Source organism: Micromonospora sp. URMC 106, assembly GCF_051386395.1.
In the GTDB taxonomy this organism is placed as follows: Bacteria; Actinomycetota; Actinomycetes; order Mycobacteriales; family Micromonosporaceae; genus Micromonospora.
Genome location: NZ_JBPQTP010000038.1, coordinates 1 through 53,036, shown reverse-complemented (window position 1 = coordinate 53,036; position 53,036 = coordinate 1). Strand labels below are relative to the sequence as shown.

Annotated in this window: 43 protein-coding genes; 17 read left to right on the top strand and 26 right to left on the bottom strand. The window is 75.3% G+C overall.

Features of this window, described 5'->3' with window-relative positions; translation table 11 throughout:
- From ACSNOB_RS14555 to rimP, 4 genes are all read right to left on the bottom strand, one after another.
- Positions 1-273: translation initiation factor IF-2 N-terminal domain-containing protein (locus ACSNOB_RS14555; protein WP_436687128.1), on the bottom strand; the 273-nt coding region annotated here is incomplete at its 3' end.
- A gap of 93 nt (positions 274-366) precedes the next feature.
- Positions 367-699, bottom strand: coding sequence for a YlxR family protein (locus ACSNOB_RS14550; protein WP_091096662.1), 333 nt, complete (start codon positions 697-699; stop codon positions 367-369).
- A gap of 16 nt (positions 700-715) precedes the next feature.
- On the bottom strand, positions 716-1,759 hold the full coding sequence (gene nusA, locus ACSNOB_RS14545) for a transcription termination factor NusA (protein WP_393104881.1): 1,044 nt from the start codon (positions 1,757-1,759) through the stop codon (positions 716-718).
- A complete protein-coding gene (gene rimP, locus ACSNOB_RS14540) occupies positions 1,756-2,457 on the bottom strand; it encodes a ribosome maturation factor RimP (protein WP_436687127.1) in 702 nt (233 codons plus the stop codon). The genes nusA and rimP overlap by 4 nt, the downstream gene beginning before the upstream one ends.
- Positions 2,458-2,687: 230 nt before the next feature.
- On the opposite strand from rimP, the gene ACSNOB_RS14535 reads away from it, so the two are divergent.
- The 9 genes from ACSNOB_RS14535 to ACSNOB_RS14495 all read left to right on the top strand — a co-directional run bounded on the left by ACSNOB_RS14535 (position 2,688) and on the right by ACSNOB_RS14495 (position 12,643).
- Positions 2,688-3,137 (top strand): hypothetical protein, encoded by a 450-nt coding sequence (locus ACSNOB_RS14535; protein WP_436687131.1) that lies wholly within the window; start codon positions 2,688-2,690, stop codon positions 3,135-3,137.
- Positions 3,134-3,580 carry a ferritin-like domain-containing protein gene (locus ACSNOB_RS14530; RefSeq protein WP_436687126.1) on the top strand — a complete coding sequence of 149 codons (447 nt, stop codon included), beginning with the start codon at positions 3,134-3,136 and terminating at the stop codon, positions 3,578-3,580. The genes ACSNOB_RS14535 and ACSNOB_RS14530 overlap by 4 nt, the downstream gene beginning before the upstream one ends.
- 64 nt (positions 3,581-3,644) lie before the next feature.
- Positions 3,645-4,232, top strand: coding sequence for a PadR family transcriptional regulator (locus ACSNOB_RS14525; RefSeq protein WP_436687125.1), 588 nt, complete (start codon positions 3,645-3,647; stop codon positions 4,230-4,232).
- Between the two features lie 59 nt (positions 4,233-4,291).
- Positions 4,292-4,987, top strand: coding sequence for an ABC transporter ATP-binding protein (locus ACSNOB_RS14520; protein WP_436687124.1), 696 nt, complete (start codon positions 4,292-4,294; stop codon positions 4,985-4,987).
- The gene (locus ACSNOB_RS14515; protein WP_436687123.1) at positions 4,984-7,698 is read left to right on the top strand and encodes an FtsX-like permease family protein; all 2,715 of its coding nucleotides are present in this window, start codon (positions 4,984-4,986) and stop codon (positions 7,696-7,698) included. The genes ACSNOB_RS14520 and ACSNOB_RS14515 overlap by 4 nt, the downstream gene beginning before the upstream one ends.
- Before the next feature lie 28 nt (positions 7,699-7,726).
- On the top strand, positions 7,727-8,227 hold the full coding sequence (locus ACSNOB_RS14510; protein ID WP_436687122.1) for a nitroreductase/quinone reductase family protein: 501 nt from the start codon (positions 7,727-7,729) through the stop codon (positions 8,225-8,227).
- Between the two features lie 85 nt (positions 8,228-8,312).
- Positions 8,313-9,050, top strand: coding sequence for a nucleotidyltransferase domain-containing protein (locus ACSNOB_RS14505; protein ID WP_436687121.1), 738 nt, complete (start codon positions 8,313-8,315; stop codon positions 9,048-9,050).
- 252 nt (positions 9,051-9,302) lie between these two features.
- Positions 9,303-10,016, top strand: coding sequence for an ABC transporter ATP-binding protein (locus tag ACSNOB_RS14500; protein WP_436687120.1), 714 nt, complete (start codon positions 9,303-9,305; stop codon positions 10,014-10,016).
- Positions 10,016-12,643, top strand: coding sequence for an FtsX-like permease family protein (locus ACSNOB_RS14495; protein WP_436687119.1), 2,628 nt, complete (start codon positions 10,016-10,018; stop codon positions 12,641-12,643). The genes ACSNOB_RS14500 and ACSNOB_RS14495 overlap by 1 nt, the downstream gene beginning before the upstream one ends.
- Before the next feature lie 116 nt (positions 12,644-12,759).
- Here ACSNOB_RS14495 and ACSNOB_RS14490 read toward each other — a convergent pair whose 3' ends face one another.
- Positions 12,760-13,476 carry a VIT1/CCC1 transporter family protein gene (locus tag ACSNOB_RS14490; protein ID WP_436687118.1) on the bottom strand — a complete coding sequence of 239 codons (717 nt, stop codon included), beginning with the start codon at positions 13,474-13,476 and terminating at the stop codon, positions 12,760-12,762.
- Positions 13,473-14,330: a type I methionyl aminopeptidase gene (map, locus tag ACSNOB_RS14485; protein ID WP_393104901.1), complete on the bottom strand. Its 858-nt coding sequence runs from the start codon at positions 14,328-14,330 to the stop codon at positions 13,473-13,475. The genes ACSNOB_RS14490 and map overlap by 4 nt, the downstream gene beginning before the upstream one ends.
- 96 nt (positions 14,331-14,426) lie before the next feature.
- Between map and ACSNOB_RS14480 the strand changes: the two genes are divergently transcribed.
- A complete protein-coding gene (locus ACSNOB_RS14480; RefSeq protein ID WP_393104903.1) occupies positions 14,427-14,744 on the top strand; it encodes an STAS domain-containing protein in 318 nt (105 codons plus the stop codon).
- 21 nt (positions 14,745-14,765) lie between these two features.
- Here ACSNOB_RS14480 and ACSNOB_RS14475 read toward each other — a convergent pair whose 3' ends face one another.
- From ACSNOB_RS14475 to pcaF, 8 genes are all read right to left on the bottom strand, one after another.
- Complete coding sequence (locus tag ACSNOB_RS14475; protein ID WP_436687117.1) at positions 14,766-18,425, bottom strand: SpoIIE family protein phosphatase; 3,660 nt, start codon at positions 18,423-18,425, stop codon at positions 14,766-14,768.
- 321 nt (positions 18,426-18,746) lie between these two features.
- On the bottom strand, positions 18,747-19,514 hold the full coding sequence (locus ACSNOB_RS14470; RefSeq protein WP_436687116.1) for a 3-oxoacyl-ACP reductase: 768 nt from the start codon (positions 19,512-19,514) through the stop codon (positions 18,747-18,749).
- 5 nt (positions 19,515-19,519) lie between these two features.
- Positions 19,520-20,866, bottom strand: a complete 1,347-nt coding sequence (locus ACSNOB_RS14465; protein ID WP_436687130.1) for an aldehyde dehydrogenase family protein — start codon at positions 20,864-20,866, stop codon at positions 19,520-19,522.
- Between the two features lie 28 nt (positions 20,867-20,894).
- Entirely contained in the window at positions 20,895-22,259 is a 1,365-nt protein-coding gene (locus ACSNOB_RS14460; RefSeq protein WP_436687115.1) for a glutamine synthetase family protein, read from the bottom strand.
- A gap of 354 nt (positions 22,260-22,613) precedes the next feature.
- Entirely contained in the window at positions 22,614-23,114 is a 501-nt protein-coding gene (locus ACSNOB_RS14455) for a DUF456 domain-containing protein (RefSeq protein WP_436687114.1), read from the bottom strand.
- Positions 23,111-25,285, bottom strand: coding sequence for a putative bifunctional diguanylate cyclase/phosphodiesterase (locus tag ACSNOB_RS14450; RefSeq protein WP_436687113.1), 2,175 nt, complete (start codon positions 25,283-25,285; stop codon positions 23,111-23,113). The genes ACSNOB_RS14455 and ACSNOB_RS14450 overlap by 4 nt, the downstream gene beginning before the upstream one ends.
- Positions 25,286-25,289: 4 nt before the next feature.
- Positions 25,290-26,108, bottom strand: a complete 819-nt coding sequence (locus tag ACSNOB_RS14445) for an SAM-dependent methyltransferase (RefSeq protein ID WP_436687112.1) — start codon at positions 26,106-26,108, stop codon at positions 25,290-25,292.
- 294 nt (positions 26,109-26,402) lie between these two features.
- Complete coding sequence (gene pcaF / locus ACSNOB_RS14440; RefSeq protein ID WP_436687111.1) at positions 26,403-27,608, bottom strand: 3-oxoadipyl-CoA thiolase; 1,206 nt, start codon at positions 27,606-27,608, stop codon at positions 26,403-26,405.
- 107 nt (positions 27,609-27,715) lie between these two features.
- On the opposite strand from pcaF, the gene ACSNOB_RS14435 reads away from it, so the two are divergent.
- From ACSNOB_RS14435 to ACSNOB_RS14420, 4 genes are all read left to right on the top strand, one after another.
- On the top strand, positions 27,716-28,681 hold the full coding sequence (locus tag ACSNOB_RS14435) for a glutathione S-transferase family protein (RefSeq protein WP_436687110.1): 966 nt from the start codon (positions 27,716-27,718) through the stop codon (positions 28,679-28,681).
- A complete protein-coding gene (locus tag ACSNOB_RS14430; protein WP_436687109.1) occupies positions 28,674-29,348 on the top strand; it encodes a DUF998 domain-containing protein in 675 nt (224 codons plus the stop codon). Before ACSNOB_RS14435 ends, ACSNOB_RS14430 begins: the two co-directional genes overlap by 8 nt.
- 263 nt (positions 29,349-29,611) lie before the next feature.
- On the top strand, positions 29,612-30,919 hold the full coding sequence (locus ACSNOB_RS14425) for a dicarboxylate/amino acid:cation symporter (protein WP_436687129.1): 1,308 nt from the start codon (positions 29,612-29,614) through the stop codon (positions 30,917-30,919).
- A 139-nt stretch (positions 30,920-31,058) separates the two neighbouring features.
- Entirely contained in the window at positions 31,059-32,126 is a 1,068-nt protein-coding gene (locus tag ACSNOB_RS14420) for an NADH:flavin oxidoreductase/NADH oxidase (RefSeq protein WP_436687108.1), read from the top strand.
- A gap of 122 nt (positions 32,127-32,248) precedes the next feature.
- Here ACSNOB_RS14420 and ACSNOB_RS14415 read toward each other — a convergent pair whose 3' ends face one another.
- From ACSNOB_RS14415 to ACSNOB_RS14370, 10 genes are all read right to left on the bottom strand, one after another.
- Positions 32,249-35,848, bottom strand: a complete 3,600-nt coding sequence (locus ACSNOB_RS14415; RefSeq protein WP_436687107.1) for an ATP-binding cassette domain-containing protein — start codon at positions 35,846-35,848, stop codon at positions 32,249-32,251.
- Between the two features lie 103 nt (positions 35,849-35,951).
- Positions 35,952-36,545 (bottom strand): TetR/AcrR family transcriptional regulator, encoded by a 594-nt coding sequence (locus ACSNOB_RS14410; RefSeq protein ID WP_393104926.1) that lies wholly within the window; start codon positions 36,543-36,545, stop codon positions 35,952-35,954.
- A gap of 38 nt (positions 36,546-36,583) precedes the next feature.
- Positions 36,584-38,818 carry a YhgE/Pip family protein gene (locus ACSNOB_RS14405; RefSeq protein ID WP_436687106.1) on the bottom strand — a complete coding sequence of 745 codons (2,235 nt, stop codon included), beginning with the start codon at positions 38,816-38,818 and terminating at the stop codon, positions 36,584-36,586.
- Entirely contained in the window at positions 38,815-39,609 is a 795-nt protein-coding gene (locus ACSNOB_RS14400) for an ATP-binding cassette domain-containing protein (protein ID WP_436687105.1), read from the bottom strand. The genes ACSNOB_RS14405 and ACSNOB_RS14400 overlap by 4 nt, the downstream gene beginning before the upstream one ends.
- A gap of 209 nt (positions 39,610-39,818) precedes the next feature.
- A complete protein-coding gene (locus tag ACSNOB_RS14395; protein WP_436687104.1) occupies positions 39,819-40,658 on the bottom strand; it encodes a GNAT family N-acetyltransferase in 840 nt (279 codons plus the stop codon).
- A gap of 55 nt (positions 40,659-40,713) precedes the next feature.
- Positions 40,714-41,940, bottom strand: coding sequence for an MFS transporter (locus ACSNOB_RS14390; protein ID WP_436687103.1), 1,227 nt, complete (start codon positions 41,938-41,940; stop codon positions 40,714-40,716).
- A gap of 143 nt (positions 41,941-42,083) precedes the next feature.
- Entirely contained in the window at positions 42,084-43,256 is a 1,173-nt protein-coding gene (gene ispG / locus ACSNOB_RS14385) for a flavodoxin-dependent (E)-4-hydroxy-3-methylbut-2-enyl-diphosphate synthase (protein WP_109905485.1), read from the bottom strand.
- Positions 43,257-43,264: 8 nt separating this feature from the next.
- Positions 43,265-44,515, bottom strand: a complete 1,251-nt coding sequence (locus ACSNOB_RS14380; protein WP_436687102.1) for a M50 family metallopeptidase — start codon at positions 44,513-44,515, stop codon at positions 43,265-43,267.
- Complete coding sequence (gene dxr, locus ACSNOB_RS14375; protein ID WP_436687101.1) at positions 44,515-45,729, bottom strand: 1-deoxy-D-xylulose-5-phosphate reductoisomerase; 1,215 nt, start codon at positions 45,727-45,729, stop codon at positions 44,515-44,517. Before dxr ends, ACSNOB_RS14380 begins: the two co-directional genes overlap by 1 nt.
- A gap of 230 nt (positions 45,730-45,959) precedes the next feature.
- Positions 45,960-46,514, bottom strand: a complete 555-nt coding sequence (locus ACSNOB_RS14370; protein ID WP_436687100.1) for a GNAT family N-acetyltransferase — start codon at positions 46,512-46,514, stop codon at positions 45,960-45,962.
- Positions 46,515-46,739: 225 nt separating this feature from the next.
- On the opposite strand from ACSNOB_RS14370, the gene ACSNOB_RS14365 reads away from it, so the two are divergent.
- On the top strand, positions 46,740-47,579 hold the full coding sequence (locus ACSNOB_RS14365) for a YhjD/YihY/BrkB family envelope integrity protein (protein WP_436687099.1): 840 nt from the start codon (positions 46,740-46,742) through the stop codon (positions 47,577-47,579).
- A gap of 57 nt (positions 47,580-47,636) precedes the next feature.
- Here ACSNOB_RS14365 and ACSNOB_RS14360 read toward each other — a convergent pair whose 3' ends face one another.
- Positions 47,637-49,811 carry an MMPL family transporter gene (locus ACSNOB_RS14360; RefSeq protein WP_436687098.1) on the bottom strand — a complete coding sequence of 725 codons (2,175 nt, stop codon included), beginning with the start codon at positions 49,809-49,811 and terminating at the stop codon, positions 47,637-47,639.
- Between the two features lie 103 nt (positions 49,812-49,914).
- Between ACSNOB_RS14360 and ACSNOB_RS14355 the strand changes: the two genes are divergently transcribed.
- A complete protein-coding gene (locus ACSNOB_RS14355; protein WP_436687097.1) occupies positions 49,915-50,652 on the top strand; it encodes a TetR/AcrR family transcriptional regulator in 738 nt (245 codons plus the stop codon).
- 34 nt (positions 50,653-50,686) lie between these two features.
- Positions 50,687-52,282: a phytoene desaturase family protein gene (locus ACSNOB_RS14350; RefSeq protein ID WP_436687096.1), complete on the top strand. Its 1,596-nt coding sequence runs from the start codon at positions 50,687-50,689 to the stop codon at positions 52,280-52,282.
- Between the two features lie 89 nt (positions 52,283-52,371).
- On the opposite strand, the gene ACSNOB_RS14345 is transcribed toward ACSNOB_RS14350, so the two are convergent.
- A partial coding sequence (locus ACSNOB_RS14345) for a TMEM175 family protein (protein ID WP_436687095.1) occupies positions 52,372-53,036 on the bottom strand: 665 nt, incomplete at its 5' end.

Below are 53,036 nucleotides of genomic sequence, written 5' to 3'. Positions count from 1 at the left end.
GGGCACCGGGCCCTTGGGCTTCGGGCCAGGGGTCGGCGCGGCCGGCCCCCGGTGGGCCCCGGGTGTCGGCCAAGCCGATGCCGCCCCGGCGGCCGGCGCCGGCGATCCGGCGGATGCGACGAATGCGCTGCGCAGCCGTCGGGCGACGGGCGCCTCGACGGTGCTGGACGCGGACTTCACGAACTCGCCCATCTCCTTGAGCTTGGCGAGAACGGTCTTGCTTTCGACCCCGAGCTCTTTTGCAAGCTCGTGTACGCGGGCCTTACCTGCCACTGCACTCCTCACTCCGAGGTCGTGCGGGCAGCACCCGCAGCGACCTCACTCGTGCACTTGAAGCCTGGTCATTTCAGGGACTTCATCGTGTGCTCATGTCGGTCGTCCTACCCTGCTAGCGACCCTCGCCCGGTCGGGCTGACCGGACGTAGTGGTTGGCGCATCGACGTGCTCCGCGAGCTCACCGTGGTCGAGGACCCCGGTGATGCGCAGCGCCCGCCCGAAGGCGCGTCGCCGCACCGCTTGCGCGAAGCAGGCCGGATCCGGGTGCATGTTCGCTCCCCGACCCGGCAGCCTGCGGGCCGGATCGGGCCGAAGGCTGTGACCAGCCTCGTCGCCGACCGCGACGATCCGCAGCAATTCGCTGGCCGGCGCACGACGCCGGCAGCCCACACAGGTGCGCTCCGGCAGCGCGCGTCGTACCACTGGAGAAAGTCTACCCCTAGGCGCCCGAGATCGCGCCGCCCGGCTCCCGGACGTGATCAGCCCCGCCCCGGCCGGTCGCGCCGGCCTGCTCCGCGTCGGACCGGATGTCGATCCGCCAACCGGTCAGCCGGGCGGCAAGCCGGGCGTTCTGCCCCTCCCGGCCGATGGCGAGGGAGAGCTGAAAGTCCGGGACGGTGACCCGGGCCGTCCGGCTGGCCAGGTCGACCACCTCGACCCGCAGCGCCTTGGCCGGGGACAGGGCGTTGCCGACGAAGGTCGCCGGGTCGTCCGACCAGTCGATGATGTCGATCTTCTCGCCGTGCAGCTCGCTCATCACCGCGCGGACCCGCTGGCCCATCGGACCGATGCAGGCGCCCTTGGCGTTCACGCCCTGCGTCGTGGAGCGGACCGCGATCTTCGTGCGGTGACCCGCCTCACGCGCGATCGCGCCGATCTCGACCGTGCCGTCGGCGATCTCCGGCACCTCGAGCGCGAAGAGCTTCTTGACCAGCGCCGGGTGGGAGCGGGAGAGGGTGATCTGCGGACCGCGCATCCCCTTGGCCACGTGCACCACCACGCAGCGGATCCGCTCGCCGTGCGCGTACCGCTCGCCGGGCACCTGCTCCGACTGCGGCAGGACGCCCTCCAGCTTGCCCAGGTCGACGCTGACGATGCCCTTCTCGGCCCGCGCCTCGTGCGCCTGCACCACGCCGGTGACCAGGTCGCCGTCGCGGCCGACGTACTCGCCGAAGTGCACCTCGTCGGTGGCCTCCCGCAGCCGCTGGAGGATCACCTGCTTGGCGGTCATGGCGGCGATCCGGCCGAAGTCGTGCGGGGTGTCGTCCCACTCCCGCACCACGGTGCCGTCGTCGTCCAGCTCCTGCGCGTAGACCAGGGCCGCGCCGGACTTGCGGTCGATCTCCACCCGGGCGTGCGGCTCCGCACCCTCGGTGTGCCGGTACGCGGTCAGCAGCGCGGTCTCGATCGCCGCGAGGATCGTGTCGAACGGGATCTCCCGCTCGCGCTCGAGTGCGCGCAGCGCCGCGAGGTCGATGTTCACCTCTCCTCGTCCTCCACATCATCTTCGTCGTCGAAGTCGTCGGTGTCGTCCATGTCGTCGGGTTCGTCCGTCTCCTCGATCTCGTCGAGGCGGTGGAACTCGACCTGCACCCGGCCGGGGCCGAGCTCGGGGTAGGCCCACGCGGCGCGGCCGGTGTCGGTCTCCAGCACCACGCGCTCGTCGTCGGCCTCGACCACCCGGCCGGTGACCTGCCGGTCGCCCGCGGGCTGCTCGGCGCGCTGCCCGGGCAGGGCGCCCGCGCCGCGGGCGGTCACCTTGACCAGCCGCCCGACGTTGCGCCGCCAGTGCCGCGGCAGGGTCAGCGGCCGGTCCACGCCCGGGGAGCTGACCTCCAGCTGGTATTCCCCGGCGACGATGTCGCCGCCGGCCTCCTCGGCCGCGTCGAGGGCCGCGGAGACGGCCCGGGAAACCTCGGCGACGGCGTCCAGGTTGACCCCGCCGTCGGCGTCCACGATCACCCGCACCACGTGTCGGCGGCCGGCCCGGGAGACGGAGAGGTCCTCCAGGTCGTAACCGGCGCCGGCGACCACCGGCTCGATGACCTCACGCAGCCGGGCCCGCCGGGCGGCGAGGTCGCCGCGCGGGCCGCCGGCGCGTTCCCCGCCCCGGGGGGCGTCGGCGCGCCGGGGTCTGCCCGCCGGACCCGTCGACCTCGTGGCACGGCCACGCTGCGTCATCTCCGCACCCTTCTCGTGATCGACGGCGGCCCGATCGGTCGCCATGCCGGCACGCCACCGGGGCTGACGCGCCGGTGGCTGCGCAGAGCGTAACGCGCCTGCCGGGCGCGGGACCGGGCGGCGCACCGACGCCGGTGGCCCACGTCCGGTCGGTCATGGTGTTGACTTGTCCGGTGGCGACGGGCAGAACGACGCAACGCGGCGGAGCAACCGGGCATTCCCGGCGAACGGTGCTGCGCGCCGGGGCACTCCTGGCACTCGGCGGCGCGGCGGCGCCGCTGACCGGCTGTGATCTTCTCGACCGCGACGACGATCCCACCCCGGGCCCCGACCCGCTCACGCCGCTGCTCGACGAGGCGCTCCGGCTCGCCGCCGGGCACCGCGACGCCGCCGCGGCGCATCCCGCGCTGGCCGGCCTGCTCACCCCGATCGCCGAGGCGCACGGGGCACACGCGGCCGAACTGGCCCGGGTGATCGGCGTGCCGCTGCCCTCGGCGCCCGCCGCGGCCACCCCCGCCCCGGCGGGCGACCCGGCCGCGGCGCGGGCCGCGCTGCGCGAGCGCGAGCGCGCCGGTCGGGAGACGGCGACCAGGGCCTGCGCGGCGGCGCCGGCGGAGCGGGCCGCGCTGCTCGCCTCGATCGTCGCCGCCCGGGCCACGCACGTGGAGGCGCTGAAGTGACCGCACCGACACCGTCCGGGCCGGCCGGGGCGCTCGGCGCCGCGCTCACCGCCGAGTACGCGGCGATCTGGGCCTACGGCCCCATCGGGGTGCGCCTCACCGGCGCGGCTCGCAGCGCCGCCCGGGAGGCGGAGGCCGCGCACCGGCGCCGCCGCGACGACCTGGTGGTGCAGCTGAGCGCGGGCGGTGGGCCCGTACCGCCGGACCGGGCGGGCTACGCCCTGCCGTTCCCGGTGACCGACCGGGCGAGCGCGTTGCGGCTGGCCGTCGAGGTGGAGGAGCGCACAGCGGCGTTCTGGCGCGCGGCGGTGCCGGCCACCACCGGCGCCGACCGGGACAGGGCGCTGGCCGCCCTGGTCGAGTACGCCCTGCGCGCGACCCGCTGGCGGCGGACGGCCGGGATCACCCCGCTGACCGTGCCGTTCCCCGGCCGGCCCGCCTGACCGCCGCTCCCGAGGGTCACGCTCCGGTTGCGGCCCGCATACCAGGTATGCATACTCCCTTCACATGTCCATCCGTCACGGGCTGCTCGCCCTGCTCGAACGCGGCCAGATGTACGGCTACCAGCTCCGCGCCGCGTTCGAGGAGTCGACCGGCTCGACCTGGCCGCTGAACATCGGGCAGGTCTACACCACCCTGTCCCGCCTGGAGCGGGACGGGCTGGTCCGCTCGCTTCCCGAGAGCGAGGCCGGGCAGCGCCCGTACGAGATCACCGACGCCGGGCGGGCGGACCTGGCGCTGTGGTTCGCCACCCCGATCAGCCGCACCGACCGCCCCCGCGACGAGCTGGCGATCAAGCTGGCCCTCGCGTTGACCACCCCCGGCGTCGACGTGCGGTCGGTGGTGCAGACCCAGCGCAGCGCGACCATGCGCACGTTGCAGGAGTTGACCCGGCTGAAGTACGCCAGCGACCGCCCGGAGGACCTGCCGTGGCGGCTGGTGCTGGACGCCATGGTCTTCCAGGCCGAGGCCGAGGTGCGCTGGCTGGACCACTGCGAGACCAGCCTGGTGCGCTACCGTCCGGCGGGGCCCGGCCGGCTGCCGACGACGCCCACCGGGGCGGTGGACCGGGCGGACGAGGGGGCGCGACGGTGAACGCGGGCGGCGGAGCGGCGGGCGGGAGCCCGGCCACGGCCGTGCTCGAGGTGCGCGACGTGCACCGCACCCACGGCACCGGGCCGGCGGCCGTGCACGCGCTGCGCGGGGTGAGCCTCGCCGTCCACCCGGGCGAGCTCGTCGCGGTGATGGGACCCTCCGGCTCCGGGAAGTCCACCCTGCTGGCCCTCGCCGGCGGGCTGGACGGCCCGACGGCCGGCGAGGTGTACGTGGAGGGTGAGCCGCTCGGCGCGCTGGACCGGCGCCGCCTCGCCCAGGTGCGTCGCCGCCGGATCGGCTACATCTTCCAGGACCTCAACCTGCTCGGCAGCCTCACCGCCGTGGAGAACGTCGCGCTCCCCCTGGAGCTCGACGGGACCGGCGTCCGGCGGGCGCGCCGGCTGGCGCTGGACGCGCTGGCCGAGGTGGGCCTGCCCGAGCTGGGCGACCGGTTCCCCGACCAGCTCTCGGGCGGCCAGCAGCAGCGGGTGGCGATCGCCCGCGCGCTGGTCGGCGAGCGGCGGCTGGTGCTCGCCGACGAGCCGACCGGGGCGCTGGACTCGCAGACCGGCGAGGCGGTGCTGCACCTGCTGCGCCGGCGGGTCGACGCGGGGGCCGCCGCGGTCCTGGTCACCCACGAGGCGCGGCACGCCGCCTGGGCCGACCGGGTGGTCTTCCTCCGCGACGGGACGCTGGTCGACTCGACCGCCCCGCTGGGCAGCGTGGAGCAGCTGTTGAGCGGCAGCGGTCGGTGACGGCGGGCCGGGGCGGCCGGCTCGCCGTCACCGTCGGCTCCTGGTGGGCGGCGCTGCGGATCGCCCGGCGGGAGGCCCGCCGGGCGATCGGGCGTACGGCGCTGGTGCTCGCGATGATCACGCTGCCGGTGCTGGTGCTGACCTTCACCGCCGTGAGCTGGGACATGGCTGAGCTGACCCGGGCCGAGCGGAACGGGCGCCAGCTCGGCGTCGCCGACGCCGAGCTGCTCTGGGTGGCGCGGGGTCCGGTCTTCCAGGACGCCTGGGGTGAGGGCTGGGGGCCCATCGAGGACGACCCGCTCCCGGCCGGACCGGTCACCGCCGGGCAGGTGACCGCCCTGCTGCCGGCGGGGAGCCGGGCGGTCCCGCTGCGCCGGTGGGTCTCGTTCGACGCCCGCGTCGGCGACCGGGTCGAGGACGGCTTCAACGGGCGCGCCGTGGACCTCGCCGACCCGCTCGGCCGTGGGCTGGTCCGGTTCCGCTCGGGCCGGGCGCCGGCCGGGCCGGACGAGATCGCGGTGAGCCCGGCGGCGCTGCGCCGCCTCGACGTCCACCCCGGCGGCACCGTCACCTCCGGCGACGGCTCCCGCTCGTGGCGTGTGGTCGGGGTCGTCGAGTACCCCGACGACCTGGGCCCGGTGGTGACGCTGCACCCGGCGGCCCCGAGCCCGGCGGACCCCGAGCCGGAGACGAGCTGGCTGGTCGACCTGCCCGGCGCCGTCGACGAGGACACGTTCCGCCGGCTCAACGACCGTGGCGTGGTGGTGCGCGCCCACACCCCGGCCCCGCCGTCGAACGCCGGATCGGTGCCGCCCCCCGACGGCTCCGGGGTGGACGTCGAGGGGATGAGCGTCTCGGTGCTCGTCGGCGGGCTGGGGCTGCTGGAGGTGGTGCTGCTCGTCGGGCCGGCCTTCGCGGTCGCCGTACGCCGCCGGCGGCGGGATCTCGCGCTGGTCGCCGTGGCCGGCGGGGACGACGTCCACCTGCGCCGGGTCGTGCTGGCCGACGGCGTGGTGCTGGGCGCCCTCGGGGCCGCCGCCGGGGTGTCGCTCGGCGTCGCCGCCGCGTTCGCGGGCCGGCCGCTGGTGGAGCAGCACCTCTACGGGGCGCGCTTCGGCGGGTACCGCTGCTGGCCGGAGGCCCTCGCGGCGATCGCCGCCGTCGCGGTGCTGGCCGGGGTGCTGGCCGCGCTGGCCCCGGCCTGGACGGCCGCCCGGCAGGACGTGGTGGCGGGGCTGGCCGGCCGCCGCACCCCGCCGGCGCACCGGCGGCGCTGGCTGACGGCGGGGGTCGCCCTGGTCGTCGGCGGTGCCGGGGTGGCCGCGCTCGGCGCCGCCCGGACGGCGCCGACGGTGATCCTCACCGGCCTGGTCCTCGGCGAACTGGGACTGGTCTTCGCCACCCCGACGCTGGTCGGCCTGCTCGCCCGGCTCGGCCGGTCGCTGCCGCTGGCCCCGCGGATCGCCCTGCGCGACGCCAGCCGCAACCGGTCCTCGACCGCCCCGGCGATCTCCGCCGTGATGGCGGCGGTCGCCGGCAGCGTCGGCGTCGGCGCCTACCTGGCCAGCGACCAGACCCGGTCGGCCGCCGCGTACGAGCCGAGCCTCCCGCCCGGCACCGTGCTGGTGACCCTGCCCGACCGGCCGGACCGGGCCGGGCCGATTCTGGACCAGATCGCCCGGCCGGCCCGCGAGCATCTGGGGGCCCGGACGGTCGCGCCACTGGTCGACGCCGGGTGCGCGACCGCCAACGGACCCTGTTCGGTCTCGCCGGTGCTGCCGCCCGAGCGGGCCTGCCCCTGGCAGCCGAGCGACGGGCTCAGCGAGTCCGACCAGCGGCGGGCCCGCGCCGACGCCCGCTGCCGCGGCGGCCCCGACGACCGCCTCGGCCCGTTCTTCCAGGCGGTGGTGGACGACGGCGCGGCGCTGCCGGTCCTCACCGGCGCCGGTCCCGCCGACGTCGCCGCCGCCACCGCCGCGCTGCGGGCCGGTGGCGTGGTGGTCACCGATCCGCGCTACGTGGTGGCCGGCCGGGTCGACATCGTGGTGGCCCGCCCCGGCCCGGAGGGGCCCGTCCCGTCCCCGCCCACCACAATCGACGCGTACGCGCTCCGCACCGGCCTGGGCGTGCGGCAACTGCTGATCTCCCCCCGGGCGGCCGACCGGCTCGGGCTGACCGCCCGCCCGCTCGGCTGGGCGGTCGCCGCCGACGGGGTGCCCGACGAGGACCGGCAGGACAGGTTCCGCGCCGCCCTGCGACCGTTCGGGGCGCAGGTGGAGGTCGAGCCGGGCGGCCCGACCGGCGACGACCGCCCGGCGCTGCTCCTGCTGGCCGCCGCGGCGGGGATGATCACCCTGGGCGCCGCCGGCATCGCCACCGGGCTGGCGGCGGCCGAGGGGCGCGCCGACCTGTCCACCCTGGCCGCGGTCGGCGCCGGTCCGGGCCTGCGCCGGCTGCTCTCGCTCTGCCAGGCGGGGGTGATCGCCGTACTGGGCTCGGCGCTCGGCATCGCCGCCGGCCTCGGCTCGGCCGTGATCATCCTGACCGCCCTCAACCGCCGGTACGCCGGCACGTGGCCGGTCCAGGACCCGTACCCGGTGGTGGTCCCGTGGACCGCGCTCGGCGTCCTGGTGCTGGTGCCGTTGGTCGCGATGCTCGGCGCGGGGCTGTTCACCAGGTCCCGGCTGCCGGTCGAGCGACGCCTCGACTGACCACCCGGGAACGGGCACACTGGTTCCCGTGCCCGTTCTGGGAGCCCTCACCCGCCGCGTCGGTCACCACCGCTGGTTCGGCGCCGCCGCCCGCCTGCTCGTCCCCGCCGACCGGGTGGTCGGGCGCCTCACCCGGGGTCGGGTGGTCGCGCTGGGCCTCGTCCCGTCGCTGGTCGTCACCACCACCGGCCGGCGCTCCGGCAAGCCGCGCAGCAACCCGCTGCTGTACGTGCCCGACGGCGACGCGTACGTGGTGGTCGGCACCAACTTCGGCCAGACCCGCCAGCCGAGCTGGGCGTTGAACCTACTCGCCGACCCGGCGGCCGAGGTGGCCGTGAAGGGCCGCCGCGTCCCGGTGCGCGCCGAGGTCGCCACCGGCGCCGAACGGGAGCGGCTGTGGCGCCTCCTGGTCGACGAGTGGCCGGCCTACGAGGCGTACGTCCGGCGGGCCGGCGGCCGGGAGATCCTCGTCTTCCGGCTGGTCCCGGACGGGCGCGGCGTGCCGGGCGGGCCGGGCGGGCGCGGCTAGGGTGAGGTGGTGACCCGCGCCGACGGCGGCCCCGCCGGCCGGGTCGCGACGGGCGGCCCGGTTGCGAGGGCGTGAGGTGGTCGGCGTGAGCGTGGACGGCGGAGCCGCCGACGGCGACGTGCGCCCGGACGATCCACGGTGGGCGGTGGCCGAGCGGGTCTCCGACGCCGCCCGCCGGCGCTTCCCGGCCGACGTGCTCGCCGTGGCGGTGCACGGCCCGCTGGCGCACGGCGACGACGACGGCGGCGGGGACGGCGAGGTCGGGCTGCTGGTGGTGACCTACCGGCCCGGCGGTGGCCCACCCCCGGCGACCCGGCGGGTCGACGGCGTGCTGGTCGACCTGACCGTGGCCGGCGCGGACGACTACCTGCGCCAGGCCCGGGTGATCTCCCCGCTCTGGCCGCTGACCGCCGACCGGTACGTGAGCACCCGGGCGCTGCACGACCCGACCGGCTGGCTGCGCACGCTCCGCGACGCGCACCTGGGCCGGCTGGCCCGGGCCCGGCCGGCCGAGTTCAGCACGGCCGCCCGGCAGGCGTGGTACAGGGGCAGCGCGGCGCACGCCCGGGCCGCCCGGCTGGCCGCGTGGTACGAGACGGACCAGGCCCTGCTGATGCTCGGCGAGGCGCGGCTGGCGGCGGCCACGGTGCACGGCCTGCTCAGCCGCACCTACTTCCGCGACCCCGGGGACGCGGTGCGGCGCACCGGCCTGGCCGGCGCGGACATGACCGAGGTGGGCGGGGTGCTGGCCCGCCAGGCGGAGGAACTGGCCGCCCGGGGCCGCCCGGTCGACGGCACGGTCGACGACCTCCTGGACGGCTGAGGGCGGACCGGCCCTTCTCCCGGCGGCGTCCCCCGGGCGGCCGGGGGGCCGGCGAAGGGTGATCACGAGCGGACGGGCGGCGGCTTGCCTTGAGCATACCGCGTATGCATACTCCGTATCCATGTCCCTTCGCTGCTGCCTCCCGGGCTTGCTCGCGTGTGAGCCGACGTCCGCCGACCCGCTCCGCTCCGCCTTCGACCACCCGGCGCCCTTCCACCGCGCCCCCACCGGCGAGAGCGCCGCGGCCGTCCGATGAACGTCCTGGAGATACGCGAGGCGCGCCGGGTGCACGGCGCCGGCGACACCTCGGTCACCGCACTGCGCGGCGTCAGCCTCTCCGTACGGCCCGGCGAACTGGTCGCGGTCATGGGCTCGTCCGGGTCCGGCAAGTCCACGCTGCTCAACCTGGCCGGCGGTCTGGACCGCCCGACCGGCGGCGAGGTGTGGGTGGAGGGCGCCCGCCTCGACACGCTGAACGGCCAGCGGCTCGCCGCGCTGCGCCGCCGTGCGGTGGGTTACGTGTTCCAACACTTCAACCTGCTGCCGAGTCTCACCGCCGTGGAGAACGTCGCGCTACCGCTGGAACTGGACGGTGAGGGCATCCGCCGCGCACGCCGCCAGGCCGTGGGCGTGATGGAGGAGGTCGGGGTGGCCGACCTCGGTCAGCGGTTCCCCGACGAACTCTCCGGCGGACAGCAGCAGCGGGTGGCGATCGCCCGCGCACTGGTCGGGCACCGGCGGCTGGTGCTCGCCGACGAGCCGACCGGGGCGCTCGACTCGCAGACCGGCGAGGCGGTGCTCCGGGTACTGCGCTCCCGCGTCGACGCGGGGGCTGCCGCCGTGCTGGTCACCCACGAGGCACGGCACGCCGCCTGGGCGGACCGGGTGGTGTTCCTCCGTGACGGGGCGGTGGTCGACACCTCCGGCCCGCTCGGCCGGCCCGAGCACATGCTGGGGGAGATCTGATGAGACGACAGTCCGGCGCCCTCGCCTCCTGGCGGACCGCCCTCCGCCTCGCCCGCCGGGAGACGCGACGGGCGAGGGGGCGCAGCGCCCTGGTCGCGGTGATGATCATGCTGCCGGTGGCGGCGCTCAGCTTCGCCGCCGTCACCTACGACATGTTCCGGCTCACCCCGGCCGAGCGGGTGGAACGCACGCTGGGCCAGGCGGACCTGAAGCTCACCCGGATGTTCCGCGATCCCCCCGGGCAGTCCGAGCTGAGCGCCGCCCTGCCGCCGGGTAGCCGGTCCCTTCCCGTCGGGCAGGGAGCGACGGCGTGGAAGACCGTCAACGGCGTCGGTGAGATCGAGACCCACTGGCTGGACCTGACCGACCCCCTCACCGACGGCATGGTCGCCCTGCGCCGCGGCCGGGTGCCCACCGGCGAGACCGAGCTGGCCGCCACCGAGCCGGCCCTGCTCCGCCTGGGCACGACCGTCGGTGGGACGGTGACCGTCGCCGACGGGTCCCGGCGGTACACCGTCGTGGGAGTCGTGGAGATCCCCGCCAACCTGCGCGAGGCCGTCGTGCTGCCGTCGGCGGCGATGCCCCACCCGGCGAGCACCTGGCTGGTCGACACCCCGGGCCCGGTCACCCTGGAACAGGTGGACCAGCTCCAGTCGGGTCCGAGGCCGTTCCAGGCGACGTCGCGCGCGCTCACCCTGGATCCCCCGCCCTCGCTGCGGGAGCCGACCCGCGTGAACGCCGACACGATCAGCGCCGGCACCCTCGTCGCCGGACTCGGCGCGCTGGAGGTCGTCCTGCTGGCCGGGCCGGCGTTCGCGATCGGCGCCCGACGCCGATCGCGCGAGCTCGGCCTGGTCGCGGCCAACGGCGGCAACCCCGCCCACCTGCGTCGGATCGTCCTCGCCGACGGCGTGGTGCTGGGACTGGCCGGCGCCGCGGCCGGCGTCGCACTCGGTGTGACCCTGGCTGTCCTCGGGCGCCCGCTGGTGGAGGAACACCTGGCCCACGTGCGGGCGGGCGGCCACCGCTTCCACCCTGTGGCCCTGCTGGCCGTCGCCGGGCTGGCCGTGCTGACGGCGATGGCCGCGGCCCTGATCCCGGCGCACACCGCCGCCAGACGCAGCGTCGTCGCGGCGCTGACCGGACGGCGGGGCGCGACCCGCTCCCGCCGCCGCTGGGTGGTCACCGGAGTGGCGGTGACCCTCGCCGGCGCCGGGCTCACCGCCTACGCCGTCCCGCGGGTGTCGACCAACCTGATCCTCGCCGGGCTGGTGCTGATCCAGGTCGGCCTGGTGTTCTGCACGCCCGGCGTGGTCGGTCAGGTCGCCCGGGTCGGTCGTCACCTGCCGCCGGCCCTCCGGATCGCGCTGCGCGACGCCAGCCGCAACCGGGCGGCCGCCGCACCGGCGATCTCCGCCGTGATGGCCGCCGTCGCCGGCACCGTCTGCCTCGGCGTGTACGTCGCCAGCAACGACGCCCGGCAGGCCGCCTCGATCGTGCCGGCGCTGCCCGAGGGCACGGTGTCCGTCACCCACGACGGCGGCTCGGCCGCCCCCGTGCCGCTGCGGCGGATCACGGCCCTCGCCACCACGCTCCTCTCGACCAGCACGGTCGTCGAGGTCCGCGGGCTGGCCTGCCCGGCGGGCACCGGGTCGCCCGACTCCTGCGGGGTGACGGTGGAACGGCCGGAACGACAGACGTGCCCCTACCTCGGCGGCGCCTCCCCGGACGACCAGCGTCGCGCGCGGAACGACCCACGCTGCGACACGCGCCTCCCCAAGATCTCCGGCCGGTACCTCGGCGTCCTGGTCGACGACGGGACGGCGCTGCCGCTGCTCACCGGAGCGCAGGGCGAGGACCTGGCGAAGGCGACCGCCACGCTGCGGGCCGGCGGCGTGGTCGTCACCGACCCGCTGGACGTGGCGGACGGCACCGTCACGGTGCAGACGCTGCTGCCGCTCGGGCCGCAGGGAAAGGGGAAGGGACGGGGAACCCCGCGCACGGCCCTTCCGGCGTACGTCCTGACCACGGGGCTGGACGTGCCACGGACGATCCTGTCGCCGGCCGCGACGGCGCGCGTCGGGCTCGACGTACGGCAGCGGGGGTTCGTGGTGAGTCCCCGGGAGGTCCCGGACATCGCCCGGGCGGACGCCTTCGCCGCCGCCGTGCAGGAGGTCTCGCTGGGGCTGCGGGTCGAGGTGCAACGCCCCCCGCAGGACTCGTCGAACTCGCTGCTGCTCGTCATGGCCGTCGCGGCCGGGCTGGTCACCCTCGGGGCCGCCGGGATCGCGACCGGTCTCACGGCCGCCGACAGCCGGCCGGACCTGTCGACCCTGGCCGCCGTCGGCGCGAGCCCGCGCATCCGCCGGGTCCTGTCGCTGAGCCAGGCCGGTGTGATCGCCGGCCTGGGCTCCCTGTTCGGCCTCGCCGCCGGTCTCGGGTCGGTCCTCGCCGTCCTCGCCGCCATCAACCAGGGCTACGCCCGTTCCTGGCCCGTGCAGGACCCCTACCCGATCGTCGTCCCGTGGTCGGTCCTCGGCGTGCTGGTCGTGGTGCCGCTGGTCGCCATGCTCGGCGCCGGGCTGTTGGCCAGGTCCCGCCTGCCGGTCGAACGCCGCGCCGGCTAGCTTCCGCCCCCGTCGGTCACGGGTCGGGTGCGAGGCCGAAGCCGCTGCGGCGGCGGCCTCGCACCGACCCGTGACCGGCGCCGGCCAGGTCGCGCCCGCCTGGCGTGCGCCGCGGCTCAGCCGACGGCGCCCTGGACGCCGACGAGGGCGCCGATGAGGTAGGTGGCGCTGGCCGCCGCGGCGCCCAGCAGGAGCTGGCGCAGGCCGCCGGACCACCAGGCCCGGGCGGTGAACCGGGCGACCACCGCCCCCGCCGCGAAGAGCCCCAGCCCGCCGACGGCCAGCGCCAGCCAGAGGCTCGTCGAGCCGAGCAGGTAGGTCAGCAGCGGCACCAGCGCCCCGACCGAGAAGAACAGAAACGACGAGATCGCCGCCGCCCACGGGCTGGGCTGGTCGTCGGGGTCGACGCCGAGCTCCTCCCGGACGTGCACCCGCAGGGCCTCCTCCGGGTTGCGCCGCACGGCCTCGGCGACCTGCATGGCGAGGTCGTGCGGCAGGCCCCGCGCGACCCACGCCTGGGCCAGCTCGCGCGCCTCGGCCTCGGGGTGCCGCTCCAACTCGCGGCGTTCCTTGGCCACCTCGGCGGCGACCTGCTCGTTGGCCGAGCGGACGCTGGTGTACTCCCCCAGCCCCATCGAGATGGCGCCGGCCACCAGGCCGGCCACGCCGGTCAGCACGATGCTGCGGGGCGACACCCCGCCGCCGCCGACGCCCGCGATCAGGGCGATGTTGGTGACCAGACCGTCCATCGCGCCGAAGACGGCGGGCCGCAGCCAGCCGCCGGACACGTCCGCGTGGTGCGCCTCGCGCAGGGCCGCCGGGGTGTCGGTCACGGCAGGGTGAGGATCTCGTGGCCGTCCTCGGTCACCACGATGGTGTGCTCGAACTGTGCCGTCCACTTGCGGTCCTTGGTGACGACCGTCCAGCCGTCGTCCCACATGTCGTACTGGTGGGTGCCGAGGGTGATCATCGGCTCGATCGTGAACGTCATCCCCGGCTCCATCACGTCGGTGGGGCGGGGGCTGTCGTAGTGCGGCACGTAGAGCCCGCTGTGGAAGGACTCGCCGATGCCGTGGCCGGTGAAGTCGCGCACCACGCCGTAGCCGAAGCGCTTCGCGTACGACTCGATGACCCGGCCGATCACGTTGATCTGGCGGCCCGGGGCGACGGCGCGGATGCCGCGCATCATCGCCTCGTGGGTCCGCTCGACCAGCAGCCGCGCCTCCTCGCCGACCTCGCCGACGCAGAAGGTGGCGTCCGTGTCGCCGTGCACCCCGTTGATGTACGCGGTGACGTCGACGTTGATGATGTCGCCGTCCTGCAGCACGGTGGAGTCGGGGATGCCGTGGCAGATCACCTCGTTGAGGCTGGTGCAGCAGGACTTCGGGAAGCCCTTGTAGCCCAGCGTCGACGGGTAGGCGCCGTGGTCGCAGAGGAACTCGTGCACGACCCGGTCGATCTCGTCGGTGGTCACGCCGGGCTTGCAGTGCTCGCCGGCGAGCTGGGTGGCCTGCGCGGCGAGCCGACCGGCGATCCGCATCTTCTCGATGGTCTCCGGGGTCTGCACGTGCGAGCCGCGCCACTCCTGGGGACGCTTCTTGCCCACGTACTCCGGGCGGACGATGTGGGCGGGCACGGGCCGCCACGGGGAGAGCGTGCCTGGGGTCAGCGGCGGGCGGACGGTCATGGCCCCAAGCCTATCGCCGGGCGGGCGGGTGACCCCCGCCACCGCCCGCCCGGCCCGGTTGTTGCCGTGCCCGGGGCGCTGTGCCATTGTGGCTGCGTGGATCAAGGGGACGGCGCGCCTCCCGTCTTCTCCGCCAGCGCGGAGACCGACGGCGGTCACCTCCGCGTCGTGGTGACCGGCGAGGTCGACATGGCCACCGCCGACACCATGGTCCAGACGGTGCTGCGGGAGCCGGCCGAGCGGGTGACGCTCGACCTGCGGGAGGTCACCTTCTTCGACTCGGCGGCCATCCACGCGGTGGTCCGGCTGGCCCAGCAGTTCCCCGACACCCTCGCCGTGCTGCCCTCGCGGCAGGTCCGCCGGGTGCTGGACATCTCCGGCCTGGGCGACCAGGGCTGGCTCCGCCCGGCCTGACCGACAGCGCCGGGCGGGCGTTCAGTCCGCCAGCCGCCGGCGCAGCGTCACTTCCGTCCCCTCGGCGGCACGCGTGACCGACAGCTCCCCCAGCGCCTTGATCAGGGACAGCCCCCGCCCGCGGAACCCCGACCCGGACGACTCCCGCCACCGGCCGCTGTCGCGCACCGTGGCCACCACGGTGCGGTCCTCGATGGTCACCTCGACGCTGATCGTCGGCTCCGCCGGGTCGACGGGGTGCTCGATGGCGTTGGCGGCCGCCTCGGAGACGGCGACGGTCAGGTCGAACAGGTCGGTCTCGCCGACGGAGTGCGCGACGAGAAAGTCCTCCAGCCGCTTGCGCAGCACGCTGAGCCGGGTCGGGTCGGCGGGCAGCCGCAGCGCGAGGCGGTTCAGCTCCGCGGCCTCCAGGGCGAGCACCGCGACGTCGTCACGCAGCGGCCGGCCGGCGACCCGCGCCACCACGGCGTCGACCAGGTCGGCGACGTGCCGGCCGGGCAACGCCGCGTCGCTGCGGAGCCGGGCCAGCGCCGCGTCGATGTCGAGTTCGCGGTCCTCGATCAGCCCGTCGGTGTAGAGCAGCAGCCGGCTGCCCGGGGTCAGCGTCCCCTCGACCGTCCGGTAGGTCGTGTCCGGGATCGCCCCGACGGGCGGCCCGAGCGCCCGGTCGTACAGGAACTCCACGTCGTCTCCCCGGATCAGCAGAGGTGAGGGGTGGCCGGCGCTGGCGTACCGCAGCCGGCCGGTGCGGGGGCTGAACCAGAGGCAGACGACGGTGGCGAAGGAGCGGCCCTCCGTCGTCCCGACCAGCCGGTTGAGCCGGGTCAGCGACTCGCCGGGGTCGAAGCCCTCCAGCACGTACGCCCGCAGCGCGTTGCGGAGTTGGCCCATCGCCGCGGCCGCGCGGACACCCTTGCCGACCACGTCACCGATGGCCAGCACCAGATCCTCCTCGCCCAGCGAGATGACGTCGTACCAGTCGCCGCCGACCTCCACGTCGGCGCTGCCGGGCAGGTAGCGGCTGGCGACCAGGGCCCCCGGCAGCTGGGGCAGCGACCGGGGCAGCAGGCTGTGCTGGAGGGTGGTGGCGATCCGGTGCTCGGCCTCGTAGAGCTGGGCGTTCTCCAGCCGCACGCCGACGAGCCGGGCGAGCTGGGTGAGGGCGGCCTCGTCGGTGTCGGCGCCGTCGCCCGCCGGGCGCCAGACCCGCAGCTCGCCGAGCTGCTCGCCGGTGGTGCCGGTGAGCGGCAGCACGAAGGACGGCTCGATCGGGGCCATCCCGCCACCGTCGGCCGCGAAGCGCATCCCGGCGGCCGAGACCACCACCCGGGCGGCCTCGGCGAGGCTCACCGCGTGCCGCGCGGCGACCTGGAGCACGTCGGCCGTGGAGCGGGCCGTGTTGACCGCGACCGCGGCGTCCGCCAGGGCGCGCAGCCCACGGATGATCTGGCCACGGAGCTGGCCCAGCTCGACGTTGGCGCGGACCCGGGCGATCAGCTCCTGCCCGGAGAAGGGCTTGGTGAGGTAGTCGTCGGCGCCTACCGAGAGCCCGGCGACCGCCTCGGCCGAGCCGGCGCGGGCGGAGAGCAGCACGATCGGCACGTGCCGGGTACGCGGGTCCGCGCGCAGCGCGGCGACCAGCCCGAAGCCGTCCAGCCGGGGCATCATCACGTCGGTCAGGACGAGGTCGAACGAGCCGTCGACGGCCAACCGCAGCGCCTCCACGCCGTCGGCGACCGCGACCACCTCCCACGACGGGGCGAGCAGCCGGGTGACGTGTTCGCGCAGGTCGGCGTTGTCGTCGGCGACCAGGATCCGGCCGGCGCCGCCGGAGCGGGCCACCCGCGTCGCGCCCTGCCCGGCGGCGTCGGCCCAGAGCGCGGTCTCCGCGACGTAGAGGTCGGCCCGGGCCAGCTCGACCTGCGCCGCGGGGGCGGCGTCCGCGATTCGCTCGGACGGAAGGTGCCCGGTGCCGAACGGGACGGTCACCGTGAAGGTGCTGCCCTCGTCGACGCGGCTGCTGGCGGCCACCTCGCCGCCGTGCATCTCGACCAGCTCGCGGACCAGGGCCAGCCCGATCCCGGTGCCCTCGTGGGTGCGCGAGCGCACCCCCGGCACCCGGTGGAACCGCTCGAAGACCTGCGGCAGCTCCTCGGGCACGATGCCGACGCCGGTGTCGGAGACCTCCAGCCGGGCGGCGCCCCCGACCGCGCGGATCCGCACCCGGATCTCGCCGTCGAAGGTGAACTTCACCGCGTTGGAGACGAGGTTGAGGACGATCTTCTCCCACATGTCCCGGTCCACGAAGACCGGCGCCGGCAGCGGCGGGCAGTCCACCACCAGGCGCAGCCCGGCCCGCTCGGTCACCGAGCGGAAGGTGCTGGCCAGTCGGGAGGTGTAGTCGGCCAGGTCGGTGGGCTGGTAGCGGGCGGCCAGCCGGCCGGCCTCCAGCCGGGAGAAGTCGAGCACCGTGTTGACCAGCTTGAGCAGCCGCAGCGCGTTGCGGTGCGTCATGGTGAGCCGGTCCGTGTACGTCGCGGGCAGCGCAGGGTCGGCGAGCAGGTCCTCCAGCGGGCCGAGCACCAGGGTCAGCGGAGTGCGGAACTCGTGGCTGATGTTGGCGAAGAAACTGGTCTTGGCCCGGTCCAGGGCGGCCAGCTCGGCGGCGCGGGCACGCTCGTGCTCGTACGCCAGTTGCGTGCCGAGGGCCCGGGACATCTGGGCGGCGACCAGGTCGAAGAAGTCGCGGTACTCGTCGGTGAGCGGCAGCCGGCGGGCGACACCGACGACCAGCGCCCCGACGGTCTCGTTCGCGGCGGTGAGCGGCAGGACCAGCGCCCGCTCGGTCGCGTCGGCCGGGACGCGGGCGAGCAGGTCCGTGACGGCCACGGTGGTGGCGCCGACGGCGGCGAGGTCGGCGAGCCGCGCCGGGGGCGGCGCGACGACCCCCTCGGCGTCGACGCCGCTGCACCCGGTCAGCGCGAGGCCGCCGTCCTCGTCGGGCAGGTACACCAGGGCGAACGGCACGTCCGGGCGGTGGCGGTCGAGCACCGCCGCGGCGGTCCGGCCGAGTTCGGCGGTGCCGCCCACCTCGGCCAGCTCGCTGCCCAGCTCGGCCAGCAGCCGCAGCCGGCGCTCCCCGAGCACCCGGCCGGTGGTCTCGTTGACGATGCAGAAGATGCCGTCGACGGTGCCGGCGGCGCCCAGGATCGGGTCGTACGAGACGTCGAAGTACGTCTCCTCCAGGAAGCCGTGCCGGTCGAGCGGGAAGGGGTGGTTCTCGGCGCGGTACGACCGGCCGTCGCGCCGGACGCCCTCCAACAGCGGCCCGAGCACGTCCCAGGTCTCCACCCAGTGCTCGCGGGCCGGCTGGCCGAGCACGTCCGGGTGCTTGCCGCCGATGGTCGGCCGGTAGGCGTCGTTGTAGAAGGCGAGCCCCTCCTCGCCCCAGAACATGACGATCTGGGCGCTGGAGGCGAGCATCATGCCGACCGCCGCGCAGAACGCGGAGGGCCAGCGGTCCGGGCTGCCCAGCGGGGTGGTGGACCAGTCGAACGAGCGCATCCGCTCGCCCATCTCACCGCCGGCGGCGAAGGCCGCGGCGAGCAGCGGAGGGACCTCCGCCGCCGGGGCGCGGTCGGACGAGCACCCCTCGTCCACGCCCCCCTGGGCCGAGCTCATGCACCCCTCCCGCGCCGGCCGTCCCCGCTTCGGCCCGATGATCCATCCGGCCGTGCCCCGCTCTGTACCCCGACGGACCAGCAACGTAACGCATCCCGCGCCCGCGGCGCTGATTACGTCCGTCCATCCGGCCGTCGACTGCCCGACAGCCCGGTCGCGGCCGACCCCGGGCGGGCCGGCCGGCCGCCCGGAACCCGGCCACCACAAGGCCCTCGGTCCCGTCAATGGGACTACCCGGCGCCGGTCCGGATCACTCGCCCGCCGACTGTGATATCGGCGACACCCGCCGCCGGCCGCGTCCTCCACAGCGGAGGAACCCGCTCACAACGGGGTGACGTACGCGCCCGTGATGCCGCCGTCGACCACGAACTGCGCGGCCGTCATGAAGGAGGCGTCGTCGCTGGCGAGGAAGGCCACGGCGGCGGCGATCTCCTCCGGCCTGCCGAACCGCCCCATGGGCACGTGCACCAGCCGGCGGGCCGCGCGCTCCGGGTCGGCGGCGAAGAGCTCCAGCAGCAGCGGGGTGGCGACCGGGCCGGGGCAGAGCGCGTTGACCCGGATGCCCTCCCGGGCGAACTGCACGCCCAGCTCCCGGGTCATCGCCAGCACCCCGCCCTTGCTCGCCGTGTACGCGATCTGCGAGGTGGCCGCCCCCATCAGCGCCACGAACGAGGCGGTGTTGATGATCGACCCGCGGCCCTGCCGGCGCATGTGCGGGATGACGTACTTGCAGCAGAGGTAGACGCTGGTGGTGTTGACCCGCAGCACCCGCTCCCACGCGTCCAGGCCGGTCTCCAGGATGGAGTCGTCCTCCGGCGGGGAGATGCCGGCGTTGTTGAACGCGACGTCGATCCGCCCGTACCGCGCGGCCACCCCGTCGAAGAGGTCGCGGACGGCCGCCTCGTCGGCGACGTCCGCGGCGACGAACTCGCCGCCGACCTCCTCGGCGGCCCGCTTGCCGGCCTCCGGGTCGACGTCCACGCAGACCACCCGCGCCCCCTCGGCGGCGAACCGCCGCGCGGTGGCCAGCCCGATCCCGCTGCCCGCTCCGGTGACCACGGCCACCCGGTCCTCAAGACGACCCTGCACGCGCCTCACTCCTCCGTTGCGATGAACACGTTCTTGACGTCGGTGAAGGCGTGCAGCGCGTCCGGACCCAGCTCGCGCCCCAGCCCGGAGCGCTTCATCCCGCCGAACGGCGTCCAGTAGCGCACCGAGGAGTGCGAGTTGACGCTCAGGTTGCCCGCCTCGACCGCCCGCGCCACCCGGAGGGCGCGTCCCACGTCGCGGGTCCAGATGGAGCCGGAGAGGCCGTACTCGGTGTCGTTGGCGAGCCGCACCGCGTCGGCCTCGTCGTCGAAGGGGAGCACCGAGACGACCGGGCCGAAGATCTCCTCCCGCCAGTGCCGGTCCGCCGGCGAGTGGGCGAGCAGCACCGTCGGGGCGTACCAGAAGCCGGGGCCGTCGGGGCGGGAGCCGGTGAACGCGACCTCCGCGCCGTCGACGTAGCCGGCCACCCGGTCCCGCTGCCCGGCGGAGATCAGCGGGCCCATCTCGGCGGTCTCCCGGGCCGGATCCTCCACCCGCAGCGCGCGCACCGCCGGTTCGAGCAGCTCCAGGAACCGGTCGTACGCCGGCCGCTGGACCAGGATCCGGGACCGGGCGCAGCAGTCCTGCCCGGCGTTGTCGAAGACGGCGTACGGCGCGGTCGCCGCCGCCCGCTCCAGGTCGGCGTCGGCGAACACCAGGTTGGCGCTCTTGCCGCCCAGCTCCAGCGTCACCCGCTTCACCTGCGCCGCGCAGCCGGCCATGATCCGGGTGCCGACCTCGGTGGAGCCGGTGAAGCAGACCTTGCGGACCGCGGGGTGGGTGACGAACCGCTCCCCCACCACGGACCCGGCGCCCGGCAGCACCGTGAACACGTCCGCGGGCAGTCCCGCCTCGCGGGCCAGCTCGGCCAGGCGCAGCGCGGTCAGCGGGGTCAGCTCGGCGGGCTTGAGCACCACCGTGTTGCCGGCGGCCAGCGCCGGCGCGAACCCCCACGCGGCGATCGGCATCGGGAAGTTCCACGGCACGATCACCCCGACCACGCCGAGCGGCTCGTGGAACGTCACGTCCAGCCCGCCCGGCACCGGGATCTGCCGCCCGGTCAGCCGCTCCGGCGCGCCCGCGTAGTAGTCGAGGACGTCCCGGACGTTGCCCGCCTCCCAGCGCGCGTTGCCGACGGTGTGCCCGGAGTTGCGTACCTCCAGCCCGGCCAGCTCCGCCAGGTGCGCGTCCACCACCGCCGCGAACCGGCGCAACAGCCGCGCCCGGTCCCCCGGCGCCACCGCCCGCCACGTCTCGAACGCTGCCGCCGCCCGCGCGATGGCCGCGTCGGTCTCGGCCAGCGAGGTCGCCGCCACCGTGCCCACGACCTCCCCGGTGGCCGGGTTGAGCACGCTCGTCACGTCCCCGCCCCGCGCGTGGTCAGAGGCGTTCGAAGCCACGGATCAGCTCCCAGTCCGTCACGGCGGCGTCGAAGGCGGCCAGCTCGACCCGCGCCTGGTTGGCGTAGTGGGCCGCCACCTCCTCGCCGAAGGCCTCCCGGGCCAGGGCGGAGGACTCCCACAGGTCGAGGGCGTCGCGCAGCGTGGCGGGCACCCGCTCGGCCCGCGGGTCGTCGTACGCGTTGCCGGTGCACTCCTCGCCCAGCTCCAGCCCGCGCTCGATGCCGTGCACGGCGCCGGCGACCAGCGCCGCGATGGCCAGGTACGGGTTCACGTCCGCCCCCGGCACCCGGTTCTCCACCCGCATGCCCTGCCCGTGCCCGACCAGCCGCAGGGCGCAGGTGCGGTTGTCCGTGCCCCAGCGCAGCGCGGTCGGGGCGAACGACCCGGGCTGGTAGCGCTTGTACGAGTTGACGTTCGGAGCGAACATCAGGCTGAACTCGCGCATGGTGGCCAGCAGCCCCGCCAGCACGCGCTGCCCGGTCACCGACAGCCGCGCCGGCCCGTCGCCCGGCATCGCCGACCGGCCGGCGGCGTCGCGCAGCGAGAAGTGGATGTGGCAGGAGTTGCCCTCCCGCTCGTTCGGCTTGGCCATGAAGGTGATCGACATGCCCTCCTGGGCGGCGATCTCCTTCGCTCCGTTCTTGTAGATGACGTGGTGGTCGGCGCAGGCCACCGCCTCGTCGTAGCGGAAGGCGATCTCGTGCTGGCCGAGGTTGCACTCGCCCTTCGCGCTCTCCGGGGTCAGCCCCGCCCCGGCCATCTCCCGCCGGATGCGGCGCAGCAGCGGCTCCACCCGGGCGGTGCCGAGCAGGGAGTAGTCCACGTTGTACTGGTTGGCGGGGGTCAGCTCCCGGTAGCCGCGCCGCCAGGCGTCCTCGTAGGAGTCGCGGAACAGCACGAACTCCAGCTCCGTGCCGGCGTACGCGGTCAGCCCGTGCGTCGCCAGCCGCTCCACCTGCCGGCGCAGGATCTGCCGGGGCGAGGCGATCACCGGCCCCGACCCGTCCAGCCAGGCCAGGTCGGCCAGGAGCAGGGCGCTGCCCGGCTGCCAGGGCACGCGGCGCAGCGTGTCGAAGTCCGGCACCATCGCGAAGTCGCCGTAGCCGCGTTCCCAACTCGACATCGCGTAGCCGTCGACGGTGTTCATGTCGACGTCGACGGCGAGCAGGTAGTCGCACCCCTCGCTGCCGTGCGCGACCACCTGGTCGAGGAAGTAGGGCGCGTGGAACCGCTTGCCCTGCAACCGGCCCTGCATGTCCACCAGGGCGAGCACCACGGTGTCGATCTCGCCGTCGGCGATGGCGACCCGCAGTTGTTCCAACGTGAGCGGAGCTTTCCTCATCGGCGGGCCTCCATCACCAAGGTCTACTGGCTAACCGGTTGACCGTCAATGCCCTGCCCGGCATCCCGGCAACCGCCTCCGGGCGCCCGGGGGTCGCCGGGCGGAGCCCCTGCCGAGCTGCCCGCCCACCGGGCCGGCGCGCGCCGTGCGCCACCGGGCGACCGGGCAAATTGCGTTGCCTGCCCGGCCCGCGCGCCGCATGCTTGAGCCTGTGACCAGGCCCGATCGCGACGGGCCACCGCCGGGCGCTCGGACCGCCCCGGCACCGCGGCGGCGCGGGGCACGTCACCTCTCTCTCACCCGTACGGCGATGCGCCGTACCCGACGCCCGCCCCGCGCCGCCGCCCCACAACGTCAGGCCAGCAGGAGCCCGGCGACCCAGATCGCCGCGACGAGCACGCCGGCGAGGAACTCGACCAGCATGGACAGGCCGGCGGCCGCCACCGCCTGCTTCGTCGCCGGCCAGGCCAACCGGGAGTCGCCCAGCCGCAGCCGCTCCGCCGCCCACACCCCGCCGACGAAGCCGAGCACCAGCCCGACCACGGGAACGACGAAGAACCCGACCAGCCCCAGCACCCCGCCGGCGAGCAGCGAGGACGTGGGCACCCCGGTGCGTTTCAGGTTGCGGCCCGGCCAGGCGTACTTGACGACCGTGCCGCCGGCGACGACCACGGTGGCGGCGGTGAGCACCGCCCAGCGTCCGGCCCCCGCGCCGCCGAAGAGCGCCCAGACCAGCACCCCACCCCAGCAGAGCGGCAACGCCGGCAGGCCGGGCACCACCACGCCGGCCAGCCCGGCGAGGATGGCCAACCCGGCGAGCACGGCGACGGCCGCCTCGGTGTCCGTGAGGCTCATGCCGCGGCCCCGTGCCCGCCGCCGCGCAACCGGGCGGTGATCTCCGCCGCCGGCGCCGGCGGGCCGAAGAACCGACCCTGCCCGGTGTCGCAGCGCAACGCCCGCAGCCGCTCGGCCTGCACCCCGGTCTCCACCGCCTCGGCGGTGACCCAGAGTTCCAGCGCGTGCGCCAGCCGCACCAGCGCGTCCACGATCCGCTCGTCCCGGTGGTCGGCGGTCGCCTCCGGGCCGTCGCCCCGGATCCCCTCGACGAACGGCCCGGCCAGCTTCAGGCAGTGGATCGGCAACCGGCGCAGGTACGCCAGGTTGGAGTAGCCGGTGCCGAAGTCGTCGATCGCCAGCCGTACGCCGAGCGCGGCCAGCCGGTGCAGCGACCGCAGCGGCTCCCCGGCGGTGCCCATCACCGCGCTCTCGGTCAACTCCAGTTGCAGCAGGTCCGCCGGGAGCCCGGTGGAGGCCAGCGCGTCGGCGACGGTCTCCACGATGCCCGGGTCGTCGGCCTGCCGGGCGGCCAGGTTGACGCTGACCACCAGGCGGGCGGCGGGGAACTCGCGCCGCCACGCCTCCGCGTCCCGGCAGGCCCGCCGCAGCACCCACTCGCCGAGCCGGACGATCAGGCCGGTCTCCTCGGCCAGCCCGATGAACCGGTCCGGCCCGATCAGCCCCAGCTCCGGGTGCTGCCAGCGGACCAGCGCCTCCACGGCCAGCATCGAGCCCTCCAGCAGGGACACGATCGGCTGGTAGTGCAGGACGAACTCGCCCCGGTCCAGGGCCGCCGGCAGGCCCGCGGCCAGCGCGGAACGGGCGATGTCCCGGGCGCCGCGCTCCGGGTCGTAGACCGCCCACCGGCCGCGGCCCTCCGCCTTCGCCCAGTAGAGCGTGGTGTCGGCGGCCTTCATCAGCTCGGACGCGCTCGTCCCGCCGACCGGGCACTCGACGATGCCGACGCTCGCCGACACGGCGAGCTGCTGCTCACCGATCCGGACCGGGGCGGAGACCGCGGCCAGGGCCGCCTCGGCGACGGCCACCGCGTCGTCGATGCCGGTGCCGTCGTCGACCAGGATGACGAACTCGTCCCCGCCCATCCGCGCGACCAGGTGGCCGCGGCCGGCGACGCACTCGGCGAGCCGCCGGGCGATCACCACGAGCAGCCGGTCGCCGAGGTCGTGGCCGAGGCTGTCGTTGACCGCCTTGAAGCCGTCCAGGTCGAGGAAGCAGACGCCGACGCGGTGGTCCGCGTCGGCCCGTTCGAAGACCCGGCCCAGCGTCTCGAAGAACAGGGTCCGGTTGGGCAGGCCGGTGAGCGGGTCGTGCAGCGCCTGGAAGCGGAGCCGCTGCTGGAGTTCGTACCGCTCGGTGATGTCCTCGATCATGGCGACGGTGAACCGGGGCCGGCCGTCGTCGTGCCGGATCAGGGAGACGGACAGGTCGGTCCAGACCACGCTGCCGTCCTTGCGGTAGTAGCGCTTCTCCACCCGGGCGCGGTCGTGCTTGCCCTCGATCAGCTCCTGGTAGAGCTCCCACATTCCGGCCGCGTCGTCCGGGTGGAACAGCGACGCCACGTTGATCTGCCGCAGCTCCTCGATGGAATAGCCGAGCATGTCCGCGAACGCCTGGTTGACGTCGATGATCTTCCCGTCGATGCCGGCGATGCCGATGCCCGTGGCGGCCCCGACGAAGACCGCCCGGAACCGCGCCTCGCTGTCGCGCAGGGCCTGCTCCACCTCGTCGCGCGCCTGCCACGCGGAGCGGGCGATCCGCTCCTGCTGGGCGAAGGTGCGGTCGCGCAGGGCGCGGGCGTATCCGGCGGCGAGGCCGCCCTGCAACGCCGCGACCCGTCGCCCGGCCTCGTCGCGGTGCGCGAGGCCGGGCAGCACCTCGGCGAGGAGGCGCTCGCCGACGGCCTGCACCGACCAGTCGAGCACCCGCGGCTCGGTCAGGTGCTCCTCGACCAGCGCGCGCCCGACCTGCTCCGCCGGCAGGGCCGAGAAGGGCTCGGCGAGCACGGCCTGGGCCAGCCGGACGGTGTGTACGTACAGCAGCCGCTCGGTCTCGGCCGCGCTGAGCGGCACGAAACCGAGCCGGCGCACCGCGCGCGACCACTCGGTCGCGTAGCGCAGCGCGCCCGACCGGCTGAGGTCGTCGCCGCCGGGCTCCGGGACGGCGGCCATGGGCTCAGTCGGTCGGCCGGTCGTACCGGGCGACGCCGCCGAAGGCGCCGAACCGCTCCGGCTGCTCGTCCACGTCGGACGGCGAGTCCGGTCGCCAGAGCGGCATGTGCACCACACCCGGCTCCAGGAGCGTCCAGTCGCCGAAGAAAGCGGTGATCTCGGCCCGGGAGCGCAGCGTGATCTCGGTGTCGGTACGCGCCGAGAGGCGCTGCGCGTCGAGCATCTCCTGCGGCTGGTCCTCGAAGGTGGAGTGCGAGATGACCAGGTAGCTGCCCGGGGCCGCGGCGCCCCGCAGGGTGGCCAGGATGTCGCCGGGGCGATCGGCGTCGGGGATGAAGTGGACCACCCCGGCGAGCAGGATGCCCAGCGGCCGGCCGAAGTCGAGCAGCCCCAGGTCGCGGGCCTCGGTCAGGATCCGCTCCGGCTCCCGCAGGTCGGCGTGGATCACCCCGGTCAGTTCGTTGCCGGCGAGCAGCTCGCGGCTGTGCGCCACGGCGACCGGGTCGATGTCGACGTAGACGACCCGCGCCTTCGGGTTGGCCGTCTGGGCGACCTCGTGCACGTTGCCGACGGTCGGGATGCCGGAGCCGATGTCGAGGAACTGGTCGATGCCGCCGTCGAGCAGCGTGCGCACCGCCCGACGCAGGAACTCGCGGCCGGCGCGCATGGTGGCCGCCAGGTTCGGGGTCATGCTGGCGATCTGCTCGGCGAGCTGCCGGTCGATCTCGAAGTTGTGCGCCCCGCCGAGGAAGTAGTCGTACACCCGGGCCGCGCTCGGCCGGGAGAGGTCGATCTCGGCGGGAAGTCCGTCCGGCATCTGCACTGCTGCACCCCTGTGTCGTCGCCGCGGTGCGGGAGGGGACCGGTGTCGGCGTGCGTGGGCACGCCGGGCACCGGCCGACCCGCGGGTCGTGTGGTGCTGACCACTCTAGGCCGCGAACTCCCGGCTCCGGGAGATCCCATGACCCACTTCGTCGGCACTTCGGAGCGCCGTCACGGACCGGACACCCAGCTCGAGACCGGGCGGGCGGCGGCGCCCGCTCCGGACGGACGCAGCGGGCGCACGGATCGCACGAGGCCGGGCGGGACGGGCCGGCCGCCCGGGCGGCGCCCGGGGTCAGCCGGCGGACTCCAGCAGCAGCGAGATGCCCTGGCCCACGCCGACGCACATGGTGGCGAGGGCCCGCCGCCCGCCCCGGCGGCGCAGCTCCAGCGCGGCCGTCAGCGCCAGCCGGGCGCCGCTCGCGCCGAGCGGGTGCCCGAGCGCGATCGCCCCGCCGTTCGGGTTGACGTGCTCGGCGTCGGTGGGCAGGCCCAGCTCGCGCAGCACCGCGACGGACTGCGCGGCGAACGCCTCGTTCAGCTCGATCACGTCGACCGCGTCGAGGCCGACGCCGAACCGGTCGAGCAGCTTCCGGGTGGCCGGCACCGGCCCGACGCCCATCACCCGCGGCGGTACGCCGGCCGCGGCGGCGCCGGCGACCCGGGCCAGCGGGGTGAGGTGGTGGCGGGCCACGGCCGCCTCCGAGGCGACCAGCAGCGCCACCGCGCCGTCGTTGACGCCCGAGGAGTTGCCGGCGGTCACCGTGCCGCCCTCGCGGAACGGGGTGGGCAGCGCGGCGAGCTTCTCCAGCGACGTCTCCCGGGGGTGCTCGTCGACCTCGACGAGCTTCGTCTCGCGCCGCCCCGCCGGCACGGTCACCGGCACGATCTCCTCGGCGAACCGGCCGTCCGCCTGCGCCTTCGCGGCCCGCTGCTGCGACCGGTACGCGAACTCGTCCTGCTCGGCGCGGCCGACGCCGTACTCGGCGGCGACGTTCTCCGCGGTCTCCGGCATGGAGTCGATGCCCCAGTGCTTCTTCATCAGCGGGTTGACCAGCCGCCAGCCGATGGTGGTGTCGTAGACCTCGGCGGTGCGGGAGTACGGGGTCGTCGCCTTCGGCATCACGAACGGGGCGCGGCTCATGCTCTCCACCCCACCGGCCACGACGAGGTCGGCCTCGCCGGCCACGATGGACCGGGCCGCCGTGGCCAGGGCGTCCAGGCCGGAGCCGCAGAGCCGGTTGACGGTGCTGCCGGGCACCTCCTCGGGCAGGCCACCGAGCAGCGCCGCCATCCGCGCCACGTTGCGGTTGTCCTCGCCGGCCTGGTTGGCGCAGCCCAGGATCACGTCGTCCACCCGCGCCCAGTCCACGGTCGGGTGCCGGGCGACCAGCTCGCGGATGACGTGCGCGGCCAGGTCGTCGGGGCGGACGCCGGCGAGGGCGCCGCCGTACCGGCCGATCGGGGTGCGGACACCGGCCACCAGGTATGCCACGGTCATCAGCGCGATCCTTCGGGGGGGTGGGAAGGGGCGGGGGCGGGCGGTTCCGGGTCACGGGGACGCCCGGCAGCCAGGATATCCGCGCGCGCAGCGGATAGGTTGACGGCATGGCCCGGGCCCAGTTCAGCGCAGAGACCAGCGGCGGTGGCGAGTTCGTCCGCCAGCCCAACCGGTTCACCGGTCGGGTCACCCCCCACTCGACCTCCCCGGCCGGCGGCGGCCCCGACGAGCAGGGCCGCTGGCCGCTGGAGCCGGGCCGCTACCGGCTGATCTGGTGCCGGGCCTGCCCGTGGGCGCACCGGGCTCGGATCGTCCGGAACCTGCTCGGCCTGCAGGACGCGATCTCGCTCGGCACGGTCGACCCGATCCGCGACGAGCGGGGCTGGCGGTTCAGCCTCGACCCGGACGGGTTCGACCCGGTGCTCGGCATCGGCTTCCTCTCCGAGGCGTACCTGGCCACCGACCCCGACTACACCGGGCGGGTCACCGTGCCGGCCCTGGTCGACACCCGCACCGGGCGGGTGGTCACCAACGACTACCCGCAGCTCACCCTCGACCTCTCCACCGAGTGGCGCAGCCTGCACTCACCGGACGCGCCGGACCTCTACCCGGTCGAGCTCCGCCCCGAGATGGACGCGCTGATGGCGGAGATCCACCGGGACGTCAACAACGGCGTCTACCGGTGCGGCTTCGCCACCTCCCAGTCGGCGTACGAGGAGGCGTTCACCGCGCTGTTCGCGCGGCTCGACGCGCTGTCGGAGCGGCTGGCGGGCCGGCGCTACCTGATGGGTGACGCGATCACCGAGGCCGACGTGCGGCTCTTCACCACCCTGGTCCGCTTCGACGTGGCGTACCACGGGCACTTCAAGTGCAACCGGCAGAAGCTCATCGAGATGCCGGTGCTCTGGGCGTACGCGCGGGACCTGTTCCAGACGCCGGGCTTCGGCGAGACGGTCGACTTCGACCACATCAAGCGGCACTACTACGGCACCCACGCGGCGATCAACCCGACGGGCATCGTCCCGCTCGGCCCCGACACCTCCGGCTGGACCACGCCGCACGGGCGTGGCTGAGCCGCGCCGGGCCGGCCCGACCACCACCCCGGGCGGGCCCGCGCCCCGCCGCGCCGCCCCGACCGCCACCTGGCGCCGGGCCGCCGCGTCGGCCGCGGTCGGCTGCATCGCCGCTGGCGCGGCGGCGGTGACCGTCGCCGTGGTCGCCGGTCCGGGCCCGGGCCTGACCGGGTACGTCAGCGAGGCGGGCGTCACCGACAGCGCGTACGCCCCGGCGTACCGGATCGGGGTCTTCGCCCTGGCCGCGGCGCTGCTGCTGCTCGCGGCGGCGCTGCGGGCGGGGCTGCGGGTCGCGGCCGCGCTGCTCGCCGCCGGGAGCGTCCTCACGCTGGTCTCGGGCGCGGTGACGTGCAGCGAGGGCTGCCCGCTGCCGCCGTTCGAGCGGGCCACGGCGGCCGACCTGGTGCACGGCGGGGCGAGCATCGTCGCGGTGGCCTCGGTGGTCCTCGCGATGCTGGCGATCGCCCTCACGCCCGGGGCCGACCGGTCGCTGCGCCGGCTGGGCGCCGGGGCGGCCGCGGCGGCGCTGCCGCTGGCCGGGGCGGTGGGGCTGGCGATGCTCACCGTCGGCCGGGGCGCCCTGGTCGGGGTGCTGGAGCGGCTGCTGCTCCTGGTGGCCCTCCTCTGGGCCGCCGCCACCGCCACCGCCGTCGCCCTCCGGCGGTGAGGAAGGGCACCTCGCCGACGCCTCCGGTGGCGGAGAGGCCCCTTCCCCACCCCTGCTGTAAGGAGCGTCACCGGAGTCGATACTTCCGGCCGGCCGGCCAGGGCGTTAGCCTCGGCGAGCGATGACCAACGTCTGGCACCTCACCGTTCGCCTGTATGTCGACCTCCGACTGCAGGCCAGCGGCGTCTGTCCGGCGCAGCCGCTCTCCTGACGCTGCCCCGTTCGACCTCCAGACCCTGGGACACATCCTCATGGCTTCCGCCCTGCGCAAGATCCCCTTCTCCGTGCAGATCCTGCTCGGCCTCGTCCTCGGCGTGGCGCTCGGCTTCCTCGCCCGCGCCAACGGCCTCAGCTGGCTCACCAGCACCCTCGACACCGTCGGCGGCCTCTTCGTCCAGCTGCTCAAGCTGGCCGTGCCGCCGCTGGTCTTCACCGCCATCGTCGTCAGCGTCGTCAGCCTGCGGGGGGTCGCCAACGCCGCCCGGCTCGCGCTGAAGACCCTGCTCTGGTTCGGCGTCACCGCGCTGATCGCGGTGAGCGTCGGCATCGGGCTCGGCCTGCTCACCGACCCCGGTCGCGGCGTCACCCTGGACACCGCGGCCGCCGCCGCCCCGAAGAAGACCGGCTCCTGGACCGACTTCCTCACCGGCATCGTGCCGACCAACCCGGTCGGCGCGTTCGTCGACGGCAACGTGCTCCAGATCGTCTTCCTGGCCCTCGTCGTCGGCGCCGCGGCGCTGCTGGTCGGCGAGGCCGCGGAGCCGTTCGTGGCGCTCAACCGCGCGCTGCTGGAGATCGTCCAGAAGGCGCTCTGGTGGGTCATCCGGCTCGCCCCGATCGGCACGCTCGGCCTGATCGGCAACGCCGTCGCCTCGTACGGCTGGGATCTGGTGGCGCCGCTCGCGAAGTTCACCACCGCCGTCTACGTCGGCTGCGCGATCGTGCTGTTCGTGGTCTACCCGCTGCTGCTCGTGGCCGCCGGCCGGCTCAACCCGCTGCGCTTCTTCGCCGGCGCCTGGCCCGCGATCGAGCTGGCCTTCGTCTCCCGCTCCTCGGTGGGCACGATGCCGGTGACCCAGCGCTCGGTCGAGCGGCTCGGCGTCCCCCGCGAGTACGCCTCGTTCGCGGTGCCGTTCGGCGCGACCACGAAGATGGACGGCTGCGCCGCGATCTACCCGGCGCTGGCGGCGATCTTCGTCGCCCAGGTCTTCGGGGTGGACCTCGGGGTCACCGACTACCTGCTGATCGCCTTCGTCTCGGTGGTCGGCTCGGCCGCCACCGCCGGCCTGACCGGCGCGATCGTGATGCTAACGCTGACCCTGAGCACGCTGGGCCTGCCGCTGGCCGGCGCCGGCCTGCTGCTGGCGATCGACCCGATCCTCGACATGATCCGCACCGCCACCAACGTGGCCGGCCAGGCGCTGGTACCGACCATCGTCGCGGCCCGCGAGGGCACGCTGGACCGGACCGCGTACGACTCGGCCGGCCGGCGCGCGCCGCTCGCCCCGGCGGACGCGGACGCCGACGCCCGGTCCCGCCGGCCGGAGGACCTGAGCCCCGTCCCGGCCTGAGCGCCCCGTCCCGGCCGACGTCCGAGGCGCCCGGATCCGCCCCGGCAGGTCGCCGACCGCGCCGGGCCGCCCACCCGACGGACCGGGGAGGGCCCCTCCCACGAGGGGTCCTCCCCGGTGTCCCGGAGAGGATGACGACATGAGTGCGCTCTTCACGCCGCTGGCCCTGCGCGCGGCGACCCTGCCCAACCGGATCGCCCTGGCGCCGATGTGCCAGTACACCGCCGGCCCGGACGGCCTGCCCACGGACTGGCACCTGGTGCACCTGGGCGCCCGGGCGGTCGGCGGCGCGGGCCTGGTGATGACCGAGGCCACCGCGGTGGTACCCGAGGGGCGGATCAGCCCGCAGGACACCGGGCTCTGGTCCGGCGCCCACGTCGACGCGTGGCGGCCGGTGACCGCGTTCGTCGCGGCGCACGGCGCGGTGCCGGCGGTGCAGCTCGCGCACGCCGGGTTCAAGGCGTCGACGTACCGGCCGTGGGCGCCACGGCGCGGCGGGGTGCCCGACGCGGAGGGCGGGTGGACCCCGGTCGGCCCGGGTTCGACGCCGTTCGTGCCCGACTACCGGGTGCCGGAAGCACTGGACGAGGCCGGGATCGCCGGCGTCGTCGAGGCGTTCGCGGCGGCGGCCGGGCGGGCGGTCGACGCCGGCTTCGCCGCCGTGGAGATCCACGCCGCGCACGGCTACCTGCTGCACGAGTTCCTCTCGCCGCTGACCAACCACCGGCGGGACGCCTGGGGCGGGGACCGGGCCGGGCGGATGCGGCTGACCCTGGAGGTGGCCCGCGCGGTCCGTGCGGCGGTCGGCGAGGACGTGCCCGTGCTGACCCGGATCTCGGCCACGGACTGGGAGCCCGAGGGCTGGACGGTCGAGGACAGCGTGGTGCTCGCCGGCGAGCTGGCCGGCGCCGGCGTCGACCTGGTCGACTGCTCCTCCGGCGGCGCGTCGGCCACCGCGACGGTCCCCGTCGGCCCGGGCTACCAGGTGCCGCTGTCCGCCCGGGTGCGCCGCGAGGCGGGCGTGGCCACCGGCGCGGTCGGCCTGATCGTGGAGCCGGAGCAGGCGGAGGCGGTCGTCGCCGCCGGCGACGCCGACCTGGTCCTGCTCGGGCGCGAGCTGCTGCGCGACCCGTACTGGCCGCACCGCGCCGCCGCCAAGCTCGGCGCCACCGCCGCCTGGCCCGCCCAGTACCTCCGCGCCGTCTGACCGGTCCCGGGCCGCTCCCCTCGCCGGTCGTGAGGTCGGCGGCGCTCGTCGCGCATCGCCGCCGACCTCGGGATCGACGTCCGCGACCCCGGTGGCGGGGCCGGGGCGCCGACCACGCCCGGTCAGCCGGCCAGGTGGGACCAGCGGGGTTCCAGCTCGCGCCAGGGGCCCTGGGCGGCGACCGTGCCGGCACGGAGCACCACGACGTGGTCGGCCCGGACCAGGGCCGCCCGCTTCGAGGTCGAACCCACCACGGTCACCCCGTGCTCGCGCAGGGCCTGCCAGAGCGCCAGCTCCGTGGTGACGTCCAGCGCCGAGGACACGTCGTCGGCCACCAGCAGCTCGGTACGCGGCGCGAGCGCCCGGGCCAGCGCGAGCCGCTGGAGCTGCCCGCCGGAGAGCCGGGTGCCCTTGTGCCCGATGAGCAGCCCCAACCCGCCCCCGGCCGCCGCCAGGTCATGGTCGAGCTGGGCGGTCGACACCGCCGCGGCGGCGTCCACCTGGTGGCCGAGGGTGATGTTGTCGGCCACCGTGCCGGAGAGCACCCGGGGCAGCTGGCCGACGTAACCCACCTGGTTGGGGCGCAGGAACAGCTCCGGCTCGGTGACCGGCTCGCCGTTCCAGGTCAGCAGGCCCGTGTGCGGGGCGATGCCGGCGAGCGCCCGCAGCAGCGACGACTTGCCCGAGCCGACCGGCCCGACGACCAGCACCAGCTGGCCGCGTTCCACCGTCAGGTCGACGTCGCGGACGGCCACCGTCCCGTCGGTGTGCCGGACGCCGAAGCCGGTCAGCTCCAGCCGGCGCAGCGGGCGCCGGGGTGGCACGTCCGGCGCCGGCGCGGTCCCCGCGCCCAGGTCCACGTCCGGCACCGCCGCCGAGTACGCCCGCACCCCGGTCATCGCCACCGTCCGCCGCGTCCACACCCGCGCCGAGGGGATCTGCGAGATCAGCGACGCCGTCGTCCAGGCGAACCAGCGGGCCGCCGCCAGGGTGGCGACCACGACGAGGGTGGCCCCGGCCGACAGCTGGCCGGCCAGGAACAGCGCCCACGCGCCGATCGGCAGCAGGCCGCTGACCAGCGACGGGGTCGACCGCGACCACACCTGCACCGCGATCTCCCGGCGCTGCCGGTCGCTGCGGACGACGTCGAGGTCGGCCAAGTGGGCCAGCACCGGCCGGGTGGCGCCCGCGAGTTTCACCGTACGGGCGGCCGACAGCGTGGAGACCAGCGCGGTGGCGAACGCGGCCCGGGCCGCCACGGTGGCCCGCGCGGAGCGCTCCAGCCGCGGCCCGAACAGCGTCGCGACCAGCCCGGAGACCACCATCGTCCCGGCGAAGAACAGCCCCGGCACGACGCTGCCGGTCACGACCGTCATCGCGGCCAGCAGCATGAGCGAGATCCCCTGGTCGCTCACGTTGTCGGCGAGCTGCACCACCCGCTCGGTGTCGCCGCCCTGGGCCACCACCTCGGCGGGGGTGTGCCCGCTGACGCGGCGCGGGCCGGTCTGCCCGTGCACCAGCCGCAGGCTGATCCGCAGCATCTGCCGCACCCACCACTGCGGGAACCGGTAGCCGGTGAACCAGTGCACCGGCACGGTGACCAGCAGGGCGGCGACGATCCCCACCGCCGGCAGCCAGGGCTCCCCGGCGCCGTCCACCAGGTCGGCCCAGAGCCAGGGCAGCACCGGCCCGTCCAACCCGAGGATCACCAGCAGCACGAACAGCGACAGCGAGGCCAGCCCGTACCGGGGGTCGTTGACGCACAGCCGCAGGACCTCGCGCAGCTCCCGCAGGCCCCGCAGCCCCCGCGGCGGCGTCGGGGTCGCCGCCGCGGACCCTTCCGGTGCCGCCGGCGGCCCGTCGCCGTCGCGCACGGCCGGCCCTCCGTCGCCGTCGCGCACGGCCGGCCCTCCGTCGCCGTCGCGCACGGCGGGCGGTCCGGCCGCCGGCTCGACCGTGCCCGGCTCGGTGGGCGGCCACGGGTCCGGCGAGCCGGTCAGCAGGTCCGCACCGCCGGTCCTGGCCCCCGACGCGGCGTGCGCGTACGCGGTGGCGTGGCTGGTGGCGAGCAGGTCGGCGAAGCGTTCCGACTCCCGCAGCGGGCCCGCCTCGACCACCGCCCCGTCGGCCATCACCACCACCTCGTCGCAGCGACGCACGGACGACAGGCGGTGCGCGATGACGATGCCGATCCGGTCGCGCAGCAGCCGCTCGGTGGCCTGCTGCACCCGCGCCTCGGTGACGGGGTCGAGGCGGGCGGTGGCCTCGTCGAGGATCACCACGTGCGGGTCGCGCACCAGGATCCGGGCGAAGGCGACCAGTTGCTCCTGCCCGGCCGAGAGCACGTGCCCGCCCTCGCCGAGCCGGGTCTCCAGGCCGTCGGGCAGCTCGGCGATCCAGCCCGCCAGGCCCAACTCGTGCAGCGCCCGGGCGGCGGCGTCGCGCAGCTCCGGCTCGAACAGCGCGACGTTCTCGGCGAGGGTGCCGGCGAGGATCTCGGTGCGCTGGGGCACCACGGCGATCCACCGGCGCAGCTGCTCGACGTCGAGGTCGCGCAGGTCGCGCCCGGCCAGGAAGACCGTCCCCGGCGGCACGTCGACGGCCCGGGTGAGCACCTTGGCCAGGGTGGACTTGCCGGAGCCGGTCCGGCCGACCAGGGCGTACGAGCGCCCCCGGGTGAAGATCAGGTTCACGTCGCGCAGCGCGGGGCCGCGCCCGCCGTCCGGCTCGGCGCTCGGGTAGCGGAAGGTGAGGCCGCGGACCAGCAGGTCGCCCTCGGTCGGGGCGGCCCCGCCCACGGGCTCCTGCGGGGAGCTGGCCAGCAGTTGCACCCGGCCCCACGCGCCGAGGGCGTACTGGAGTTCGGGGACCATCCGGCTGACGTGCTCGACGGTCATGCCGAACCCGATCACGAGCAGCCAGACCGCGGTGAGCCGGGCGCCGTCGATCCGGCCGGTGACCAGCGCCCACGCGCCGCCGAGCACCACGGCGGCGATCGCCGCCACGCTGGCGCCGGCGGCCACCGTGGTGACCCGGGCCGACATCCGCCACACCCGGACGCCCCGGTCGAGCACCTCGGCCGCCCGCCGGGCGTAGAGGCGCAGCACGTACGGCCGGGCCAGGCTGGTCCGCACGTCGTCCTGGCCGTGGACGGCCTCCTCCATGACGGCGGCCAGGTCGGACCAGGCCTCCTCCTCGGCCATCCGGGCGGGGGCGATCCGCGCGGTGGGCCGGCGCAGCCCGACCGCGAGCAGCACGGTGAGCACCAGCATCCCGACGCCGGCCGGCCACCAGACCGCGAGGGCGACGACCGTCGAGAGCAGGCCCGTGGCCAGCCCCTGCGCGAGCCGTACGCCCTGGCTGCGCACGGCGGCGGCGACCTGGTAGACGTCGCCGTCGATGCGGTCGAGCAGCTCGCCGACGGGGGTGGTCTCCAGGGTGGGCAGGTCCTGCCCGAGCGCCACCCGGCACAGCCGGCGGCGCACGTCGGCGGACCAGTCGGCGGTCAGCCCGGCCATCAGCAGGCTGATCACGAGGTCGCTGAGCACGGCGGCGACCAGCGCCACGGCGAGCAGCGCGAAGAACCCGCCGGCGCGGTGCACCAGGACGGGACCGGCCAGCGCGGCGGCGGCGGACTGGCCGCCGGCGCCGAGCACGATCAGGCAGGTCACCACCGCCATGCGGCGGGGCGAGGTGCCCCACAGGTCCCGGAGCAGACGCATCACGGAGTCCCTTCGGGAAGGCGGTGGGGAGAGCAACCAGCCTGCTCGGTGGGGGTGTCCGCTTCAACCCATTTACGGCCGCCCGCGCACGCGGGCGGCCGGATCAGGTCCGGGCGACCCGGCGGACGATGCCGAGCAGCGCCTCCTCGACGTCCTCGATCGGCCGGTCCGGCTGGAAGACCAGCCAGTCCACCGCCACCACCAGCCCGACGCCGAAGAGCGCGGACGAGGCGGTCCGCACGTCCAGGTCCTCGGGCAGGTCGCCGGCGGCCACCCCGGACCGGACGGTCTCGGCGATGACCTCGATCGCCTCGCCGCGCAGCAGCCGCAGCGTCTGCTGCCACTCCCGGTTCGTCCGCCACATCTCCGAGAGCAGGAGCTGCGCGAAGGCCCGGTACCGCCGGATGTACTCCAACTCGGCGCGAACCAGCGCGGCCAGCGCCTCACGGGGCGGCAGCCCGGCCACGGCGGCCCGGAACTCGGCGGTGAGCAGGCCGATCCCGTGCCGGAGCAGCTCCTCGAAGAGCACCGTCTTGGACTCGAAGTTGTAGTAGACGGTGCCCTTGGCCACCCCGGCGCGGCCCGCGATGTCGTCCACGGTGGTGGCCGAGAAGCCCTGCTCGGCGATGAGCTCCACGGCCGCCTCGAAGAGGCGCTGGCGGGTGTCCTCCCGCCGCCGCGACCGTCCGTCCGTCACTGGCCCTCCCCGTCCGCGCGCCCGACCCGCCAGCATCCTCACATGGACAGTTCGGGGTGCAGCGTGGCCGGGGTCAGGCGGCGCGCCCGGCGGGCGGCGGCCACGGTGAGCGCGAGCGCCGCCGCGCCGAAGCCGGCGAGCACCAGCGCCCCGGTGACCACCGGGCTGGCGGCACCGCCGTTGACGGTGTGCCGCAGGGCCGTGACCACGTAGGTCATCGGCAGCCAGGGGTGGATCGCCTGGAAGAAGCCCGGCGAGGTCTGCACCGGGTAGGTGCCGCCGGACGAGGTGAGCTGGAGCATCAGCAGGGCCAGCGCGGCGAGCCGGCCGGCCGGGCCGAGCAGCGCGCCGAGCCACTGCACGATCGCGGTGAAGGCGAGCGAGGCCAGCGCGAGCAGGCCGAGGGTGGCCGCCGGGCGCGCCGGGGCCAGGTCGAGCGCCAGGGTCACCACCGTGAAGAGCACCCCGGCCTGGGCCAGCCCGATCGCCGCGGCGGGCAGCCAACCCGCCAGCGCCACCCGCCAGGCGGGCGCGCCGGACATCACGTGCCGCCGGTTGACCGGCCGCAGCAGCATGTACGTGATCATCGCGCCGACCCAGAGGGCCAGCCCGAGGAAGTACGGGGCGAAGCCCACGCCGTAAGCGCCAGCGGGGTTGCGGGCGGTGCGGTCCAGCGACACCGGGTCGCCGAGGACGGCGGCGCGGGCATCCGCGTCGGCGTACCCCGGGAGCTTGTCCTTCCCCGCGGTCAGGCCGTCGGCCAGGTCGCCGGCGCCGCCGCCCAGCCGGGTCAGGCCGGCCGCGAGGTCGCCGGCCCCGCTCTCCAGCCGGGTCAGGCCGTCGGCGAGCCGCTCGCCGCCGGTGCTGAGCCGGTGCAGCCCACCGTCGAGTTCCCGGGCGCCGGTGGCCAGCCGGAACAGCCCGCCGCGCAGCTCGCCGGCGCCGGTGGCCGCCGTGCCGAGGCCGTCGCGCAGCTTGGCGCTGCCCTCGGCGAGGGTGCCCAGCCCGGTGGCCAGCTCGTTCACCTTCGCCTTCGCGGCGGCGACGTCGTCGGCCAGGTGGGGTGCCGTTGCGGCGATCTCGCGGGCGGTGGCGGCGACCTTGGTCATCCGGTTCCGCAGGGTGGTCAAGTCGGCGTCGTCCAGCGTGCCGGACACCGCGCGGGCCGCCTCGACCGCCGCCTTCGCGGCCGTACGCGCGGCCACCACGCTCGGGTCGTCGGCGAGTTCGGGGTGCGCGGCGACCAGCGCGTCGAGGCGGTCGCGGACCCGCTCGGCCTGGGTGACCGCCTCCTGTGCCCGCCGGGGCAGGGCGTCCAGCCCGGCGGCGAGCGCCTGTGCCCCCTCGGCGATCGCCGTGGCCGACTCCTCGATCCGCTTCGCGTTGTCCCGCAGCACCGGCTCGATCCGGCCGGCCGCACCGTTGACCTTGTCCGCCACCGCGCGGGTCTGCGTGGCCGCGCGGGCGGTGCCGTCGGCGAGCTGCACCGCCCCGGTACGCAGTTCGCCGAGCCCGGCGGCGAGTTCGTCGGCGCCCTTCGCGGTCTTGTCGAGGCCCGCCGAGAGGCTGCCCGCCCCGGCCGCGGAGGCGTCCAGCCCGTCGGCGATCTCGCCGGCGCCGTCCTGCGACGTGCCCAGCCCGTCGGCGATCCGGCCCGCGCCGGCCTCGGAGGAGTCGAGCCCGTCGGCGATCTTCGCGGCCCCGTCGGCCGCCCGGCCGGTCTCGGCCTTGGCGTCGGTGAAGCCCACCAGCATCTTCTCGAAGTAGTTCCCGGCGGCGCTCTGCGCGGCGGCGGCCCGGATCTCGCTGAACGCCGTGCGGGCCAGCAGCCCGGAGAGGTAGTTGGTGGCGTCGTCGTTGACCACCCGCAGCTCCCCCCGGCGGGCCGGCCGGTCGGGTTCGGGGCTCGCCGCCAGGGTGGCGGAGAAGTCCTCCGGGATGGCGAAGACCAGGTGGTAGCGGCCGCTGCGCAGGCCGGCGGCGGCGTCCCGGGCGTCGGTGACGTGCCAGCCGAAGACCCGCCGGTCGAGCAGCTCGTCGGTGAGGTCCTGCCCGGCGTGCACGACGGTGCCGTCGCTGGCGGTGGCGGGGCGGTCGGCGTTGACCAGCGCCACCGGGATGCGGTCCAGCTTGGCGTACGGGTCCCAGAAGGCGTAGAGGTAGAGCGCCCCGTAGAGCAGCGGGATGACGGTGAGCACGGCCAGCGCGGCGCGGGGCAGCCGGCCCCGGGTCAGCCGGCGCAGTTCGAACCGGGCGAGTCGGAAGACGCTCATCGGGCCACCTCGGCGGTCTCGGTCGGATCGGTCTCGGCACCCGGGCCGCCCTCGGCGGGCGGCCCGGCCACCGCCGGGTCGGGGGGCGACGGCACGGGCGGCGCCTCCGCCGGGTCGGGGGGCGACGGCACGGGCGGCGGGTCCCCGAGGCGGTGCACGATCGCCGGGCTGTCCGGCTCGACGGCGCGGGCGCTGGCGACCACGGCGTAGCCCTGGTCGGCCAGGCGGGCGAGCGTCGCCCAGAGCCAGGCGCGTTCCGGGGCGTCGGATCCGGCGTCCACGTCGTCGGCGACGATCAGCCGGGGCCCGGCCAGCGTGGCCAGGACGAGGCCGAGCACCTGCCGTTGCAGCGGGGTGAGGTCGCGGCCCCGGGTGTCCGGGTCGAAGGGGGCGTCCCCGGTGAGGCCGGCCCCGGCGACGGCGGCGGCGAGGGCGTCCCGCCGGTACGCCCGCCGGGCCCGCAGCGCGGCGAGCGGCACCAACTGCCGGCGGCGGCGGGGCACCGGCCCGAGCAGCAGCAGCCGCTCCCGGACGTGCTCGGCGACGGTCAGCGCCGGGTCGGGCTCGTGCACCCCGGCGACCTGCCCCAGCGCGGCCGGGCCGTACCGGGCCAGCCGCCCCTCGCTGGTGGGGAAGCGCCCCGCCAGGGCCAGCAGCAGCGAGGTGCGCCCGCTGCCGGGCGGCCCGGTCACCGCGTGCAACTCGCCCGCGGCGGCGGTCAGGTCGACGTCCCGGAACACCCAACCCCGCCGGGTCCGCAGCCCCAGCCCGTGCGCTTCGACGACCACCATCCGCTCCGGCCCACCTTCTTAGACTGACTGGTCAGTGCAAAAACATGCTCAGCCTAGCCCCGGTCGTCCGGTTCGTCACTCCGGACCAGGGTGATCCCGGCCATGCCCGACGACGCCCGCGGCGACCGCGGTCGGTCCGGACAGGACGGCGCCGCTCCCCGCCGTGCGGGCGGCGGCACTCGCGACGGCGGGCCGCGGAGACGGGTGGGTCAGAAGAGCACGGTGGCGAGCGTGCCGACCGGCCGGAAGCCGCAGCGCTCGTAGACCCGGCGGGCCGGGGTGTTGAAGTCGTTGACGTAGAGGCTCACCGTCGGGGCGACCCGCAGCAGCGCGTCGCGCACCACGGCCGCCATCGCCGCCGTGGCGATGCCCCGGCCCCGCCACTCGGGGGCCACCCAGACCCCCTGCACCTGGGCGGTCCGGCGGGTGACCACCGCCAACTCGGCCTTGAACACCACCTGGCCGTCGACGAAGCGCGCGTACGCCCGCCCGGCCCGGACCAGCTCGGTCACCCGCCGCCGGTAGCCGCGACCGCCGTCGTCGACGAGCGGCGAGACGCCCACCTCCTCGGTGTACATCGCCACCGCCGCCGGGAAGAGCCGGTCGATCTCCCCGCCGCGCACCCGCCGCACCTCCGGGTCCGCCGGCAGCGTCGGCAGCGCGTCGGTGGCCAGCAACGGCTGGTTCGGGCGTACGTCGCGAGCCGGCCCCCAGACGTCGGAGAGCCGGTCCCAGAGGCCGAGCACCGCGTCGGCCCGGCCCACGATCGACGAGCAGAGCCGCTCCTCGCCGGCGAGCAGGTCGGCGTACGCGGCGACGGCCGGCTCGGTGGCGAGCACCGGGGTGAGGTTGCCGCCGAGCCAGCAGACCGACTCCAGGTTGCGGCGGGTGCCGTAGCCCAGCACCCGGCCCTCGGCGCGCCACCAGGCCAGCCCGCGCGCGGCGACCCGCTCGGCGACCTGCGCGCCCGCGAACGGGTCGAGGTCGAGCAGCCGCTCGACAGCGCGGCGCTCCGACTCTCCGAGTTGCCGTACCGGCACCGTCAGCACGGCTACCAGCCTGCCAGATCCGCCCCCCGCCGCGCCGGGCGAGTGACGCAAGGGACTACGGCACCGCGACCGGCGCGGTCGCGGGCGCGGCGAACCGGTTGCGGGCGGCCCAGCCGACGACCCCGGGCACCATGGCGCCGAGCGACAGGAACAGGGCGCCGAGCAGCAGCCACCCCGGCACGCCCCAGCCGACGGCCAGCGTGGTGACCACCACCGGCGCCACCATCTTGCCCAGCTCGTAGCCCATGCTGTATGCCCCCTGGTACTGCCCGTGCGCGTCCTCCGGCGCCAGCCCGAAGGAGATCCCCCAGCCGGCGGCGGAGTGCCACAGCTCCCCGACCACGTGCGCGAGCGCGCCGCCGACCAGCAGCGCGACGGCGACGCCCGTGGAGCGCCCGCCGCTGGCCGCGAAGAGGACGCAGGCCGCGGCGATGGCGAGGCCGGCGCGACGGGCCGCCCGTGCCGCCCCGGCGAGGCTCTCCGTGCCGCGCGCGGCACGGACCTGGAAGAGCACCACCACCACGGTGTTGACCAGCATCAGGCCGGAGATCAACCAGGCCGGCGCCCGGGTGTGCCCGACGATCCAGAGCGGCAGGGCGATGTTGAGCAGCCCGAAGTGCATCGACATGAGCCCGTCGAGCACGGTGAACGCCAGGAACGGCCGGTCCCGCAGCGCGACGAGCCGAGGGCCGTGCGCGGGGGCGGGCACCGGCGGGAGGTACGGCAGCCGGGTGAAGACGGCGGCGGCGAGCAGGTAGGTCACCGCGGCGGTGAGGATCAGCGCCACGTACGCCGCCCGGGTGTCGGCGGCGATCGCGAAGCCGGCGAGCACCGCGCCCACCGAGATCCCGACGTTGGTGGTGGCCCGCAGGTAGGCGCGGGTGCGGACCCGCTGGTCGGCGGGGACGGAACCGGCGATGAGCGCGCCCTTGGCGCCCCGGTCGGCGGCATCGGCGACCGCGGTTGCCGCTCCGACGGCGAGGAACGCGGGAAGCGACCCGACGGCCAGCAGGGCGGTGGTCAGGACGCCGCTGGCCGCCAGCGCCACGATCTGGGTGGCCCGGGGGCCGAGCCGGTCCGCCAGGTATCCGGCCGGGGCGCTGGCCAGCAGGCCGACCAGGGCCGCAACGGTCAGCCCGAGCCCGACCTCGGTGGCGCTCAGGCCGGCCGAGCGGGTGAGGAAGAGCGCGCTGGCCACCAGCCAGAGACCGCGCCCGACGGTGCGGACGAGAGTGCCGAGGGTGAGGGTCCGGGCCGGGCCCGGCTCAGGAAGGAGTCGCACGCCGAGACCATAGCAAGACGTACGTACGGTTTGCATTGTCGTCCCGCCATTCGGCCGCGGCTACGACGAAGGGGTGGCCGCTCCGGCGCGGAGCGGCCACCCCTTCGGTGGCGTGGGCCCGCCTGCCGGCGGGCCGGAGGAGATCAGTGCACGGTGACGGTCGCCCCCGGGAGCAGGCCGCGCAGCTCCTCGGGCAGCTCGGCGCCCATCTCGTCGGCGATGCGCAGCGCCTCCTCGATCAGCGTCTCCACGATCTGCGCCTCCGGCACGGTCTTGACGACCTTGCCCTTGACGAAGATCTGGCCCTTGCCGTTGCCGGAGGCCACCCCCAGGTCGGCCTCGCGGGCCTCGCCCGGGCCGTTCACGACGCAGCCCATCACGGCGACCCGCAGCGGCACCGGCAGCCCCTCCAGGCCGGCGGTGACCTCCTCGGCGAGCTTGTAGACGTCGACCTGCGCCCGGCCGCACGACGGGCAGGAGACGATCTCCAGGCCGCGCTCGCGCAGCCCGAGCGACTCCAGGATCGCGGCGCCGACCTTGATCTCCTCCACGGGCGGGGCCGACAGCGAGACCCGGATGGTGTCGCCGATCCCCTCGGCCAGCAGCGCGCCGAAGGCGACCGCCGACTTGATCGTGCCCTGGAACGCCGGGCCGGCCTCGGTGACGCCCAGGTGCAGCGGGTAGTCGCACTTCTCGGCGAGCAGCCGGTAGGCCCGGATCATCACCACCGGGTCGTTGTGCTTCACCGAGATCTTGATGTCACGGAAGCCGTGCTCCTCGAACAGCGAGCACTCCCACAGCGCCGACTCGACCAGCGCCTCGGCGGTGGCCTTGCCGTACTTGGCGAGCAGCCGCTTGTCCAGCGAGCCGGCGTTCACGCCGATCCGGATCGGCACGCCCGCGTCGCCGGCCGCCTTGGCGATCTCCTTGACCTTGTCGTCGAACTGGCGGATGTTGCCCGGGTTCACCCGGACCGCCGCGCAGCCGGCGTCGATCGCGGCGAAGACGTACTTCGGCTGGAAGTGGATGTCGGCGATGACCGGGATCTGCGACTTCTTCGCGATCGCCGGCAGCGCCTCGACGTCGTCCTGGGACGGCACCGCGACCCGGACGATCTGGCAGCCGGACGCGGTCAGCTCGGCGATCTGCTGGAGGGTGGCGTTGACGTCGGCCGTGAGGGTGGTGGTCATCGACTGCACGGAGACCGGCGCACCCCCACCGACCGGCACGGAGCCGACCATGATCTGGCGGCTCGCCCGGCGCGGGGCGAGCGGCGGGGGCGGCACGGCGGGGATGCCGAGGCTGACAGCGGTCACTGAGGCACTCACCTTGAGAAGAGCGTGATCGGGTTGACGACGTCCGCCGTGATGGTCAGCAGCGTGAACGCGCCGCCGATCAGGATCACCGCGTACGTGAAGGGCATGAGCTTGAGGTAGTCGACGCGGCCCGGGTCGGCGCGGCCGATCCGGGCGTAGAGCCAGGAGCGGGCCCGCTCGAACCAGGCGATGGCGATGTGCCCGCCGTCCAGCGGCAGCAGCGGCAGCAGGTTGAACACGCCGATGAAGAAGTTCAGCGAGACGAAGAGCATGAAGAACAGCAGCCAGGCGTTGTTCTCCACCGCCTCACCGCCGAGCCGGCTCGCGCCGACCACGCTGATCGGGGTGTCCATGTCCCGCTCGCCGCCGGTGATCGCGGTCCACAGGGCCGGGACCTTCTGCGGGATGCGCTTCATCGCCTCGAAGGTGTTGACCGCCATGTCGCCGGTGAAGTCGGCGGTCGCGCCGAACGCGCCGACCGGCCCGTACGTCACCCGGGTGGGGGTGCTGGGGACGAGACCGACGCCGAGCGCGGCGACGGTGGCGACCTGCCCCTTCGGGTCGTCCAGCGGCGGGCGCTGGGTCTGCGCGAGCACCGCGCTCGCGGTGCCCGGCTGGCCGTCCCGGACGTACGCGATCTGCGCCGTGTCGCCCGGCTTGAGGGCGCGCAGCGTGGTGAGCAGTTGGCCGTAGTCGTTGATCGGCGTGCCGTTGATGGCGGTGATCCGGTCGCCGTCGCGCAGCTGCGCCTGGGCGGCGGGGCTGGCGGGGTCGGTGGTCGTGCACTCCCGCAGGGTGTTCTCCGGCACCACGCAGTCCGAGAGCTGGATGACCGCCGGCTCCTTGCGGATCTCGGCCTCGGTGCTCGGGAAGTCGGGGTTGGGCAGGCCGGCGGTGACCGCGATCACCCAGAGCGTGACCAGGGCCAGCGCGAAGTGGGTGATCGAGCCGGCGGACATCACGATCGTCCGCTTCCACACCGGGTAACGCCACATCGCCCGCGGCTCGTCCGCCGGGTCGACGTCGTCGTCCTGCGGCGTCATGCCGACGATCTTGCAGAAGCCGCCGAGCGGGATGCCCTTGACGCCGTACTCGGTCTCACCCCGCCTGAACGACCAGAGCGTGGGACCGAAGCCGACGAAGTAGCGGGTGACCTTCATGCCGAATGCCTTGGCGGTGAGCATGTGCCCCGCCTCGTGCAGGCTCACCGAGATGAGGATCGCGAGGGCGAAGAGCACCACCCCGAGCAGGTACGCCATCAAGCTCCTTCCACCGAACCCGCGATGATGATCTCCTGCGCGTGCGCGCGCGCCCACGACTCCGCCGCGAGCACGTCCTCGACGGTACCTGGTTCGTCGAAGTCGGGAGCGTCCTCCAGCACCCGCTGAAGGGTGTCGACGATGCCGAGGAAGGGCAGCCGGCCGGCCACGAACGCGGCCACGCACTCCTCGTTCGCCGCGTTGTAGATCGCCGGCCGGCAGCGCCCGGCCTCGCCGGCGGCCTTGGCCAGCGCCACCGCCGGAAACGCCTCGTCGTCCAGCGGCGCGAACTCCCAGGTGTGCGCCGCCGTCCAGTCGACCGCGGCGGCGGCGCCGCCCACCCGGTCCGGCCAGCCGATGCCCAGCGCGATCGGCAGCCGCATGTCGGGCGGGCTGGCCTGGGCGAGGGTGGAGCCGTCCACGAACTCGACCATGGAGTGGATCACCGACTGCGGGTGCACCATCACGGTGATGTCGGCGTACGGCACGTCGAACAGCTCGTGCGCCTCGATCACCTCCAGCGCCTTGTTGACCATCGTGGCCGAGTTGATCGTGACCACCGGCCCCATGTTCCAGGTCGGGTGGGCCAGCGCCTGCTCGGGCGTGACCTCGGTCAGCTCGTCGCGTCGCCTGCCCCGGAACGGGCCACCGCTGGCGGTGACGACCAGCCGGCGCACCTCGCCGCGGGCGCCGCCGCGCAGGCACTGGGCGAGGGCCGAGTGCTCCGAGTCGACGGGGACGATCTGCCCCGGCCGGGTCACCGCGGCCTTGACGAGGGGGCCGCCGGCGACCAGGGACTCCTTGTTGGCCAGCGCGAGGGTACGCCCGGCGCGCAGCGCGGCCAGGGTCGGCGCGAGCCCGAGCGAGCCCACGACCCCGTTGAGCACGACGTCGCAGGGCCACTGCGCCAGCTCGGTCATCGCGTCCGGGCCGGCCACGATCTTGGGCAGCTTGAAGTCGCCGGTGGCCCAGCCGCGCCGGCTCGCCTCGGCGTAGAAGGCGAGCTGGAGGTCCTGCGCGGCGGACGCCTTCGCCACGCCCACCGCCTCCACCCCGAGTTCGAGGGCCTGGGCGGCGAGCAGTTCGACGTTGCCGCCGCCGGCGCCGAGCGCGACCACCCGGAACCGGTCGGGGTTGCGCCGGACGATGTCGACGGCCTGGGTGCCGACCGAGCCGGTGGAGCCGAGCAGGACGAGATCGCGTGGGGACGTCACGGGGCCATTCTTCCCCAGCGCCGCTGAGCGCCCGGCGCCGGCTCGGGCGCGAAAGCCGCCTGGGCCGTCCCGGCTCGCCCCGCAGCGGAACACTCCGCTCGGCCCAGCCTGGTCGCCGCAGCCCGCGCCGCGGGGGATCGCACACCGGGCCCGACCCCGGCACGGAGCCGGCCGGGCGAGCCACCACCGAAGCGCCGGCAGTTGTCAGCCGACCGGGCCCGCCGCCCCGCTCAGCCGGCGTCGACGGGGCCGGTCAGCACGAAGGTCTCCACCTCCTCGCCGCCGTACCAGTCCGTGCGGCGGCCGACGTGGGTCATGCCGAGCCGGCGCGCCACCGCCATCGACGCCTCGTTGCCGGGCGCCACGACCGCGTAGACCTCCCGGGTCCCGGCGGCGAGTTCCCGCGCCACCACGGCGCGGGCCGCCTCGGTGGCGTACCCGTGGCCCTGGGAGTCGGGGTGCAGGTGCCAGCCCACCTCGATGTCCTCGGTCGGCACGCCCTCGTCGCGGCCCGGCAGCGGCTTGAGCAGCACCGTGCCGGCCACCACGCCGGTGTCGCGGACCTCGATCGCCCAGGTGCCGTAGCGACCGCCGTGCCCCGCGTGCCGCTGCCGCCACATCGCGAGCCGGTCGGCGGCCTGCGCCGGGTCGGCCAGGGGCAGGCCGGGCGCGGCCAGCCACCGGGTGACCTCCGGCCGGGAGTAGATGTCGAAGAGCCTGGCCAGGTCGGGCGGGTCGGCGGTCCACTCCCGCACGACCAGGCGCTCCGTGGTGAGGACGGTCATGCGTGGCGATCCTAGTGAGCGCCGCCGTCCGGGGGGCGACGGCGAACAGCATCGAGGCGAACGTGCCGGCGAGGATCAGACCCGCTGCGGCCACGGAAAGTCCGCCGTGGTGGTCCGGGTCGGTACCGGTGGGTGCCGTGTCGGTGCCACCCGGCGGGCTCCACGCCAGCCGGACCGCGGGCGGGTTCGCGAGTGGCGCGCCCACCGGCGGGGAAAGAGCACCCGATGGGCGGCGGATGGCGACGGGCGAAGCGGATCACCAACGCCGCGTTCCGCCCGCTGCGCGGCCGGGACCTGTCGCTACACGCCGCCGCCATCACCTTCTACGGGGCGATCGCCGTGGTGCCGGTGGCGCTGCTGGCGATCTGGCTGACCGCGCTGCTGGCGGGAGCCGACCGGGTCCGCCGGCTCACGTCGTACGCCGTCCGCACGCTGCCGGACGAGATCGGCACGCCGCACGCGGTGGCCGCGCTGGTCGAGGCCGGGGTGGGGTTGACCCCGCTGCTCGCGCTGGCCTCGCTGCTGCCGGCGTCGCTGTACGGCGAGGGGCTGCGCCGGGCCTTCGTCTCCGTCGCCGGCCTGCGCGGCAACGAGTCGCTGGTGGGCTGGCGGGGTCGGTTGCTGCTGCTGCCGCTGCTCGCCCCGGCACCGGCACTGCTGCTGTCGATCCTGCTGGCCCTGCCGACCACCACCGGGCTGGTCCGCCAGGGCGGCTGGCTCGGCGCGCTCGGCGTGGTGCTCTCCTTCCTGGGCGTGTGGCTGGTGCTCACCCCGGTGCTGCTGTGGGTGTTCCGGGTGGTCGGCCCGGCGTCGCCGGACTGGCTCTCCGCGCTGGGCGTCGGGTCGTTCACCGCGGCGAACCTCTCCGGCTTCCTGCACGGGTTCGTGCTCTTCGCCTCGCTCCCGATCGACCTGGGCGCGCCGTTCGGCGGCTTCGACGAGATCGGCGCCGGCGTGGCGGTGCTGCTCTGGCTCTACCTCTTCCACGTGATCGTGCTGGCCGGCTACTCCGCCACCCTCGCCCTGTCCCGCTGGCGCGCGGCGCGCGGCGCGGCCACCGGGTGAGCCGAGCGGGAGGTCCGCGACGGGCGCGGACCTCCCGGACGACCGCGGCGGCGCCGGTCAGCGGGTGAGGGCGGGCTCGCGGGGCGACGGCTCCGGGTCCGTGGTCTCGCGGATGCCGTAGCGGCGGTAGACCCGGCCGAGCGGGCCCGGGGCCCACCAGTTCCAGCGGCCCAGCAGCCGCATGGTGGCCGGCACCAGCAGCGCCCGGACCAGCGTCGCGTCCACCAGGATCGCCACGATCATGCCGATCCCGATGAGCTTGATGTACGCCATCGCGCCGCTGGCGAAGCCGGCGACCACGATGATCAGCAGCAGCGCGGCGGCGGTGATGATCCGGCCGGTGTGCTGGAGCCCGGCGGCCACCGAGGCCGTGTTGTCCCCGCTGCGGTCCCACTCCTCGCGCACGCGGGAGAGCAGGAACACCTCGTAGTCGGTCGCCAGCCCGAAGAGCACGGCGAGCATGAGGATCGGGTTGCTGGGCTCGATGAACCCGGTCGGAGTGAACCCGAGCAGGTCGGCGAAATGCCCGTCCTGGAAGATCCAGACCACCACGCCGAACGAGGCGCCGATCGACACCATGTTCATGAGCACCGCCTTGACCGGCAGCACCACGGAGCCGAAGGCGAGGAAGAGCAGCACCAGGGTCGCGGCGGCCATCAGCAGGGCCATCCAGGGCAGCCGGTCGCCGAGGCTGTCCAGCAGGTCCCGGTCGGCGCCGGGCCGGCCCCCGACGAGCACCTCCGCGCCGGCGGGGGCGGGCAGGTCGCGCAGCGTCCGGACCACGTCCTGCGCGACGTCGCCGGTCGGCTCGCCCGGGTAGGTCACCGTCAGCAGCGTCGACGCGCCCCGGCTGGCCGCCACCTGCACGCCGGTCACGCCGGGCACGGCGGCCACCCGGTCGGCGAAGGGCTGCACCTGCGCCGGGGACGCACCGGACACGAGCACGTCGATCGGCGCGACCGTACCGCCGGGGAACTCCGCGGCGATCCGCTCGGAGACGACCCGGGGCGCGGCGTCCGCGGGCAGCACCCGCTCGTCGAACCCGCCGAAGGTGATCCGCAGGAACGGCGCGGCGAGCACCAGGAGCAGCAGGGTCACCGCGACCAGGTAGCGCACCGGGCGGCGCATCACGCTCCGCGCGATCCGGGCCCAGGCGCCGCCCGTCTCCCCCGCCGCCGGCCGCCCGGCCCGCGTGCGCCGCCGCCACGGCAGCGGTACGCGCAGCGCGTCGATGCGGCGGCCGAGCACCGCGAGCAGGGCCGGCAGCACGGTCAGCGCCGCCAGCATGGCCACCAGCACGGCGGCCATCCCCCCGAGTCCCATCGAGCGCAGGAACGCCTGCGGGAAGATCAGCAGGCTGGCCATGGCGAGCGCGATGGTGAGGCCGGAGACCAGCACCGTCCGCCCGGCGGTCGCCATGGTGCGGCGGATCGCGGCGGGGGTGTCGTGTCCGGCGGCCAACTCCTCGCGGAACCGGCTCACCACGAAGAGGGCGTAGTCGACCGCCATGCCGAGGCCGATCAGGGTGATGACGTTGACGGCGAAGATCGACACGTCGGTGACCAGGTTGACCAGCCGGACGGCGACGAACGCGCCGAGGACGGCCAGCCCGCCGATCAGCAGCGGGGTGGACGCGGCCACCAGCCCGCCGAAGATCAGCACGAGCAGCACCAGCAGCACCGGCATGGAGAGGATCTCCGCCCGGGTGATGTCCTCGGTGGTCTGCCGGTTCGCCTCGTGCAGGAACGCGACCGCGCCGCCGACCTCGGTCCGTACGCCGGGCGCCGTCAGGGCCGGGCGCAGGTCCTCGTACGCGGCGGTCTTGCCGTCCTCGTCGGCGGCCCGGAGCTGGACCAGCGCGTAGGTGGCCCGGCGGTCGGTGGACAGCAGCGCGGGTGCCTGGGTGTCGTACCAGGTGGTGACGCTGCTGACCTCGGGGTGCCCGCGCAGGCGGGTGACGGTGGCCGTGACCGGGTCGCGGAAGGTCGCCTGCTCGACGGTCGCCCCGTCGCTGCTCCAGAGCACGACCAGGTCGGCGCCCTGCGGCCCCAGCTCGGCGGTGATCCGTTCGGCGGCGCGGCTCGACTCGCTCGCCGGATCGTCGTAGCCGCCGCCGGTCAACTGCCCGAAGACCCCGGCCCCCCAGGTCGACCCGACCGCGACGACCACCAGGGCGGCGGCCAGCACCGCCCAGCGCAGCCGCACCACCGCGTGTCCCCACCAGGCGAACATTCGCCTCTCCCTCCGCCGACGGCTAAGCTGTAACCATCGCTCATTAAGGTGAACGCCGTTAACTATGGCAACGGGGTTCGCTTTGGTCAAGGGGGTTAGCCGAATGACCGCACCGTCCCGACGCGAACGCCTGCGCACGGCGACCGTCGCCGAGATCAAGGACGCGGCACGGCGGCTGTTGGTGACCGGTGGGGTCGAGGCGATCTCGCTGCGGGCCATCGCCCGGGACATGGGCATGACGGCACCGGCCATCTACCGCTACTTCCCCAGCCTGGAGGCGCTGGTCGCGGCGCTCGCGGGGGACCTCTACGACGAGCTGCGCGTGCGGCTGGAGGCGGCCCGCGACGACGCCGGGGCCGAGCCGGTCGATCAACTCCTGGCCATGTGCCGCGCGTTCCGCGCCTGGGCGGTGGCCCATTCCGCCGAGTTCGGGCTGATCTTCGGCGCCCGGGTCCCCGGGCTGGACGCCTTCGTCGACGACTGCGTCGACCCCGACCATCCGGGCGCCCGGTTCGGGGCGGTCTTCGTGCAACCCGTCATCGACCTCTGGCGCCGGTCCCCCTTCCCCACCCCGCCCGTCGAGCTGCTCCAGCAACACCTCGGCGGACGGCTGGAACCGCTGCGGCTCAGCCACGGCGAGGTGCCGATCGAGGTCGCGTACGCCTTCCTCTCCGGCTGGACCCGCCTCTACGGCCTGGTCGCCATGGAGGTCTTCGGCCAGCTCACCTGGGCGGTCACCGAGGCCGAGGCGCTGTTCGAGTTGGAGCTGACGACGTTCACCGCCCAGCTGTCCGGCGGGCGCCCCGGCGAGGCGTCCGCCCCGCCCTCCCCGAAGGGCTGACCGGCGGCGTCGGCGGGCACTAGGCTCCCCCGGCATGAGCGACGAGCTGCCGACCCGGGCCGACGTGGTGATCGTCGGGTCCGGGCACAACGGTCTGGTGTCCGCGATCATGCTCGCCCGCGCCGGGCTCGACGTGCTGGTGCTGGAGGCCGCCGAGGTGATCGGCGGGGCCACCCGGACGGAGAACCCCTTCCCGAAGGTGCCGGGCCTGCGCCACTCCACCGGGTCCTACCTGCTCGGGCTGATGCCGCCGGAGCTGCTCGCCACGCTCGACGTCCGCATCCCGGTGCTGCGCCGCGACCCGCACTACTTCCTGCCCACCCCCGGCCCGGAGGGCTCGCCCTACCTTCTCTTCGGCAGCGACGCGGCGGGCACCCGGGCGCAGCTCGCGGAGTTCTTCTCCCCCGCCGACGTGGCCGCCGACGACGCGCTCCAGGCCGAGTTGGCCGCCCTGCGCGCCGACCTCGCCCCGGCCTGGCTGGCCGAGCCGCTGCCGGTCGAGGAGACCGCCGAGCGCCACGTCCGACCGGCGCTGCGGCAGGTCTTCGTCGACCTGGTGCGGGGCTCGGTCGCCGACCACCTCGCCCGCTTCGACTTCCGCTCCGAGCTGCTGGTCAGCATGTACGCGGTGACCGACGGCCTGTCCGGGCTGAACGCCGGGCCGGACGACCCGGGCACCGGCCACAACTTCCTCGTGCACAACATGTGCCGGCTGCCCGGCTCCGACGGCACCTGGATGATCGCCGAGGGCGGGATGGGCACCGTGTCCCGCACCTTCGCCGGGGCCGCCCGGGCCGCCGGCGCGACGATCCGCACCGGCACGCCGGTCAGCGCGATCACCCTCGACGGCGGCGCGGCCAGCGGCGTGGTCCTCGCCGACGGACGGGAGGTCGCCGCCCGGGTGGTGCTCGGCGCCTGCGACCCGTACCGGCTGATGGACCTGCTGCCCGAGGGCGCGCTCCCGGCGCCGCTGAGCGAGCGGATGGCGGCGGTCCGCCGCCCCGGCACCACCCTCAAGCTGAACCTGGCGCTGACCGGCCTGCCCCGCTTCTCCTGCCTGCCGGCGGACGCGCCGAGCCCGTTCGGGTCGACCATCCACCTGCTGCCCGGTTCGGACTCCCTGCTCGGCGGGGGCGGCGAATCGCCGATGGCTGCGCTGCGCGCGATGTGGGCGGACGTCCAGGCGGGCCGGCTGCCCGAGGAGCCGACGATCGAGTGGTACCTGCACACCACCGTCGACCCGTCGCTGTCGGACGGCCGCGGCCACCACTCCTCGGCGCTCTTCGTCCAGTCGGTGCCCTACCAGCCGGCCGGCACCACGTGGGACGAGGCGCTGCCCGGGTACGTCGAGCGGCTGGTCGGGATCTGCGAGCGGTACGCACCGGGCACGGCTGACCTGATCGCCGACGCGGTGCCGCTGCCCCCGCCCGGCATCGAGGCGCACTTCGGCATCACCGGCGGGCACATCCACCACGTCGACAACACCGTCTCGTTCACCGACCGCATGCCGTACGCCACCGGCATCGACGGCGTGTACGCCGGCAGCGCCGGCTGCCACCCCGCCGGCAGCGTCATCGGCGCCGCCGGCCACAACGCGGCCCGCCGCATCCTCGCCGACCTGACCCCCTGACCCCCCGACGACGCGGCGATCTTGCACTTCCGGCCCTCTAATCGCGGCTCTTGTCGCATTCGCGGGGGCGGAAAGTGCAAGATCGCGCGTCAGGTGGGAGCGGAGGAGGGGAGGTCGCCGGGGCCGCGGACGAGGTAGACGCCGACCAGCAGGAGGTAGAGGCAGAGGCTGAGGACCGGGTCGACGAAGACGAAGGCGAACGCGACCAGGTAGAGCACCGGGCCGAGCAGGAAGCGCAACGCGACGGCTCGGGCCAGCCGGGGATCCAGGTCTGGGTGCAGCAGTCGGCGACGCCGCGCCCACCACCAGCTCAGGTTGAAGAAGAGCGCCTCGCCGAGCACGGCGCCGACGTAGAGGGCCGCGGTCAGCCGCTGGTCGGCCACGCTCCCGCGCAGGTTGTCCGCGAGCAGGTCGGCGGTGAACGGGATCGCCGCGACGAAGAGCAGCAGGAGCAGGTTGAGCACCAGCAGCATCTGGTCGACCCGCACGACGTAGCGCCACATGTTGTGGTGGGTCAGCCAGACCTGGCCGACGATCGCGAAGGTGATCACGTACGCGAGGTAGGCGGGCCACTCGTGCCCCAGCGCCTCGGCGAGCCCGCGCCCGGACGGCACCTCGCCGAGTTGCAGCAGCTCGACCGCCATCAGCGTGAGCACGATCGCGATGACCGCGTCGCTGAACGCCTCCACCCGCGAGGCGTCCCGCGCCATCTCCCGGTCCCGCCCGTACCGGTACCCCGGCCCTTCCCGACCCC

What these genes read in the sequence shown, in the direction of transcription:
- ACSNOB_RS14360 (WP_436687098.1), bottom strand. Translation starts at nt 49,811, where the DNA reads ATGTTCGCCTGGTGGGGACACGCGGTGGTGCGGCTGCGCTGGGCGGTG.
- ACSNOB_RS14400 (WP_436687105.1), bottom strand. Translation starts at nt 39,609, where the DNA reads ATGGTGGTCGTCGAAGCGCACGGGCTGGGGCTGCGGACCCGGCGGGGT.
- ACSNOB_RS14460 (WP_436687115.1), bottom strand. Translation starts at nt 22,259, where the DNA reads ATGAGGAAAGCTCCGCTCACGTTGGAACAACTGCGGGTCGCCATCGCC.
- ACSNOB_RS14420 (WP_436687108.1), top strand. Translation starts at nt 31,059, where the DNA reads ATGAGTGCGCTCTTCACGCCGCTGGCCCTGCGCGCGGCGACCCTGCCC.
- ACSNOB_RS14455 (WP_436687114.1), bottom strand. Translation starts at nt 23,114, where the DNA reads ATGAGCCTCACGGACACCGAGGCGGCCGTCGCCGTGCTCGCCGGGTTG.
- ACSNOB_RS14370 (WP_436687100.1), bottom strand. Translation starts at nt 46,514, where the DNA reads ATGACCGTCCTCACCACGGAGCGCCTGGTCGTGCGGGAGTGGACCGCC.
- ACSNOB_RS14450 (WP_436687113.1), bottom strand. Translation starts at nt 25,285, where the DNA reads ATGGCCGCCGTCCCGGAGCCCGGCGGCGACGACCTCAGCCGGTCGGGC.
- ACSNOB_RS14380 (WP_436687102.1), bottom strand. Translation starts at nt 44,515, where the DNA reads ATGGCGTACCTGCTCGGGGTGGTGCTCTTCGCCCTCGCGATCCTCATC.
- ACSNOB_RS14435 (WP_436687110.1), top strand. Translation starts at nt 27,716, where the DNA reads ATGGCCCGGGCCCAGTTCAGCGCAGAGACCAGCGGCGGTGGCGAGTTC.
- ACSNOB_RS14475 (WP_436687117.1), bottom strand. Translation starts at nt 18,425, where the DNA reads ATGAGCTCGGCCCAGGGGGGCGTGGACGAGGGGTGCTCGTCCGACCGC.
- ACSNOB_RS14405 (WP_436687106.1), bottom strand. Translation starts at nt 38,818, where the DNA reads ATGAGCGTCTTCCGACTCGCCCGGTTCGAACTGCGCCGGCTGACCCGG.
- ACSNOB_RS14365 (WP_436687099.1), top strand. Translation starts at nt 46,740, where the DNA reads ATGGGCGGCGGATGGCGACGGGCGAAGCGGATCACCAACGCCGCGTTC.
- map (WP_393104901.1), bottom strand. Translation starts at nt 14,330, where the DNA reads ATGACCGTCCGCCCGCCGCTGACCCCAGGCACGCTCTCCCCGTGGCGG.
- ACSNOB_RS14350 (WP_436687096.1), top strand. Translation starts at nt 50,687, where the DNA reads ATGAGCGACGAGCTGCCGACCCGGGCCGACGTGGTGATCGTCGGGTCC.
- ACSNOB_RS14525 (WP_436687125.1), top strand. Translation starts at nt 3,645, where the DNA reads ATGTCCATCCGTCACGGGCTGCTCGCCCTGCTCGAACGCGGCCAGATG.
- ACSNOB_RS14500 (WP_436687120.1), top strand. Translation starts at nt 9,303, where the DNA reads ATGAACGTCCTGGAGATACGCGAGGCGCGCCGGGTGCACGGCGCCGGC.
- rimP (WP_436687127.1), bottom strand. Translation starts at nt 2,457, where the DNA reads ATGACGCAGCGTGGCCGTGCCACGAGGTCGACGGGTCCGGCGGGCAGA.
- ACSNOB_RS14355 (WP_436687097.1), top strand. Translation starts at nt 49,915, where the DNA reads ATGACCGCACCGTCCCGACGCGAACGCCTGCGCACGGCGACCGTCGCC.
- pcaF (WP_436687111.1), bottom strand. Translation starts at nt 27,608, where the DNA reads ATGACCGTGGCATACCTGGTGGCCGGTGTCCGCACCCCGATCGGCCGG.
- ACSNOB_RS14495 (WP_436687119.1), top strand. Translation starts at nt 10,016, where the DNA reads ATGAGACGACAGTCCGGCGCCCTCGCCTCCTGGCGGACCGCCCTCCGC.
- ACSNOB_RS14415 (WP_436687107.1), bottom strand. Translation starts at nt 35,848, where the DNA reads ATGCGTCTGCTCCGGGACCTGTGGGGCACCTCGCCCCGCCGCATGGCG.